This window comes from Mesorhizobium sp. CO1-1-8, from assembly GCF_020164875.1.
Taxonomy (GTDB): domain Bacteria; phylum Pseudomonadota; class Alphaproteobacteria; order Rhizobiales; family Rhizobiaceae; genus Mesorhizobium.
Window position 1 is genome coordinate 111,367 of the sequence record NZ_JAIUGZ010000008.1, and the last position, 56,140, is coordinate 167,506.

Annotated in this window: 56 protein-coding genes and 1 tRNA gene (2 of these 57 running past the window's edge); 33 read left to right on the forward strand and 24 right to left on the reverse strand. The window is 62.1% G+C overall.

Features of this window, described 5'->3' with window-relative positions:
- Window positions 1-122, forward strand: partial view of an inorganic phosphate transporter gene (locus tag LB558_RS17645; protein WP_224698743.1) — the 3' portion only. The gene continues 1,480 nt to the left of window position 1, outside the view; 122 of the gene's 1,602 nt are visible here — the last part of the coding sequence; the start codon falls outside the window, past its left edge; it ends in the stop codon at window positions 120-122.
- Window positions 123-428: 306 nt separating this feature from the next.
- Here the strand turns inward: LB558_RS17645 and LB558_RS17650 are convergent, their stop codons facing one another.
- Entirely contained in the window at window positions 429-1,589 is a 1,161-nt protein-coding gene (locus LB558_RS17650) for a patatin-like phospholipase family protein (RefSeq protein WP_224698881.1), read from the reverse strand.
- Between the two features lie 109 nt (window positions 1,590-1,698).
- Entirely contained in the window at window positions 1,699-2,445 is a 747-nt protein-coding gene (locus LB558_RS17655; protein WP_224698744.1) for an acetoacetate decarboxylase, read from the reverse strand.
- A 221-nt stretch (window positions 2,446-2,666) separates the two neighbouring features.
- Between LB558_RS17655 and LB558_RS17660 the strand changes: the two genes are divergently transcribed.
- The 6 genes from LB558_RS17660 (at window position 2,667) to LB558_RS17685 (ending at window position 9,267) form a co-directional block, all read left to right on the forward strand.
- The gene (locus tag LB558_RS17660) at window positions 2,667-3,455 is read left to right on the forward strand and encodes a 3-hydroxybutyrate dehydrogenase (RefSeq protein WP_224698745.1); all 789 of its coding nucleotides are present in this window, start codon (window positions 2,667-2,669) and stop codon (window positions 3,453-3,455) included.
- Between the two features lie 568 nt (window positions 3,456-4,023).
- On the forward strand, window positions 4,024-5,352 hold the full coding sequence (locus LB558_RS17665) for an NAD(P)H-dependent oxidoreductase (RefSeq protein WP_127261512.1): 1,329 nt from the start codon (window positions 4,024-4,026) through the stop codon (window positions 5,350-5,352).
- Between the two features lie 2 nt (window positions 5,353-5,354).
- A complete protein-coding gene (locus LB558_RS17670; protein ID WP_127261511.1) occupies window positions 5,355-6,383 on the forward strand; it encodes a thiamine pyrophosphate-dependent dehydrogenase E1 component subunit alpha in 1,029 nt (342 codons plus the stop codon).
- Window positions 6,383-7,381, forward strand: coding sequence for an alpha-ketoacid dehydrogenase subunit beta (locus LB558_RS17675; protein WP_127267172.1), 999 nt, complete (start codon window positions 6,383-6,385; stop codon window positions 7,379-7,381). The genes LB558_RS17670 and LB558_RS17675 overlap by 1 nt, the downstream gene beginning before the upstream one ends.
- 3 nt (window positions 7,382-7,384) lie before the next feature.
- Window positions 7,385-8,785, forward strand: coding sequence for a pyruvate dehydrogenase complex dihydrolipoamide acetyltransferase (locus LB558_RS17680; RefSeq protein ID WP_224698746.1), 1,401 nt, complete (start codon window positions 7,385-7,387; stop codon window positions 8,783-8,785).
- Between the two features lie 113 nt (window positions 8,786-8,898).
- Window positions 8,899-9,267, forward strand: a complete 369-nt coding sequence (locus LB558_RS17685) for a hypothetical protein (protein ID WP_224698747.1) — start codon at window positions 8,899-8,901, stop codon at window positions 9,265-9,267.
- Window positions 9,268-9,296: 29 nt separating this feature from the next.
- Here LB558_RS17685 and LB558_RS17690 read toward each other — a convergent pair whose 3' ends face one another.
- Window positions 9,297-10,268, reverse strand: a complete 972-nt coding sequence (locus tag LB558_RS17690) for a sugar-binding transcriptional regulator (protein WP_224698748.1) — start codon at window positions 10,266-10,268, stop codon at window positions 9,297-9,299.
- 257 nt (window positions 10,269-10,525) lie between these two features.
- On the opposite strand from LB558_RS17690, the gene LB558_RS17695 reads away from it, so the two are divergent.
- From LB558_RS17695 to LB558_RS17720, 6 genes are all read left to right on the forward strand, one after another.
- A complete protein-coding gene (locus LB558_RS17695) occupies window positions 10,526-11,512 on the forward strand; it encodes an ABC transporter substrate-binding protein (RefSeq protein ID WP_224698749.1) in 987 nt (328 codons plus the stop codon).
- Between the two features lie 90 nt (window positions 11,513-11,602).
- On the forward strand, window positions 11,603-13,306 hold the full coding sequence (locus LB558_RS17700) for an ABC transporter permease (protein ID WP_224698750.1): 1,704 nt from the start codon (window positions 11,603-11,605) through the stop codon (window positions 13,304-13,306).
- Complete coding sequence (locus tag LB558_RS17705; RefSeq protein WP_224698751.1) at window positions 13,294-14,373, forward strand: ABC transporter ATP-binding protein; 1,080 nt, start codon at window positions 13,294-13,296, stop codon at window positions 14,371-14,373. Before LB558_RS17700 ends, LB558_RS17705 begins: the two co-directional genes overlap by 13 nt.
- Window positions 14,373-15,539, forward strand: coding sequence for an MBL fold metallo-hydrolase (locus tag LB558_RS17710; RefSeq protein ID WP_224698752.1), 1,167 nt, complete (start codon window positions 14,373-14,375; stop codon window positions 15,537-15,539). The genes LB558_RS17705 and LB558_RS17710 overlap by 1 nt, the downstream gene beginning before the upstream one ends.
- The gene (locus LB558_RS17715; RefSeq protein ID WP_224698753.1) at window positions 15,536-16,294 is read left to right on the forward strand and encodes a 5'/3'-nucleotidase SurE; all 759 of its coding nucleotides are present in this window, start codon (window positions 15,536-15,538) and stop codon (window positions 16,292-16,294) included. Before LB558_RS17710 ends, LB558_RS17715 begins: the two co-directional genes overlap by 4 nt.
- 163 nt (window positions 16,295-16,457) lie before the next feature.
- On the forward strand, window positions 16,458-17,633 hold the full coding sequence (locus LB558_RS17720) for a DUF930 domain-containing protein (protein ID WP_224698754.1): 1,176 nt from the start codon (window positions 16,458-16,460) through the stop codon (window positions 17,631-17,633).
- On the opposite strand, the gene LB558_RS17725 is transcribed toward LB558_RS17720, so the two are convergent.
- Window positions 17,630-18,304 (reverse strand): HAD family hydrolase, encoded by a 675-nt coding sequence (locus LB558_RS17725; RefSeq protein ID WP_224698755.1) that lies wholly within the window; start codon window positions 18,302-18,304, stop codon window positions 17,630-17,632. The two genes, LB558_RS17720 and LB558_RS17725, sit on opposite strands and share 4 nt — an antisense overlap.
- A gap of 94 nt (window positions 18,305-18,398) precedes the next feature.
- Window positions 18,399-19,040: a hypothetical protein gene (locus LB558_RS17730; protein ID WP_027162939.1), complete on the reverse strand. Its 642-nt coding sequence runs from the start codon at window positions 19,038-19,040 to the stop codon at window positions 18,399-18,401.
- A 195-nt stretch (window positions 19,041-19,235) separates the two neighbouring features.
- On the opposite strand from LB558_RS17730, the gene LB558_RS17735 reads away from it, so the two are divergent.
- From LB558_RS17735 to ptsP, 5 genes are all read left to right on the forward strand, one after another.
- Window positions 19,236-19,673, forward strand: coding sequence for a transcriptional regulator GutM (locus LB558_RS17735; RefSeq protein WP_013529327.1), 438 nt, complete (start codon window positions 19,236-19,238; stop codon window positions 19,671-19,673).
- Window positions 19,674-19,761: 88 nt separating this feature from the next.
- Window positions 19,762-20,523, forward strand: coding sequence for a PTS glucitol/sorbitol transporter subunit IIC (locus tag LB558_RS17740; RefSeq protein ID WP_013529328.1), 762 nt, complete (start codon window positions 19,762-19,764; stop codon window positions 20,521-20,523).
- Between the two features lie 16 nt (window positions 20,524-20,539).
- Window positions 20,540-21,541: a PTS glucitol/sorbitol transporter subunit IIB gene (locus LB558_RS17745; RefSeq protein ID WP_224698756.1), complete on the forward strand. Its 1,002-nt coding sequence runs from the start codon at window positions 20,540-20,542 to the stop codon at window positions 21,539-21,541.
- Between the two features lie 107 nt (window positions 21,542-21,648).
- Window positions 21,649-22,029, forward strand: coding sequence for a PTS glucitol/sorbitol transporter subunit IIA (locus LB558_RS17750; RefSeq protein ID WP_013529330.1), 381 nt, complete (start codon window positions 21,649-21,651; stop codon window positions 22,027-22,029).
- A gap of 56 nt (window positions 22,030-22,085) precedes the next feature.
- Entirely contained in the window at window positions 22,086-24,065 is a 1,980-nt protein-coding gene (gene ptsP / locus LB558_RS17755; RefSeq protein ID WP_224698757.1) for a phosphoenolpyruvate--protein phosphotransferase, read from the forward strand.
- Window positions 24,066-24,078: 13 nt separating this feature from the next.
- On the opposite strand, the gene LB558_RS17760 is transcribed toward ptsP, so the two are convergent.
- Entirely contained in the window at window positions 24,079-24,882 is an 804-nt protein-coding gene (locus LB558_RS17760; protein ID WP_224698758.1) for a hypothetical protein, read from the reverse strand.
- Window positions 24,883-25,041: 159 nt separating this feature from the next.
- On the opposite strand from LB558_RS17760, the gene LB558_RS17765 reads away from it, so the two are divergent.
- On the forward strand, window positions 25,042-26,052 hold the full coding sequence (locus LB558_RS17765; RefSeq protein ID WP_127269653.1) for a sugar-binding transcriptional regulator: 1,011 nt from the start codon (window positions 25,042-25,044) through the stop codon (window positions 26,050-26,052).
- On the opposite strand, the gene LB558_RS17770 is transcribed toward LB558_RS17765, so the two are convergent.
- Genes LB558_RS17770 through LB558_RS17780 form a run of 3 tightly spaced genes read right to left on the reverse strand, consistent with a single transcriptional unit; the run spans window position 26,039 to window position 29,212 of the window.
- Window positions 26,039-26,890 (reverse strand): TIGR01459 family HAD-type hydrolase, encoded by an 852-nt coding sequence (locus LB558_RS17770; RefSeq protein ID WP_224698759.1) that lies wholly within the window; start codon window positions 26,888-26,890, stop codon window positions 26,039-26,041. The two genes, LB558_RS17765 and LB558_RS17770, sit on opposite strands and share 14 nt — an antisense overlap.
- Window positions 26,887-28,161 (reverse strand): FGGY-family carbohydrate kinase, encoded by a 1,275-nt coding sequence (locus LB558_RS17775; RefSeq protein WP_224698882.1) that lies wholly within the window; start codon window positions 28,159-28,161, stop codon window positions 26,887-26,889. The genes LB558_RS17770 and LB558_RS17775 overlap by 4 nt, the downstream gene beginning before the upstream one ends.
- A 7-nt stretch (window positions 28,162-28,168) precedes the next feature.
- Entirely contained in the window at window positions 28,169-29,212 is a 1,044-nt protein-coding gene (locus LB558_RS17780) for a class II aldolase/adducin family protein (protein ID WP_224698760.1), read from the reverse strand.
- A gap of 192 nt (window positions 29,213-29,404) precedes the next feature.
- Here LB558_RS17780 and LB558_RS17785 point away from each other — a divergent pair, with 192 nt between their 5' ends.
- The 9 genes from LB558_RS17785 (at window position 29,405) to LB558_RS17825 (ending at window position 38,837) form a co-directional block, all read left to right on the forward strand.
- Window positions 29,405-30,181 carry a DeoR/GlpR family DNA-binding transcription regulator gene (locus LB558_RS17785; RefSeq protein WP_127266683.1) on the forward strand — a complete coding sequence of 259 codons (777 nt, stop codon included), beginning with the start codon at window positions 29,405-29,407 and terminating at the stop codon, window positions 30,179-30,181.
- Entirely contained in the window at window positions 30,178-31,557 is a 1,380-nt protein-coding gene (locus LB558_RS17790; RefSeq protein ID WP_224698761.1) for an FGGY-family carbohydrate kinase, read from the forward strand. The genes LB558_RS17785 and LB558_RS17790 overlap by 4 nt, the downstream gene beginning before the upstream one ends.
- A complete protein-coding gene (locus LB558_RS17795; protein WP_224698762.1) occupies window positions 31,554-33,098 on the forward strand; it encodes a sugar ABC transporter ATP-binding protein in 1,545 nt (514 codons plus the stop codon). Before LB558_RS17790 ends, LB558_RS17795 begins: the two co-directional genes overlap by 4 nt.
- Entirely contained in the window at window positions 33,095-34,093 is a 999-nt protein-coding gene (locus tag LB558_RS17800) for an ABC transporter permease subunit (protein WP_224698763.1), read from the forward strand. The genes LB558_RS17795 and LB558_RS17800 overlap by 4 nt, the downstream gene beginning before the upstream one ends.
- A 77-nt stretch (window positions 34,094-34,170) precedes the next feature.
- Window positions 34,171-35,109 carry an ABC transporter substrate-binding protein gene (locus tag LB558_RS17805; RefSeq protein ID WP_027038073.1) on the forward strand — a complete coding sequence of 313 codons (939 nt, stop codon included), beginning with the start codon at window positions 34,171-34,173 and terminating at the stop codon, window positions 35,107-35,109.
- 160 nt (window positions 35,110-35,269) lie between these two features.
- Window positions 35,270-36,163, forward strand: a complete 894-nt coding sequence (locus LB558_RS17810; protein ID WP_224698764.1) for a sugar phosphate isomerase/epimerase family protein — start codon at window positions 35,270-35,272, stop codon at window positions 36,161-36,163.
- 374 nt (window positions 36,164-36,537) lie between these two features.
- Window positions 36,538-36,891, forward strand: coding sequence for a cupin domain-containing protein (locus LB558_RS17815; protein ID WP_127266678.1), 354 nt, complete (start codon window positions 36,538-36,540; stop codon window positions 36,889-36,891).
- Between the two features lie 904 nt (window positions 36,892-37,795).
- Window positions 37,796-38,530, forward strand: a complete 735-nt coding sequence (locus LB558_RS17820) for a Crp/Fnr family transcriptional regulator (RefSeq protein WP_224698765.1) — start codon at window positions 37,796-37,798, stop codon at window positions 38,528-38,530.
- Window positions 38,531-38,564: 34 nt separating this feature from the next.
- Window positions 38,565-38,837 (forward strand): DUF6894 family protein, encoded by a 273-nt coding sequence (locus LB558_RS17825; protein ID WP_224698766.1) that lies wholly within the window; start codon window positions 38,565-38,567, stop codon window positions 38,835-38,837.
- Between the two features lie 406 nt (window positions 38,838-39,243).
- On the opposite strand, the gene LB558_RS17830 is transcribed toward LB558_RS17825, so the two are convergent.
- Window positions 39,244-40,506, reverse strand: coding sequence for a tyrosine-type recombinase/integrase (locus LB558_RS17830; protein ID WP_224698767.1), 1,263 nt, complete (start codon window positions 40,504-40,506; stop codon window positions 39,244-39,246).
- Between the two features lie 95 nt (window positions 40,507-40,601).
- Between LB558_RS17830 and LB558_RS17835 the strand changes: the two genes are divergently transcribed.
- From LB558_RS17835 to LB558_RS17845, 3 genes are all read left to right on the forward strand, one after another.
- Entirely contained in the window at window positions 40,602-41,639 is a 1,038-nt protein-coding gene (locus tag LB558_RS17835) for a DUF4238 domain-containing protein (RefSeq protein WP_224698768.1), read from the forward strand.
- A gap of 119 nt (window positions 41,640-41,758) precedes the next feature.
- Window positions 41,759-42,676, forward strand: a complete 918-nt coding sequence (locus tag LB558_RS17840; RefSeq protein WP_224698769.1) for a hypothetical protein — start codon at window positions 41,759-41,761, stop codon at window positions 42,674-42,676.
- A 62-nt stretch (window positions 42,677-42,738) separates the two neighbouring features.
- Window positions 42,739-43,059, forward strand: a complete 321-nt coding sequence (locus LB558_RS17845; RefSeq protein WP_224698770.1) for an HTH domain-containing protein — start codon at window positions 42,739-42,741, stop codon at window positions 43,057-43,059.
- Here LB558_RS17845 and LB558_RS17850 read toward each other — a convergent pair.
- The 10 genes from LB558_RS17850 to LB558_RS17895 all read right to left on the reverse strand — a co-directional run bounded on the left by LB558_RS17850 (window position 43,022) and on the right by LB558_RS17895 (window position 50,617).
- Entirely contained in the window at window positions 43,022-43,597 is a 576-nt protein-coding gene (locus LB558_RS17850) for a hypothetical protein (protein WP_224698771.1), read from the reverse strand. The two genes, LB558_RS17845 and LB558_RS17850, sit on opposite strands and share 38 nt — an antisense overlap.
- A gap of 2 nt (window positions 43,598-43,599) precedes the next feature.
- Window positions 43,600-44,346: a hypothetical protein gene (locus LB558_RS17855; RefSeq protein ID WP_224698772.1), complete on the reverse strand. Its 747-nt coding sequence runs from the start codon at window positions 44,344-44,346 to the stop codon at window positions 43,600-43,602.
- A gap of 12 nt (window positions 44,347-44,358) precedes the next feature.
- Window positions 44,359-44,733 carry a hypothetical protein gene (locus tag LB558_RS17860; protein ID WP_224698773.1) on the reverse strand — a complete coding sequence of 125 codons (375 nt, stop codon included), beginning with the start codon at window positions 44,731-44,733 and terminating at the stop codon, window positions 44,359-44,361.
- Window positions 44,733-45,140 carry a hypothetical protein gene (locus LB558_RS17865; protein ID WP_224698774.1) on the reverse strand — a complete coding sequence of 136 codons (408 nt, stop codon included), beginning with the start codon at window positions 45,138-45,140 and terminating at the stop codon, window positions 44,733-44,735. The genes LB558_RS17860 and LB558_RS17865 overlap by 1 nt, the downstream gene beginning before the upstream one ends.
- Window positions 45,137-45,598: a hypothetical protein gene (locus tag LB558_RS17870; RefSeq protein WP_224698775.1), complete on the reverse strand. Its 462-nt coding sequence runs from the start codon at window positions 45,596-45,598 to the stop codon at window positions 45,137-45,139. Before LB558_RS17870 ends, LB558_RS17865 begins: the two co-directional genes overlap by 4 nt.
- A 630-nt stretch (window positions 45,599-46,228) precedes the next feature.
- Window positions 46,229-48,397, reverse strand: a complete 2,169-nt coding sequence (locus tag LB558_RS17875; protein WP_224698776.1) for a DUF5906 domain-containing protein — start codon at window positions 48,395-48,397, stop codon at window positions 46,229-46,231.
- A 132-nt stretch (window positions 48,398-48,529) separates the two neighbouring features.
- Window positions 48,530-48,742 (reverse strand): hypothetical protein, encoded by a 213-nt coding sequence (locus LB558_RS17880; RefSeq protein WP_224698777.1) that lies wholly within the window; start codon window positions 48,740-48,742, stop codon window positions 48,530-48,532.
- Between the two features lies 1 nt (window position 48,743).
- Complete coding sequence (locus LB558_RS17885; RefSeq protein WP_224698778.1) at window positions 48,744-48,944, reverse strand: DNA-binding protein; 201 nt, start codon at window positions 48,942-48,944, stop codon at window positions 48,744-48,746.
- 349 nt (window positions 48,945-49,293) lie between these two features.
- Window positions 49,294-49,370: transfer RNA gene (locus tag LB558_RS17890), tRNA-Arg, on the reverse strand.
- Between the two features lie 83 nt (window positions 49,371-49,453).
- A complete protein-coding gene (locus LB558_RS17895; RefSeq protein WP_224698779.1) occupies window positions 49,454-50,617 on the reverse strand; it encodes a M20 aminoacylase family protein in 1,164 nt (387 codons plus the stop codon).
- A gap of 212 nt (window positions 50,618-50,829) precedes the next feature.
- Here LB558_RS17895 and LB558_RS17900 point away from each other — a divergent pair, with 212 nt between their 5' ends.
- Together LB558_RS17900 and LB558_RS17905 are read left to right on the forward strand one after the other, a co-directional pair.
- Window positions 50,830-51,993, forward strand: a complete 1,164-nt coding sequence (locus tag LB558_RS17900) for a D-alanyl-D-alanine carboxypeptidase family protein (RefSeq protein ID WP_224698780.1) — start codon at window positions 50,830-50,832, stop codon at window positions 51,991-51,993.
- A gap of 3 nt (window positions 51,994-51,996) precedes the next feature.
- Window positions 51,997-53,112 (forward strand): CobW family GTP-binding protein, encoded by a 1,116-nt coding sequence (locus tag LB558_RS17905; protein ID WP_224698781.1) that lies wholly within the window; start codon window positions 51,997-51,999, stop codon window positions 53,110-53,112.
- Window positions 53,113-53,121: 9 nt separating this feature from the next.
- Here the strand turns inward: LB558_RS17905 and LB558_RS17910 are convergent, their stop codons facing one another.
- The 4 genes from LB558_RS17910 to LB558_RS17925 all read right to left on the reverse strand — a co-directional run.
- Entirely contained in the window at window positions 53,122-53,358 is a 237-nt protein-coding gene (locus LB558_RS17910; protein WP_224698782.1) for a sulfurtransferase TusA family protein, read from the reverse strand.
- Between the two features lie 8 nt (window positions 53,359-53,366).
- Window positions 53,367-54,665: a L,D-transpeptidase family protein gene (locus LB558_RS17915; protein ID WP_127261025.1), complete on the reverse strand. Its 1,299-nt coding sequence runs from the start codon at window positions 54,663-54,665 to the stop codon at window positions 53,367-53,369.
- A gap of 216 nt (window positions 54,666-54,881) precedes the next feature.
- A complete protein-coding gene (locus LB558_RS17920; RefSeq protein ID WP_063173172.1) occupies window positions 54,882-55,832 on the reverse strand; it encodes an acetyl-CoA carboxylase carboxyltransferase subunit alpha in 951 nt (316 codons plus the stop codon).
- Window positions 55,833-55,931: 99 nt separating this feature from the next.
- A protein-coding gene (locus LB558_RS17925; protein WP_224698783.1) for a site-specific tyrosine recombinase XerD crosses the window boundary here: on the reverse strand, window positions 55,932-56,140 show its end. It continues 709 nt past the right edge of the window; the window shows 209 of its 918 coding nt (coding positions 710-918); its start codon lies off the right edge, out of view; the stop codon is at window positions 55,932-55,934.

Here is a 56,140-nt window from a genome sequence, read left to right on the forward strand (position 1 = left end):
CGAACGGTTCGGGACTGCAATGGGCGACGGTGCGCAATTTGCTGCTTGCCTGGGTGCTGACGCTGCCGTGCTCGATCACGCTCGCCTTCGTGCTGTTCATCATCTTCCGCCAGGTGTTTTGAGCGAAGCAGGCACTTTCAGAAAAAGGCAGCGCCGGTCGCCGGCGCTGCCTTTTTTCTATTCATTCCGAAGCGTCGCGGGACAGCACCCCCTCTGTCCTGCCGGACATCTCCCCCGCAAGCAAGGAGGGAGATCGATGCCGCCTCGACCTTCGCCAATCTCCGACGTCTCAAGGCTGGCGGGACGCATGAGCTGCCAATCTCCCCCCTTGCTGGGGAGATGTCCGGCAGGACAGAGGGGGGTGTGAAGGAACTCGACGGCGGGATTGTTTGGAACGGGACCTGCCCGTCGCATTTTCCTCGCCAGAGTCAGGTCGGATCTTCGCGATGCAGGTCGTGGATGGCGACGCCGTCGACATTGGTCGGCATCGTCAGCCATTCACGATGGCGCAAGGTGCGCTGCGTGTCTTCCAACCCTGTCTCCCAATGCTCGCGCATCGAGGTGCCTGAGAACTCATAGTCCTTGGCGTGACCCTCATAGCCTTTGTGCTGATAGATCAGGTGCACGATGTTGACGGTGCCGGCATCCGAATAATCCTCGATCAGCGCTTCCTCGGCCGGCGTCCGCAACTCCTTCGGCACCCGTTTCAGCGTATCGAGCAGGCGCATCTTGAGACCGTGGATGCGTTTGAAATTGTCGGTGTTCTGCCGTGTGCGGCTCGAATACATGATGTCCTTGTGGCGCGACAGCACGTCCGGCATGCTGCGCGGCAGGACGCCGCGCGCGCTGAACAGGTCGACCTGGAAAACCAGTGAGGAACGGTCCTCTTCCTGGTCGAGCAGATATTGCAGCGGCGTGTTGGAGACGATGCCTCCGTCCCAGTAATATTCACCTTCGATGCGGATCGACGGGAAGGCGGGCGGCAGCGCGCCGCTGGCCATGATGTGCTCCGGTTCGATGCGGACCTTGTCGGTGTCGAAATAGACGAAGTTGCCAGTCCGGACATTGACCGCGCCGACGCTCAGCCGCTTCTTGCCGTCGTTGAGGATATCGAAGTCGATCAGGCTTTCCAGCGTCTCCTTCAATTCGGCGGTGTTGTAGAAGCTGGTGGCGCCCTCGGCGCCGGGCTGCTCCATCCAGGGATTGGGATTGCGCGGCTTGAAGAAGCCGGGTTGGCCCATGACCATGGTCATCCACGAACTGGTGCGGTTGCGGATGTCGCGGTAGATGTCACCCTCGGGCGTATAGGCCCAGATCTTGCGGCCCGAAATCGTCTGCCAGAATTGCTCGAGTCGCTGCAGCCGGCGGCTCGATTCATTGCCGGCGATGATCGCCGCATTGATGGCGCCGATCGACACGCCGGAAAGCCAGCTTGGCTCGCAGCCGGCATCGGCCAGCGCCTGGTAGACACCGGCCTGATAGGCGCCGAGCGCGCCGCCTCCCTGAAACACCAGCGCGATGCGGTCATACTGCGCCGAGATCTCCGCGATGGTGGCGGTGGCCTCTTTCTTGCGATTGCGTTCGAGCACGGCTTTGGTCTCCGACTTCTGTTTGGGCATGATCTCTGGACAAACAGTCCCGTTTGTCCGAGAAAACCGGTTCCCGCTTTTCGGGATCATGTCTGAATGGCTGATGCGCTCAGGTGCGGTCGGCGAGATAGTCGTGAACCACTTCGCCCAGGCCAAGCGTCAGATCGGCGGTGAAGTGGACGGCGGACACGATGTCGAGCACCGGCAGCCGCGCCACGTCGGCCATGACGTGCGGCCGCAAATCGAGCGCAGCGGGCGCGGTCCAGGCTTCCTTCAGCGTGATGTCGGTGAGGTGATAGCGGACCAACTCGCAGATGCGCGGCGTGCCGTCGACGTGCGGGATGATCTTGATCAGGAAATTGGGCCCGGCCAGCGAAGCGAGGACAGAGCCGTGATCGGCTTCCTTGTGCTTGTAGCCCATCGTGCCGGTGGCGCACCGAACGCTGCCATAGTGCAGCGTGCCGACGATCACCTCGCCTTCATGGACGATCTTGGGGTTGGCGAGCTTCTTGGGAAAGCCCCACAGTTCGCGGCCGCCGGCGATCGGTGCATCGTCGTCGAGATACATCGAGTGGACGTAGGCGCCATGCTCACCCTTGTAGCGCACCGGGATGACCTGGCCGCTCTCGGTGTAGTCGCCGAAGCCGGTTGAATCCGGCATGCGGATGAATTCGTATTTGACCAGCGGCTCGTCGATTTCCAGCGGCTCCGGCACGACCGCCTCGAGGGCCTCGCGTGTCGTGCGGTAGGTGATGATGACATATTCGCGGTTGAAGAAACGGTACGGCCCGGGCGGGAAGGATGGGTTGGTCAGCGGCATCGCATAGGCGCGCTTCACGACATCGGCGATCTGCAAGGCTATAGCCCCATTCGGTTCAGGAATGACTGCGCGAATGCGCTCCGGATTATGTTGCACGGCACCATGACAGTGCCGTGTCAGCCGCCTGACAGCCCTTCCAATTGGCCCGTCGGCGCCGTCGCTGCCCTGTAATCGCGCCGACATATGGCTGTGGCATTGTCATGGTGCGGCGCACAAAGCCGCCTCGTTCGTTCCCTCCCACCTCCTGCGAGATCATCATGGGTTTCCTGTCTTCGAAGAATGCGCTCGTCACCGGTTCGACCAGCGGCATCGGCCTGGCCATAGCCCGCGCCTTTGCCGCCGAAGGCGCCAATGTCACCATCAACGGTCTTGGCGATGCCGTCGCCATCGAGCAGGAGCGCACCGGCATTGAAACGGATTTCGGCGTCAGGTGCCGCTACTCCGATGCCAACATGATGGACGGCGCGGCGGTGAGCGCCATGGTGCACGAGGCGGAGCAAGCCTTCGGCAGTCTCGATATCCTGGTCAACAATGCCGGCATCCAGCATGTCGCGCCGATCGAGGAGTTTCCGGACGACAAATGGGAAGCCATCATCCGCATCAACCTGCTCGCCGCGTTCTACGCCATCAAGGCGGCACTGCCGGGCATGAAGACGCGCAAATGGGGCCGCATCGTCAACACCGCATCGGCGCATGCGCTGGTCGCCTCGCCGTTCAAGTCCGCCTATGTCGCGGCCAAACACGGCATAGCGGGCCTGACCAAGACAGTGGCGCTTGAAGCCGCACAGGACGGCGTCACCGTCAATGCGATCGCGCCGGGCTATGTCTGGACGCCGCTGGTCGAAAGGCAGATCCCGGACACGATGAAGGCGCGCGGCATGACCGAGGAACAGGTGAAGCACGATGTGCTGCTCGCTGCCCAGCCGACCAAGGAGTTCGTCACCGTCGACGAGCTTGCCGCGCTGACGCTGTTCCTGTGTTCGGATGCGGCCAGGCAGATCACCGGCACGACCTTGCCGATGGACGGCGGCTGGACCGCACAGTAGCGTAGTCGAGGCGTTTCGTTTGCCGGCCGATGCTTGCGGACGGCAGTTGGCAGGCACTCCGGGCAGGTTCATGAAAGTCATCCAGGTCTCCGATCCGCATCTGATGACGCCGGGCGGTCGTCTGCACGGCTCAGATCCGCTCGCCAGGCTGGGAAGCCTGCCTTGCCGATATCGGCAAAAACCATGCCGACGCCGAACTGGTGGTGATTTCCGGCGACCTCACCAATGAAGGCGAGCGCGCCGCCTATGCGGCGTTGCGGGAGAGACCGGTAGGGCTCGTTGGATGGGGTGATCGCTCACTTTCACGATTTCCCGGTGTCGGATCGAGTTCTGTAGGGCCCTTGCATTCCGAAAATAGTCGACGGCGATGGCGAGGCGGCCGTCTGTTCGCGCGCGGCCTTGCCACGCGGCCGCGGTTGCGTCACGGGGCCTTTCCGGCTCCTGCGGAGCCGCCGGGAAAAGAGCCTTAAAAAGCAGGCCAATTTGGACATTAGTCTTGACAGAAATACAGATGTTCAATACCCGTCAGGCAATCGAACAAGCCTGCATCATGGGAGGAACGAGCGGTATGGCTTCCAATGTTTCGTTGACGGGCCTTGCCCGCGATCTCGAGGAACGCGCCAAGTCGGGCAAGCCTATCCGCATCGGCTTGATCGGCTCGGGCGAGATGGGAACCGACATCGTCACTCGCGTCGCCCATATGTCGGGCATCGAGATCGGCGCCATTTCCGAGCTGAACCTGCCTGCCGCCAGCAAGGCCGTCGATATCGCCTTCCAGGAAACCGGGCACGCGCGCGAAGTCTCGAGCGCGTCCGCGATGACGGCGGCGATGGAAGCCGGCAAGGTGGCGGTCACCAACGATGCCAGCCTTGTCATCAACAATGATCTGATCGACGTCGTCATCGACGCCACCGGGGTTCCCGCCGTCGGCGCCGAGATCGGGCTGCGCGCCATGGAACATGGCAAGCATCTGGTGATGATGAATGTCGAGGCCGATGTGACCATCGGCGCCTATCTGAAGAGCGAGGCCGACCGGCTCGGCGTCACCTATTCGCTGGGCGCCGGCGACGAGCCGTCTTCCTGCATGGAACTGATCGAGTTCGTTTCGGCGATGGGGCATCCGATCGTTGCCGCCGGCAAGGGCAAGAACAATCCGCTCAACATCGACGCCATTCCCCCAGACTATGAGGAGGAAGCCAAGCGCCGGCATATGAATGTGCGGATGCTGGTCGAATTCGTCGACGGATCCAAGACCATGGTCGAGATGGCGGCAATCGCCAATGCCACCGGCCTGGTTCCAGACAAGGCCGGCATGCACGGCCCGGCGGCGACGCTTGGCGAATTGTCCAAGGTGCTGGTGCCACAGAAGGATGGCGGCGTGCTGTCAAAGGTCGGCGTCGTCGACTATTCGATCGGCAAGGGTGTCGCGCCAGGCGTCTTCGTCGTTGCCGATATGTCGCATCCGCGCATCTCCGAGCGCATGGAAGATTTGAAGATGGGCAAAGGCCCGTATTTCACTTTCCATCGTCCCTATCACCTGACCTCGCTCGAAGTGCCGCTGACCTGCGCGCGCGTCGTGCTCTACGGCAAGGCCGACATGGTGCCGTTGGCCAAACCGGTCGCCGAGGTCTGCGCGGTGGCCAAGAAGGACATGAAGCCGGGCGAGAAGCTCGATGCGATAGGCGAATATTGCTACCGCGCCTGGATCATGACTACGCCTGAGGCGCGCGCCGCCAAGGCCATTCCTTGCGGTCTGCTGCAGGGCGGCTCGGTCACTACGCCGATCAAGAAGGGCGAGCTCATAACCTACGCCAATGCAGCGCCCGCGGCGGGCTCCAAGATCGCCGAACTGCGCGCCCGCCAGGACAAGCTCGTCTATGGGACCGTGGGAGCGTGATCATGGCCACCGCCAGCAAAGCCGTCACTGACAGTCGCGCCAATCTGCCCTTCGTCTACCGCCATTACAGCGCCGAGCAACTCAGGGAGGTGCTCCACAAGATGTACCTGATCCGGCGCTTCGAAGAGGGCGCGGAGGAGTGCTACACGCGCGGCCTCATCCACGGCACCATGCATTTGTCGATCGGCCAGGAAGCCAGCGCCATGGGCATCTGCATGCCGCTTGCCGAGGATGACCAGATCACCTCGACGCATCGCGGTCATGGCCACTGCATTGCCAAGGGTGCCGAGGTCAAGCGCATGTTCGCCGAGTTCTTCGGCAAGACCACAGGCTATTGCAAGGGCCGTGGCGGCTCGATGCACATCGCCGATGTCGGCAAGGGCAATCTCGGCGCCAATGGCATCGTCGGTGGCGGTATCCCGATCGCCGTCGGGGCGGCATTGTCCTCCAAGATGATGAAGACCGGCAAGGTCGTGGTCTCCTTCTTCGGCGATGGCGCCAACAATGAAGGCGCTTTCCACGAGGCGCTCAACATGGCGGCGGTCTGGAAGCTGCCTGTCATTTTCGTCTGCGAGAACAATGGCTATGGCATGTCGACATCGACAGCCCGCTCGACCGCGGTCAAGAACATCGCCGAGCGCGCCGCCGCCTATTCGATGCCGGGCGTCATCGTCAACGGCAACATCTTCTCCGAGGTCGCCGAGGCGTCTCATCAGGCTATCGCCCGAGCCCGCGCCGGCGAGGGGCCGACGCTGATCGAGTCCAAGACCTACCGCCATCGCGGCCATTCCAAGAGCGACCGCAACCGCTATCGCACCAAGGAAGAGATCGAGGACTGGATGTCGAACCGCGATCCGATCACCCTGTTCGAAAGCGAGCTCAGGGAATTCGGCTTCATCGACGACAAGGGCATCGAGGCCATTCGCGATGCCGTGGCGCAAGAGATCGCCGAGGGCATCGAGTTCGCCAAGGCGAGCCCATCGCCCGATATCAGCGAGACCGGAAATTACGTGTACACGGAGCAGGCGTGATGGACGCGATGGTGCGTGAACTGAGCTACGCCCAGGCGATCCAGGAGGCCATGGCGATCGCCATGGACATGGACGAACGCGTTTTCCTGATGGGCGAGGATATCGGTGTCTATGGCGGCGCCTTCCAGGTCACCGGCGACCTGGTCGAACGTTACGGCGCTGACCGCGTCATCGATACGCCGATTTCGGAACTGGGCGGCGCGGGCGTAGCGGTGGGCGCTGCCCTCACGGGCATGCGGCCGATCTTCGAGTTCCAGTTTTCCGATTTCGCCACGCTCGCCATGGAGCAGATCGTCAACCAGGCGGCCAAGATGCGCTTCATGCTGGGCGGCGAGGTTTCGGTTCCCGTGGTGATGCGCTTTCCCGCCGGTTCCGGCACCGGGGCGGCCGCTCAGCACAGCCAGAGCCTCGAAGCCTGGCTCGGCCATGTGCCGGGTCTGAAAGTCATCCAGCCGGCGACCCCCTATGATGCCAAGGGTATGCTTTTGGCGGCGGTCGCCGATCCCGATCCGGTCATGATCTTCGAGCACAAGCTGCTCTACAAGATGAAGGGACCGGTGCCCGAAGGCTATTACACCGTGCCGATCGGCAAGGCCGATATCCGCCGCGAGGGCCGGGACCTGACCATCGTCGCCACCTCGATCATGGTGCAGAAGGCGCTCGACGCGGCTGCCGCGCTGGAGAGCGAAGGCATCGACGTCGAAGTCGTCGATCTCCGGACCATCCGGCCGATGGACAAGCAGACCGTTATCGACAGCGTCAAGAAGACGTCGCGGCTGTTATGCGTCTACGAAGCGGTCAAGACGCTGGGCATCGGCGCCGAAGTCAGCGCCATGATCGCCGAGAGCGAAGCGTTCGACTATCTCGACGCGCCGATCGTGCGGCTGGGCGGCGCCGAAACGCCGATCCCCTACAATCCTGAACTCGAGAAGGCGACGGTGCCGCAAATTCCCGACATCATCACCGCCGCGCGCGACCTCGTGAAAGGGGTCCGCTGAGAAATGCCGACCGAAGTCATTCTTCCCAAGGTCGACATGGACATGGCGACCGGACAGATCTCGCGCTGGTTTGCCGAGGAGGGCGCGCACGTCAAGAAGGGCGATGTGCTGTTCGAGATCGAGACCGATAAGGCGGCGATGGAAATCGACGCGCCGGCCAGCGGCGTCCTGCGCGATGTCACCGGCAAGGAGGGTGTCGATATTGCGGTCGGCGCTGCCGTGGCGTGGATTTATGCCGACGGTGAGGCCTATGGGGCTGATGCTGCTGCGGCAAAGCAGGACATCGCGCCAATCTCCCCACCCGTGGGGGAGATCTCGACGAAATCGACAGAGGGGGTCGCTGCCCCCCCAATGTCTCATTCTGTCACGCCCCCCTCTGCCCTGCCGGGCATCTCCTCCACAAGGGGGGAGATCGGCCAATCGCCATCTGTTGCGCGCGCTACACCTTTGGCTCGCCGTCTGGCCCGTGAGGCCGGCCTTGCCCTCGCAAGCATCACGGGCACAGGCCCGCATGGCCGTGTGGTGAAGGCCGATGTCGGCGCGGCAATTGCCGGCGGCGTTAAAGCTGCGCCGGCGGCTAAAACGGCACCCTCGACTGTTCCCGAAGCTTCGGTAACCGCTGCCGCTCCCACGGTGAAGGCGATGTCGGACGATCAGGTGCTGAAACTGTTCGAACAGGGCTCCTACGACCTCGTCCCGCATGACAATATGCGCAAGACCATTGCGCGGCGCCTGGTCGAGGCCAAGACCACCATTCCGCATTTCTACCTGACGCTTGATTGCGAACTCGATGCGCTGCTGGCGTTGCGCACGCAGATCAATGCGGCGGCTCCGGTGAAGAAGACCGGCGAGCAGTCCAACGGGGGCGAGGCGCCGGCCTACAAGCTGTCGGTCAATGATATGGTGATCAAGGCTATGGCCATGGCGCTGAAGGCGGTGCCGGATGCCAATGCGTCATGGACCGAAACCGCCATGGTCAAGCACAAGCATGCCGATGTCGGCGTTGCCGTGTCGATCCCGGGCGGGCTGATCACGCCGATCATTCGGCATGCCGACGAAAAGACGCTGTCCACCATCTCCAACGAGATGAAGGATCTGGCCAGCCGCGCCCGCAGCCGTAAGCTGAAGCCGGAAGAGTATCAGGGCGGCACCACAGCGGTGTCCAACCTGGGCATGTTCGGCATCAAGGACTTTGCCGCCGTCATCAACCCGCCGCATGCGACCATCCTGGCCGTCGGCGCCGGTGAGGAGCGGGCGGTGGTCAAGAACGGCGAGATCAAAATCGCCACCGTGATGTCGGTGATGCTGTCGACCGACCATCGTGCAGTCGACGGTGCGCTCGGCGCCGAACTGCTGGTCGCCTTCAAGCGCCTGATCGAGAATCCGATGGGCATGCTGGTCTAGGTCCTGTGGGAAGCCGGCGCCAAATCATGCGCCGGCACACAAATAGAAACGACTTGTCAGGCGCCGACCCTTGACCCATGTTCTATCCGGATTGCGATCCAGGGAGGCCAAATATGCCTGCATTCGACCCATCTGACGTCAAAACCCTGTTCGGCAAGGTCATGGGTGCGTCGCCCTCCGACATCAAGCTGGTGGCGCAGCGCCTGCACGACCACGCCTTCGAGCCGCGCATGTCGGCGGAAGAGACCAGGCAGCTCGTCGCCAGCCTCGGCTATGACAGCCTGGACGCGTTCTGCGCCGACATCGGCTTGCCCATGCATATCGCCGAGCGGTGGGGCCGTTTTGGTGTTTCCGGCGAGATGAAGCAGGTGTTCACACTGCTGGCGGCGCAGCGCAAGCGGGTGGCCGAGGCGATCGCCGAATTCGAATCCATGACCCATGTCGGCGTCGAGGATTATTTGCGCGAACGCGGACTCATTTAGCGGGAAACGCCGGAGCCAGTCGAACCGGCTCAGCCGCCCTTGGCAAGCAGTGCCGTGGCGGTATCGCTGTCGGTGATCAGCACATTGGTGCTGACGGCTTTCAGCGCGGCGAGGATCGCCGCGACTTTCCGCTTGCCGCCCGCGGCGAGAACAACATTCGGCACGTTGCTGACCACATCGAGATCGATGGCCATGACGCGGCCGTTGACCTCGTGGTCGACCAGCCTGCCGGCGGCATCGACGAAATAGCACAGCATGTTGGCGACCGCGCCCTTCGCTTTCAACGGAGCGATCAGCGATGACGGAACGATGCCGTGCCGGAAGATGGTGGCGTCCGGCGACATGTCGCCGACGGTGAGCAGCGCGATGTCGGCGGCGGCCGCGCGTTGGCGTACATCCTGCAGGGTCGGCTGCGCCCAGAGGAGATCGCGCAGCGAGGAATTGTCGACCGTCACCGGCGCGGTGATCTGATAGCTGTCGACCTCGAAGACATCGGCGACCTTGGCTGCGACAATCGATGGATTGATCCATTGCGAGTGCGGCAGGCTGCCGACGAGCGCCACCACGCAGGCACGCTTCAATTGCCGGCGGGCAAGGAAGCCGAGGCTGGCATGCAGGGTCGCGCCGCCACCGATGGCCAGCGTCATGCCGTCCTGCATCTGCTCGCCGAGATAGGCCGCGACGGCATGGCCGATGGCCTTCTCCAGATGGTCATGCGCCGAAGGCGTCGGGATGACGACGGCGGCATTCAGACCCCAGCGTTTTTCCAGTTCCCGTTCGAGCGCCACCTGCCCGGCGGTCGGCGCGTTGATCATGGTGACGACAATGCCCTCGGCGGTGCAGGAGGCCAGCGTACGCATGACCTTCACCCTGGAGACGTCGAGCTTTTCGGCGATCTGTTCCTGGGTGAAACCTTCGACATAGTAGAGCCATGCCGTCTTGACGGTAAGGTCCGACGAGACCATCGGCAGGCGAGCCTGTCTGGGTTTTTCCGTGGTCATCGGTTCCTGTCCCTCATGAGCCGTGGCCTGACCGGTGCTCATCAAGGAAACAGCGGCCGGATGTCAACTGATGCCGGATCTCCGGCGTGTCGATTGTCGCACATTTCTGTTCATTTGTAATTGACATCGTACATATGAACATATTTTGTGGGTTTCACGCGCTGTGTCATCCACCAGTCATATGCGCCGTGCAGGGAGGAAGAGACGGGAGCCGGCCAGAGCCGGACCGGTCATGCACAGAAAGACAGGAGGTCTCATTGAAGACGCACTTCATCAAGCTGCTGGCCAGCCAGCTGGCGCTCGCGGCAACTTTGTTTGCCGGCGTGGCAAACGCCGACACACTGACGCTCTATACGTCCCAGCCGGAAGCCGACGCGGCCAAGACCGTGGATGCCTTCAAGAAGGCGCAGCCGGGTATCGATGTGAATATCTATCGCTCCGGAACGAGCGACATCCTGACCAAGATGGCGGCCGAGTTTGCCGCCGGCAGCCCGCAGCCCGACGTGCTTCTGATCGCCGACGCGGTCTCGATGGAGCTGTTGAAGAAGGACGACCGGCTGCTGCCCTATCCCGAGGCAAAGCTCGACGGCATCGAAGCGGATGCCTATGACGCCGACAAGACCTATTTCGGCAGCAAGCTGATCACCACCGGCATCGTCTACAACACCGCGGCGGCCGAGAAGCCGCAGCATTGGGCCGATCTCGCCAAGCCCGCCTATGCCGATGGCCTGGTCATGCCGAGCCCGCTCTATTCGGGTGCGGCCGCATACCTGCTTTCGGGCTTCGTCGGCGACGCCAATTATGGCTGGGATTTCTTCCAGAAGCTGAAGACCAACAACACCGTCAGCGTGCGCGGCAATGGTGCGGTGCTGAAGTCGGTGGCGTCAGGCGAAAAGCCCTATGGCATCCTTGTCGACTTCATGGCGATGAACGCCAAGAAAAAGGGTTCCCCGGTCGAATTCGTATTCCCCTCTGAAGGTGTGCCGGCAGTGACGGAACCGGTCGCCATCATGAAGACCGCCAGGAATGTCGATGGCGCCAAGAAGTTCGTCGACTTCATTCTTTCCGATGACGGCCAGAAGCTTGCGCTTTCGATGGGCTATCTGCCGGCGCGCGCCTCGGTCGGCCGCCCCGAATGGCTGCCGGAGGGCGTCAAGGTCAAGGTGATGCCGTTCGACACCAAGGCAATCGTCGCCAAAACCGACGCCGACAAGGCGAAGTTCTCGGAACTGTTCGGCGGCTGAGCCGGCAATCCAGTCGGGGATGCCGTCCCAGCGGCATCCCCGATGGGCAAAACCCCGATCGCATCGGCTGATCGACCCAGGAACGCAATCATGTCAACACGGATCAGGGAAAGCCGGGGCCAGGAAATGGTCCTGACGGCGGCGGTAGCCATCGTCATCGTCCTGCTTTCGCTGCTGCCGATGCTGCGCCTGATCAAGGAGATCGTGGCACCCGGCGGCACGCTGTCGACCGTCGCGATAAAGGCGGGGCTCGCCAGTCCGGCGACCTGGATCGCCACCTGGCACACACTGGCCGTCGGTATCGGCGGCACCCTGCTTGCGGTGCTGTCGGGAACGCTGGTGGCCGTCCTCGTCACCCTGACCGACATCCGTGGCCGCAGCGCCCTGGTGCTCTGCTACGTCATGCCCTTGATGATCGCGCCGCAGGTGACGGCGCTGGCCTGGCTGCAATTGTTCGGCCCGGCAAGTCCGTTCCTCAAGCTGTTCGGCGCGGCACCCCCGCTTGGCACCAGGAACCCGCTCTATTCCACTTCAGGTATCATCCTGCTGCTCGGCGTGCAGTATGGGCCGCTGGTCTTCCTGCTGGTGCGCGCCGGCCTGCGCAAGCTGCCGCGCGAACTGGTCGAGGCGGCGCGGGCCGGTGGCGCCGGCTGGTTCACCGTGCTGGTCACCATTGTGCTGCCCTTGATGACGCCGTCGATCATGGCGGCCGCCGCACTCGCCTTCGTCTCCTGCGTCGGCAATTTCGGCATTCCAGCCTTTCTCGGCATTCCCGCCAACTATCTCGTGCTGCCGACCTTGATCTATCAACGGCTGGCCGGCGGCGGCCCTGCCGTGCTCGGCGAAACCGCGTTCCTGTCGGTGCTGATCGGCATCATCGCCATGGCTGGCATCCTTGCCCAGGAGATCATGAGCCGCCGCCGCGACTATCGCATCAGCTCCACGTCGCTTTCGGCCGAGCCCTATGAGCTCGGCCGCTGGCGGCACGCCGTGCAAGCCGGCATGTGGCTGCTGATCATCGCCGTGCTGTTCCTGCCGCTGTTCGGGCTGGTTCTGACATCGCTGGTGCCGGGCTACGGCATCGCGCTCACCGCCAAGACGGCGACGCTCGATAATTATCGCTTCGTGCTGTTCGAGCATGACGCCGCCAGCCGCGCCTTCTTCAACAGCTTCTGGCTGTCGATCACCGCGGCCTTCTTCGCGGTCCTGGTCGCAGTGCCGATCGGCTATCTGATCGCCTGGGGCAAGCAGCGTTGGGTGCGGCTGCTCAATCTGTCGGTCGAACTGCCCTATGCCTTGCCCGGCGTGGTGCTGGCGATCGCCTCGCTGCTTCTGTTCCTGCGGCCGATCCCGCTCACCGGCATCCAGCTCTACAACACCGTCTGGATCATCCTCTACGCCTACCTCGCCCGCTTCCTGGTGCTGGCATTGCGGCCAACCATCAGCGGCTATCACCAGATCGACCGGGCGCTGGAGGAAGCTGCCCAGGTGGCGGGCGCCGGGCTGTTCACGCGCATGCGCACGATCATCTTTCCCTTGGTGGCACCGGCGGCGATCGCCGGCGGCCTGCTGATCTTCATGACGGCGCTGAGCGAGCTCACCGTTTCGGCGCTGCTATGGTCGTCGGGCTCGGAAACGATCGGCGTGGTGATGTTCTCCTTCGAGCAGGGCGGCGATTCCAACTACGCGGCGGCGATGTCCGTCATCACCGTGGCGGTCACTTTCGTGCTGATGCTGGTGACCAATCTGCTTGCCCCCTACCTTCCGACCGGAGTGCTGCCATGGCGCGATTGAGCCTGGACAATGTGACCAAGAGCTTCGCCAATTTCGATGCCGTCAAGGAGGTGTCGATCGATGTCGGCGACGGCGAGTTCCTGGCAGTGCTCGGCCCTTCCGGCTGCGGCAAGACGACGTTGCTGAGGCTGGTGGCCGGATTCGAGAAAGTGACTTCAGGCGAAATCCGCATCGGCAGCGAGGTCGTGTCGGGCAAGGGCGGCAGCGTCGCGCCGGAAAAGCGGCGCGTCGGCATCGTCTTCCAGAACTATGCGCTGTGGCCGCATATGACGGTGGCCGAGAACATCGGCTATTCGCTGAAAGTGGCGAAGCTCGACAAGGTCGCCGCCCGCCGGAAGGTTGAAGACGCACTCGCCCTGGTCAATTTGCAAGGGCTGGGCGAGCGTCGGCCGGCCAATCTTTCCGGCGGCCAGCGCCAGCGCGTGGCATTGGCGCGCTGCCTAGTCGCGGCGCCCTCGCTGGTTCTGTTCGACGAGCCGCTGGCCAATCTCGATGTGCATCTGAGGGCCTCGATGGAGGACGAGTTCGCGTCCTTCCACAAACGCACCGGCACCACCATAGTCTACATCACCCATGATCAGGCCGAGGCGATGGCGCTGGCCGACCGCATCGCGGTGATGGATGGCGGGCGCCTTGCCCAGCTGGCGACGCCGCGAGAACTCTATCATGAGCCGGCAAATGAAATGGTGGCGTCCTTCATTTCGCAAGGCATTTTGCTGCCCGCGGATGTGTTGAGCGCGGAAGAAAGAGGGCACTGCAAGGTCCGGGTTCTCGGCGCTGAACTGGTTGTCCGCTGCCGACCAGGCGAGCGGCCGCGAACTGGGGCAAAGGTCTGCTGCCGGTCGGCCGATCTCGACGTGTCGCCGGACGGCCCCGGCTTCGATGGCATGGTCAAGCGGGTGATCTACCAGGGTGGCTCGGCGCGCATCGAATTCACGCCTTCGACCAGTCCGGACCTCACCTTGCATTTCGAACAGCCCGACCCGGTTGTGCTGGAGAGCGGAGCCCAGGCGCGTCTGCGGATACGGTCCGGCTGGCTGATCCCGGCGGCGGGGGGAGCATCGTGATGATGCTCGATCTGCTCGGCGGCTTTGGCGAAAAGGGCCGCACCAGCCTTGCTGTCAGCAGCGGCAACGATCGCATCCTGCTCGACGTCGGCATCAAGGTCGGGGCCTCCGGCGCGGACTATTATCCGGTGCTGAACGGGTCGGTTGCCGATATAGACGCGCTGTTCGTCTCGCATGCGCATGAGGATCATATCGGTGCGCTGAGCTGGCTGCTGTCGCGCGGCTATGCCGGTCCGATCTTCATGACGGCCGAGACCCGAGACGAGGCGCCCGCCGCGCTCGCCGGCTATGCCGAGCCCGAGGATGTCAGGCGGTTCCCTTTTCCCGAAGACCGCATCGAATTGTTCGAGCCGGGCGACACATTGAACAGCGGCAACCTCACGATCCGGACGGGACGCTCCGGGCATGTCGTGGGCGGCGCCTGGTTTGCCGTGGACGACGGCGAGAGCCGCGTCGCCTATTCCGCCGATGTGGTGCCGGACAGCAATGTCTTCGTCATGGACACGATCCCCCACTGCGACCTGCTTGTTCTCGATGCGTCCTACGGCGCCGATCCGGTGCCGGGGACGGCGCGTGCGCGTGAAATCTCGCAGTGGGTTGCGAGGCATTCGGACGGGTGCCTTTTGCCGACCCCGCTCTCGGGTCGGTCGCTGGAACTGATCGCGGCCTTGCCTGGGCCGTTCGCCATCCATGCCGGCATGCGTTCGTCGCTGCAAGCGCAGATCGACGCCACGGCAGCCTTGTTGCCGGGCGTTTCAGCGTTGCTGCGCCGCCGCTTGCAGGAAGCAGCCGACTGGACCGATGCCGATCCCCTGCCGCCAATGCCGTTGCTGGCGGATGACGGCATGGGTGAAGCCGGCCCATCGTCGCGCCTCTTGCCGTGTGCCGACCATTTCGGTTTTCCGGTGCTGCTTACCGGCCATCTGCCGTCAGGCTCGCCGGGCGATCTGTTGCACAAGGCCGGCCGGGCGGACTGGGTGCGCATGCCGACCCATCCGACGCTGCCGGGCAATGTCGACATCTGGGGGAAGGCCGGCCATCCCGCCGCACTCGGTCATTCCTGCACGCCGGACCTTCTCGGCGATCTGCAAACCTACATCCCGTCGCTGCGAACGCAATGCCGCACCGGCCAGCGCATAGTGGTTTCGGAGGCAGGAAAACGATGAGAATTCTGATCTGCAACGACGACGGCATCGAAGCGCCGGGGCTTGCCCGTCTGGTCAATGCGGCCAGCGCGTTGAGCGACGATATCTGGGTGATCGCGCCCGACGGCAAGCGCACCGCTGCCGGCTCGTCATTGACGATTGCCAGGCCGTTGACCATGCGGCGCGTGAAACCGAACTGGTACTCCTGTTCCGGCACCCCGGCCGATTGCGTGGTAAGCGCTATGACCTGGCTGTTTGCCGATTCCGAGAAACCGGGCCTTGTGCTGTCCGGCGTCAACGATGGCCGCAACGTTGCCGAGGACCTTGCCTATTCCGGCACGCTCGGCATTGCGCGGGAGGCGACTTTCTGGGGCGTTCCAGCCATCGGCTTCTCACGCGTGAAAAATCCTGATTTCACCGATGGCGACGACCAATGGCTTGGCGCGCTGATCACTTTATTGTGGCACTCGCGCGCCGACTGGGCCGCTGAGGGGCATTGGCTGAGCATCAACCTGCCGACCTCGCTGCCGGCCGAAATCCGCCAACCGCGCATCGGCCGCGACAAGATCGCCCGCAAGGCCGAGATCTTGGAAAGCGATGGCGATCGCACGGTCATCACCGTGCCGCGCGGTCGGGCTCATGAGAGCCAGCCGGGCGACGAGAACGAGGCGATCGATGCCGGCTTCATCAGCATCAACCGGCTGAACTGGTTTGGCGAGACGCGGCTGGACGAACGGTTTCTGGACGGGATCCTGCGCCAGCGGCAAGCTGGCTGACCTCAGGTCTTCAATCGGATTGTAGAGCTGGTTTGAGTCGCGCCATACCTCACAGGCGCTGGTCTGCGCGTCGTCATCCGATCACCAACCTGTCAGCGGTTAAATCAAGCCAATCCACTACCTATGCTTGAAGCCGCCGCCATTTCATTCCACATCGGTGAGGATGAAGGGCGAGACAGGAGAACGGCGGCGGCATCTGCTGTGGGCTTTGCCCGCATCGCTGATCCTGCATGCGCTCATCGCGGCGTTTCTGGTCTATGGCCTGCCGAGACCCGAGCAGCAGCCGGTTCAGCAGGACCAACCCGTCAATGTCGCGATCGTGCCGCCACCCGAGAAGCCCAAGCCGAAACCTGCTCCAAAGCCACCGGAACCGACACCTGAAAAGAAGGCTGAAAAGCCGCCTGAACAAAAGCCGCCTCCGGAACCGCCGAAATCGCCAGACGACCAAGTTCTGAAGCGCGTCTTCCAGTACGGCCAGAAAGATACCGGGCCGGAGAAATCGCTCGACGGAAGCAGCGCTAAACCCAACACGCCGTCGCCGGCCAAGGATGAGGCGGCGAAGCCGCCTGTAGCACCGACACCCACGCCGACCCAGCCCGCCCCGGCTGCAACGCCACAGCAGAAGGCGGAGCCCAGCAAGCCTGACGAGAAGCCGGCCACCGTTGCGCCGGACGAAACGCCCGTGCAAGGCGAGGAGAAGCAGGCGACCGAGGACACTGACAAACAGCAGCCGGACAAACAAGAACCCGCACCGCAACCCGCCGAAAAGCAAGCCGCCGTGGCGCCAAAGCCATTGGCGGCTGAGACCGGTGATAAGCCGGCGCCTCCAGCCTCGACTGCAAAGGCAAAGCCCAAACCCAAACCTGCCAAGACAATGACGTTCAAACCCGCAAGAGCTTTCAAAGCGCCGATCGGGAATGCTGGAAGGTCAAATCCCACCAACAACGACGTTGCAGGATCGCCGATCTATTCCGGCCTTCCGGGCGTCAGAAAGCTTTACTCGCAGGGGGCAACCGGCAATGCGTTCGCTACAAGCTCCATGGAGAATGTGCCGCGCGGTCAGCGCGTGGCCACCCTTTGCGGCAATGTTCTAAGCCGGGAACTGCAAGGTGCCGACTATACGGTCAAATGGGTACCAACCATCACGCTGGACAAAGGCAATGTTCTCAATCCCGCCCAGGCGGCCTTCAGCACCAGAAACACCTGGTACAATCTAAACTTCCGGTGTGAAGTCGACCCTGATGCGACGAGGGTCCTATCCTTCAACTTCCGTGTGGGATCATTGGTCCCGGCTGGCGAATGGGCCGGTCGTGGATTCACCAAGTATCCGCTGAATTAGGCCGGCACGCCAAGCCCGAACAATTGCCGGCTGACTTCTTGCCAGTCGGCGCAGACGGAATCGGCACCGGCAGCCGTCAGCCGAGCGGCGTGCTCTGCATAGGTATGGCCGCCACCGGTGTAGCCGATCGCGGTCATGCCTGCGGCGACCGCGCCCTGGATGCCGAAGGGCGAGTCCTCGATGACGATGCAGTCAACGGGATTGGCGCCGATCTTGTCCGCCGCGAAGAGGAAGATGTCCGGCGCGGGCTTACCGTTCTTGACCATCGATGAGCTGTAGATCGCATCGCCGAAGAAACGCGTCAGTCCGGTCACGGCAAGGCTGTGGTTTATGCGCTCGACGGAGGAGGACGAGGCGACACAGCGGTCGCCCGCGAGCGTCTCGAGAAACGCAATGATTCCCGGTGTCGGCTTCAATTCCTGCGAGAACAGCACCTTGGTCTCGGCCCAGATGTCGCCGTCCGCCGCCGCCGGAAACTGGTGGCCGGTCAAATCCTTGATCCTGGCGATGATATCGGACTGCTTCATGCCGATGCATTGGGCGATGATGCTGGTGTTGACACCGGGCATGCCGTGCTTTTCGTAGACGCGCTCATAGGCGCGGGCGGCCAGAGGCTCGCTGTCGACAAGGACGCCGTCGCAATCGAAAATAATAGGCCTTGGTTGCGCCACGCGTTTCCCCTCTCGAGTCCATTTTCGCACATCGCTATCGGCAAAAAGTCAAATGTTCAATAGCGCGTGCGTTTTGGGGGCGCGAAGAGCGGGCTCAAAGCTGGCGCAACGCATCGCTCGCACGGGAAGACCCGAGCGCCCGTTGCATGGCTTGCCGGGACTGGGCGCGATCCGGGGTGATCCAGTTCGGTTCGGCGCCGAGAAAGCGGTCGAGGAAAGCCACCGCATAGGCCGGCATCTCGGTCACATTCTCGCGATAGGACCACCATGTGCGCAAATCGTCGGCGCATTTGTCGATGCCGGGTGCCGTGCCGAATTCCTGCTCGTGGATCGCCGAAATCACCGAGACGCAGTAGTTGGTGTAGAGGAAACCCTCCGGCCAGAAGCGGACGATTTCCAGCGTGCCGGCGTTCGTTTCCGTCTCGATCAGCTGCGTGAGGCCGGAGATTTCCCTGGCCGGCGCCTGTTTTATCAGTTCGCGCAGCACGAGGCCGGCGGCAAAGACGATGAAGTCGGCGCGGTCGATCGCGGCGAAGCGCTTCTGCGCCTCCATGATCTCGACCCAGTCGAGAAAGGCTCTGGTGAGCTTGGCCTCGTCGATCTCGAAGCGCACGCCGAACGTGTCCGAGACCACCTTCGCGCTGCCGCGAAAGGTGGCGCGGAACCAGCGCAACTGCCGCAGCCGATGGCGAAGATCGGGCATCAAGGCCAGTTCGTCCCTGAAGGGCAGATCCATCTTCCTCGTATCCTGTTTCCCGGTCAGCCTAGCACAACGGCGCCACGGCCGAAATCGGTCAGCGTCCCTGTGGATGACCGCAGCCGAGGCCAATATCATACATATTGACATTCTCGGAAACAAATGTTCTCACTTTGCTGTTGTCACGCGCTGGTCCAAAGTGCGGGTCAACTGAGGCTTCGGGAGGAGAACCGAATGGCGATTTGGCAGTGGGGACTGCTTCTGCTGGTTATTGTGTGGGCGCTGCAGTCGCTCGGCGTCTGGCTGCAGATGCGGCACTATTCGGATGTCTTCAGGGGCGTCACCGACCAGTACAAGGATGGCTTCGTCGGAGCCGGCAATTTTCGCGGTCGGTTGGCCAAGGGCACCATCGCGCTCGTCGTGGTGACACCTGATCTGGTCGTGCGCCGCCTGATGGTGATGAGCGGCCGTTCCGTCTTCACCAAGTTCAAAAGACATGAAGAATTCGAGGGTGTTCCCCTCGATCGACTCCGGTCCAACCCTGCAATCATGGGGGAGGGGGAACCCGGTGTGGCCGAGGCCGTGAAACGGGCGATCGAGCAGATCGACAAAACACGGTCGGAGCCGGGGAAGAAGCCGGGCCTGTCCGGTTTGAACGTAGCAAGGGCTTAGAGCCGGATGATTTCGGGCTCTGAATCAAAGGGATAGAGGACGCCGCGCACCGACTGGGATCAACCGGCGGGTGGCATAAGGAGGAGAAATGTCTGTATTTTCGTTGTTGGCGCAGCATGCCGACATGGCCGTGCACAATCTGCATGTCGCAGGTGCCATGGTCTCGGATGCCGCATTGCATGGCAAGCTCGCTGTCGAGCATGCCTCCGACCATCTCGTTGTCCTCGCACAAGCGGACAGCGGACCGATCACCGTCGATCAGTTCAAGGAAAAGCTGAAGGACGTCCAGCAGGAAGAGCAGCTCGGCTGGCTGACCGCCATCGGCAAGTACTTCATCGGCATCTTCCAGAAGGGCGGCGAGGTCTTCGCTGGCTTCGTCACCGGCATCATTCCGACGCTGGTGGTGCTGATGACGGCTTTCTATGCCGTCACAGAACTGGTCGGCGAAGAGCGCGTGCACGGCCTGGCGCGCGGCGCCGGCCGGATCGCGCTGACGCGCTACACGCTGTTGCCGCTGCTGGCGGTGTTCTTCCTCACCAATCCGATGGCCTATACGTTCGGATCGTTCCTGGAAGAAAAGCACAAGCCGGCCTTCTATGACGCGGCCGTGTCCTATGTGCACCCGCCGCTCGGCCTGTTCCCGCACATCAATCCCGGCGAATACTTCGTTTGGGGCGGCATTCTCGTCGCGCTGCTGGAGCTGGAAAAGAAGGGCGTCGTCGTCGCCGGCTACCACGTCAAGGTGGCGATCTGGTACGCCATCGTCGGCCTCGTCGTCATCCTGCTCAAGGGCATGCTGACCGAACGCATCACCGCTATCATGGCACGCCGCCAGGGCGTCGAGCTGTAAGGGCGGGGAGGACATCATGGCCAAGACATATAAAGCCGTAAAGATCTCCCAGGGCAAAACCGGCTGGGGTGGCCCGCTCATCATCGAGCCGACCGAACAGCGCAGCAAGGTGGTTTCCGTCACCGGTGGTGGCATTCACCCGGTGGCGCAGCTTATCGCCGACATGACCGGCGCCGAAGCCGTCGACGGCTTTAGGGCGCCGCCGATCGAAAGCGAGATGGCGGTTGTTGTCGTCGACTGCGGCGGCACCGCACGATGCGGCGTCTATCCGCGCAAGCGTATCCCGACCGTCAATCTGACGCCGGTCGGTCAATCCGGGCCGCTGGCCCAGTTCATCACCGAGGACATCTACGTTTCGGGCGTGAAGCCGGCCAACATCACAATGGCGGACGGATCCGAAACGATCACGACTGCAGGGGGAGCAGCAGCGATGAGTTCGAGCAGCAATGCGGCCGCGGCACCACAGCCGCTGCCGAGCGAAGGCGGGCTGATCGGCCTCATCAGCACGATCGGCCGCGTCATGGGACGTATCGTCGGCATCTTCTTCAATGCCGGCCGCCGCACCATCGATCAGGTCATCCGCAACGTGCTGCCGTTCATGGCCTTCGTGACCATGCTGATCGGTCTGATCCTGTATACCGGCATCGGCGATGTGCTGGCGCAGCCGATGGGCCCGCTGGCCAACAACATCGTCGGCCTGCTGATCATCTCGGCGATCTGTGGCCTGCCGTTCCTGTCGCCCATCCTCGGGCCAGGGGCTGTCATCGCGCAGGTCATCGGCGTCGCCATCATCGGCCCGCAGATCGCCAACGGCACGATTTCGCCGGCGATGGCACTGCCGGCGCTGTTTGCCTACAATACCCAGGTGGGCTGCGACTTCGTCCCCGTCGGCCTGGCGCTCGGTGAGGCCAAGCCGAAGACGATCGAGATCGGCGTTCCGGCGGTGCTCATCAGCCGCCAGATCATGGGCCCGGTCTCGGTGCTGATCGCCTGGGTCGTCAGCCTGATCGTGTTCTAAGGCAATTCCGGGAAAAGCGCGTAATGCTTTCCCTTGGAAATTGAGCCAAAACAAAGAGATAGAGCGGTTCACCGCTCTAGAAAAATTGAGAAAATGAGGTTCGCCATATGACGGTTCTGCTGAGAACACGGGTCACTGCCATCGGCCCCGAAGTGGCGGACCTTGCTGAAGGGGGCGTGGTCATCCTGTTTGCGGATGGCTCGCCGCCGGAGCTTGCCGAGGTTTCGGTGCTCCACAAGGCGGAGCAGGGACCAAGTGACGGAGCGCCCGCCAAGGGCGCTTCGATCACCCTCGGCCCGGTTGCCGCTGTTATCACAGCGGTCGGCTCCAGCGCGTGGAGCAAGGTGCTGGAAATGGGTCATGTCGTCATTTCGTTCAACGGCGCTACCGAGGCCGAGAGGCCGGGCGAGATCTGTGCATCGCAAGTCGACCCGCAAGCGCTCGTGGCCGCCCTGAAGACCGGCGCGATCATCACCATCGCCGCCTGACAGCATTCGCGCCGCGGCCTATGTTGGAAGCGGCGCCCAAAACCAGAGTATTTGCCATGGAACGCTCGACCATCGTCAGAGTGCATGAAGGTTTGCACGCCCGCCCCGCGACGCGGTTCGTGAAGCTCGCCAAGGGCTTCGAATCCGACGTCGAACTGGTCAAGGACGGCAAGGCGGTCAGCGCCAAGAGTTCGGTCAAGCTGATGCTGCTGGCGGTCAAGGAGAACCAGGAAGTCACGGTGCGGGCGAATGGCGCCGATGCCATCGAGGCGCTCGAGGCGCTGATCGGCTATCTCGAGAATCCGCGGGCTGGCCTCGATGATGAAGCGGAAGCGCAGAGCCCGGCGAACGATGCCGGGCAGGAAGCGGCACCCGCGCCCGGATCGGCGCCAGCGGCACCTGACGGGGCAAACCGCCTGCGTGGCGTGGCCGCCAGCGAAGGTTTCGCCATCGGCCCGGCCTTTGCGCATTTCCCACCCGATATCGCCGGACAGGGCCGCATGTTGCAGGCCGAGGAGATAGAAGGCGAGATCGACAGGTTCCGTATGGCTGTCGGCGCGGTGCAGGCTCGCATGGATCATGCGTTGGCGCAGGACAGCCTGTCGGCTGGAGACCGCGGCATCGTCGCCGCACTCAGGGACATTGCCGCCGACGACAGCCTGACTGGTGAGGCCGAGGGCCTGATCAAGGGCGGCAATGACGCGGTCTCCGCCGTCATCACCGCCGCCTCCACCATTGCCGCCGAATTCAGCGCGGTCGACGATCACTATCTCAACGCGCGGGCGGATGACGTTCATGCGGTCGGGCGGCAAATCTGCCTCGTGTTGCTCGGGCAGGACGATTTCAGCCTCGAAAACATCCCCGAAGGCGCTATCCTGATCGCCGACAACATCGGCGCCTGGGATCTGGCACGCGCGCCGCTGAAGCGTATCGGCGGCGTGGTGTGCGGCCATGGCGGCGCCACCTCGCACATCGCCATCATCGCGCGCTCGCACGGCATTCCGGCAGTGCTCGGCCTCGGCGGCCAAGTCAATGCCTTGCGCACCGCGCAAGACGTAGCACTCGACGGCAATGCCGGCCATGTGATCATCGACCCCGACGAGGCGACCCGTGCCGATTTCGCCGGCCGCGTCGAAGCGGCGGCAAAGGAGCGCGCCGGCTTGACCATCTTCAAGACGGTGACGCCGAAGCTCGCCGACGGCAGGATCATCGAGGTCGCGGCCAATATCGGCTCACTTGAGGAAATCGAGGCGGCACTGGAGGCTGGTGCTATGGGCATAGGCCTGTTCCGCACCGAGCTTCTGTTCATGCGCCATATGCATCTGCCCTCGGAAGACATGCAGGCCGAGACCTATACGGCGCTGGCCAAGGCTTTTGCGCCTTATCCGGTCATTGTGCGCACGCTCGACATCGGCGGCGACAAGCCGATCGCCGGCATCGAATTTCCCGACGAGGAAAACCCCTTCCTCGGCTGGCGCGGCATCCGCATGTGTCTCGACCGGCCCGACATCTTCAAGCGCCAACTGCGGGCGCTGCTGCGCGCAGCCGTGCACGGCAACATCAAGGTGATGCTGCCGATGGTGTCCGACATCTCGGAGGTCAGGCAGACGCGCGTGCTGGTTGACGAATGCACGGCCGAGCTGAAAGCCGAAGGCGTGCCGCACGCGTCATTCGATCTCGGCGTCATGATCGAAACCCCGGCCGCCGTGCTGATCGCCGCGGCGCTAGCCAAGGAGGTCGCCTTCTTCTCGATCGGCACCAACGATCTGACCCAGTACATCATGGCCGCCGACCGGCTCAATCCGACCGTCGCCAAGCTCAACGACGTCACCAATCCAGCCGTCATGTCGGCGATCGAAATGACGGCAAAAGCCGGCGTCGCCGCCGGTATCATGGTCGGCATGTGCGGCGAGGCGGCCGGCCGTCCGGATCTCATTGCGACCTTCGTGAAGATGGGGCTGACCGAACTCTCGATGAGCCCGGCTTCCATCCAGCGCGCCAAGAAAGCGATCATGGCCATGGCCGCTGAAGGCTAGCCCAGGCGGCTAACTACGGCAGATGGGCAAGCAGGGTGGCGAACACCGGTGTCAATTCAGCGATCGGGTTTGCCTTGGCGCAGGCCTGAACGATGCGGTCGTGGCGGATATCCGCCGCCAGGATCGCGATCTCCAGCATATCCGGCTCCGGCGCGCCGTCCCTGCCAGTGGTCGCCAGGCCGCAGGCCAAAGCGAGCGGTGCCAGGCAGCTTATGTCAAGCGCCCGGCCGCCCACCACCGCCGGCGTTTCCGGCACGGTTTCGGCAAAGCGGACCGGACGCTGGCCGAGGCATTCGACCAGCAGCGCCGAACAGATGGCCGCGATAGCCTGCAGCCCAGCACCTGGCGTGGCCAACGCGGCCAGCAGGTCGCCATGCCGCTTGCGCATCGTGGCATGGACGGCCGCGAAATCGGCTTCGTGGATGCGGGCATTGTCAATGTTCAGGCCGGCAAGCACCGCCTTGGTCAGATAATACATATCGCGCCGGAACAAGCGCTCCGCGCTCAGTTGGCGATCCTCATTGCCGATCGGGAAATAGGTGCCGAGGCCCTTTACCGTCGTGCCGTCCACCTTGATCGGGCGCTCATGCGGGACGAAAGCTTCAGCGATCGACAGCGCTTCGTCGACGGCACTCGCGGCATGGCTGAGCAGGCCTTCGATGCCCTTGCCTGGAAACGGCGGCAGATGGCTGGTTGCTTCGCGCAGGATGCTGGCATCGCCGCTGCCGTCATGGCGGCTCTGGCGGATGATTTCGCGGACTTCCCGCAGCCGGTCCTTCAGATTGACGCGGACATCTTCGGAGATTTGTCGGAGCATCGCGGGTCGCCTTGAAATTTGCTGCGGATAGCCGCCAACCGGGGCAGCCGCCACTCTCTACATTGTTCCTATCGATTGGTAGATCAATAGGCGATACTAGACCAGCATGCAGAATCGGCGGCGGCGCGCTCGTCCCTCGCCGCAGGGGGAGAGACAGACTTGGGCAGACGACGACAGGGCGAAAGCGAAGACGGTCGAGGCGAGGCAACCGAGCAGGTCGCCAGCGAAAGCCGGACGGATCGCCTCAGGATTCGCGCCGCCTGGATGTATTTCGTCGAACAGATGACGCAGAACGAGATCGCCGACGTGCTCGGCGTCGGTCGCGTCACCATCGTGCGCATGCTGGCGGATGCCCGGGCGCGCAACGAAGTGAAGATCACCATCGAGAGCGAATTGTCGGAGATCGTGCGGCTTGAGCGCGCGCTGGAGAAGACGTTCGGGCTGCAGCAGGCGCTGGTGGCGCCGCTTTCGGCACCCAATGCCGATCCCATACCAGCGATCAGCGCCAAGACCGGCAGTTTCCTGTCGGACACGATGAAGTCCGGCATGCGGGTCGGCGTCGGCTGGGGGCAGACGCTGTTCTCGAGCCTGCCCTTCATCAGCGCCAAGTCGCTCACCGACTTCAAGGTGATTTCGCTGCTTGGCGGTGTCGGCGTCGTGCGCCGGGTCAACCCAGCCGAGTTCGCCTGGCGGTTTGCTCAGATATTCCAGGGCGACGGCTATCTGATGCCGACACCAGCGGTCGTCGACAGCGTCGAGACCAAGATCGCACTGATCGAGCGCTGCGGCCTGCAGGAGATTTTCGAAATGGCCGACGTGCTCGATGCCGTTCTGCTGAGCGTCGGCGGGATCGCCTCGGCTACCACCTTCTCTCGTGGCGGTTTCCTCAAGGAGGCGGATCGGGAGGCCCTGCTTGCGCGTGGCGCCGTGGGTGACCTCCTGTTCCATTTCTTCGACCGCAACGGCGATCTGGTCGACCATCCCGTCAACAGCCACGTGATGTCGGTGGATGTCGACCGTCTGCGCAAGGCGCCGATCCGTATCCTCACCTCCGGTGGCGAGGAGAAAACCGAAGCGCTGCTCGGCGCCATGACCCTCATCGCCCCAACCATCCTGATCACCGACGAGGAGAGCGCGCGGCGCATGCTGGAGGCGGTCAGCGGAAGCTGAAGCTGTCCATGATGTAGTCCGGCCAGGCCTGCTGTTCGTCGAAGACAGCGGCGAGATCCGGTGTGTCCGCCAGTATTCCGCTCAGCACCAACGCCGTGGGGATGCAGGCCCTGTTTCCTCCCGATATGTCGTGCTCGACGCTGTCGCCGACGCAGACCACGGCGCCACGGGCCGGCTCGCCGGCCAGCGCCAGCGCGGCTTCGAAAATCGCCTTGTCGGGCTTGCCGATGCGGGTAACGCTGCCGCCCAGGCTTTCGTAGAGATCGGCAAGACGGCCGGCGCCGAAGCGAGGGCCTTTGGCCGTCAGCATGATGGTGTCGGGATTGGTGCAGAAGCACGGCACTCGCCGCGCTGCCGCCGGGGCAAACAGCCTGTGATAATGGTCGAGTTCGTAGCGATCACCCTCGCTGGCCGCGATCAGCACCAGCTCGGCCTCATCGCCGGACCCGGTCAGCACAAATGGCAGGCCTTCGATCGCGGAGCGGTCGCCTTCACGGCTGACCAGCAGGCATTTTGTCCCCGGGCGCAACTTCCCCGACGCCGCCATGTCCCTGAAGGATCGCCACGCCACCTCGCCGGAAGAAACGAAATGATCCCAGCTTCCCGCTTCGAAGCCGAGTTTTATGAGCCGGCTTTCATTGGGTTGTGCCCGCCTGCCGGAGTTCGAAACCAGCACCACCGTCTTGCCGGCGCGCTTCAGCGCCGATAACGCCGCCACCGCGCCTGGATAGGGCCGCGTGCCGTCATGCAGCACGCCGAACTGGTCGAGCAGGAACACATTATAGCGCTCCGCCAGCGGCCCGATGCCGTCGAGACGTTCGATCGTTTTCGCGCTCATAGGAGTCCTGCCCGGCTTGCACCCATCAACGCCAGCCGCGCCGTGCCGGCGGCGGCCTCGTCGGAAAGCGCGGGCAGGAAATCGACCCCGAGCCTGCGCCGCCGGATTGCCGTCCAGGCTGGGTTCGCTGCCCCGCCTCCGACGCTCCTGACCGATATCAGCGCGGGCGCGCCGAGTTCGGCAAGTCTGTCATAGCCGAGCGCTTCGATCGCGGCGATGCCTTCGAACATCGCTTTCAGATAATCGGCGTCGTCCGCCGGCCGGGGCGCAAGGCGAGGCGGCAGCGTCGGATCGGCGATCGGAAATCGTTCGCCCATGGCGGGAAGCGGATAGTAATCGAGGCCGGTGTCCGTCTCCGGGTCGATTGTCGCGCTGAGTTCGATGATACGGGCGAGCGGAAAATACTGAGCCAGTACCTTGCCGCCGGAATTCGACGCACCGCCAGCCAGCCAGGCGTTGCCGAGCCGGTGGCTGTAGATGCCGAAGCGCGGCGCCGAAATCGGCCGGTCGGACAGGATCTTGATGGTCAGCGAGGATCCCAGCGCGGTGACGCCGTCGCCGATCGCGGCAGCACCGGTCGCCAGGAACGAGGCGCAGCCATCCGTGGTGCCGGCGACAACGGCCACATCGCGCGGCAAGCCGAACAGTACCCCGGCTTCCGCGGTGAGGGCACCGGTGACTTCGCCCGGTTCGACCGCGCGCGGCAGCAACTCCACGCGCATTCCGGTCGCCGCGATCCATTCCGGCCAGCGGCGGGCCTCGACATCATAGCCTGTCTTCAGGGCATTGTTCTCGTCGCTGACGTCGAAGCGGCCGGAGAAGTTCCCGGCAATCCAGTCGGCCTGATGCAGCACCATTGCAATGCCCGGCAGATGCTGGAAGCGCAGGGCCTTGGCGAGGCCGGATGTCGCTCCGTGCGCGGCACTTGCAGCCGGCGCGATGCGGGCGATCGCGGCCAGGATGTCGTCGTCATCGACCTTGTCGTTGTACATCAGCGGTTCGGCCAGCGGCCGCCCGGCGGCGTCGACCGGCAGCAGCGTGCCGGAGGTGCCGTCGACGGCGATGGCGCGGACCGCCGTGCGGTCGATGCCGGATAGCAGCTCCGTCAGGACCGCCTTGACCGCTTGCCACCACGCCGTGGGGGCTCGGCCATCGCGGCCAAACCTGTCGAGTGGAACGGCCGAATGCCCGGCTATGGAAAAATCCGGGCGCATGGCGACGGCGCGCGCACCGGATGTGCCGATGTCGATGCCGATGACAAGTGGCATCATGTCCATGCTAGCCGCCAGCCGCGTTGAGCTTCTGGCGATATTGCTCGGCGTCCCAGTTGACCAGCTCGTCATTCTCGGAAGCGGTGAGATAGTTCAGCCGCGCTGCGATGTCGATGCGCGCCGTCACGTCGGCGAGGCAGCGTTGCATGGCATCGGCGCCGGCACTGGCGTCGCCGCGCATCAGCACGCCTGCGCCGGGAAACAGGATCGCCGCAGGCGACGTGCCCAGTCGTGCAATGACATCGGCCACGGCCTCGCCTGGTTTCGCCACGACGGAGCCCTGGCCGAGGAAGATGACGTGGTCCGGATAGAGGCTGCCGGCCTGGGCCATGCGGCGGCTCTCAGGGTCGAGCGCAACCGCATGCGCTTCGACATCGGCCGGCAATCTGTAGCCGCTGCCGCCGGCAAGCGCCGCCAGGGCGGCGAGGTCGGGCGCGGCGGTCGCGCGCGCCGGCCGGGCCAGCAATGACCGGACGCGGCGCAGCAGAAGCTCCGCCCCGGCGACGGTTTCGGCGGCGACGACCAGCCCGTGATTGCCAAGGATCAGCACGTCGACACCAGGCCGCAGTTTTTCGGCGATGCCGCGAGCAAGCGGCAGGCCTGGCCGGAAATAGGGCACATAGGCCCATTCGATGCCATCGAGCCGCCTGGCGACCTCGGCCTCGCCATCGGCCTGCACGGCAAGCGAGATGGTGTCGACGCAATGGACATGCAGAACGACGCGCTGCGGCATCAGGGCGTGCACCGTGGTCTCGATCGATGGCCGCAGGCCGCGCGGGTTGAGCGCTGCAATGGTGAAACCCTGCGGCTGGTCGGCGGCGCCATCGCGCTGTTCGACGGCTTTCAGCAGCGGCGCCATCGCCACCGGCACCATGATGTCATCGACGAGCGCGTCCTTCAGCCAGGTGCCGGAGGCCTTGATCCACAGCGTGTCGCCGGCTTTCAACGAGGTGTTGCCGCCCGCCGCCTGGGTCAGATGCGGGCTCCGCCCGATGCTGGCCGAGAGCGCCCGCAAGGCCGCCAGTTCCTGCGCGTCAGCTTGGGTCGCCATGGCGCTTTTCCTCCAACGGCTCGGCCGTGTCCTGCGCGAAATCCCGTTGCCGGGTCGAATTGGCGCTGATATCGCAGATGCGAGTGATCTACGTCAATAGTGATCTACTATCGTCAAAACCCGCTTGCAATCCGGCTAATGTTGAGTAAGTTGCGCCAACTGCCATGGAAAATGGCATCCGGGAGGAAAGAATTGAGCGACTCCGGCCGCCAGCGTCAGATCGTCGAACTGCTGCGGGATCGTCCGTTCGCTTCGGTGCGCGAGCTGCAGGAACGGCTTGGCGTTTCAGCCGCGACGGTCAGGCGCGACATCGACAGGATCGACGAAGCCGGCGAAGCGCGGAAGGTCTATGGCGGCATCTCGGCGCTCGACGGCGCTTCCCAGGCCGGTGTTGCCTACGCCAGGCCCTACGACGAGAACCGCGACCTCGCGGTCGAGGCCAAGCGGCAGATCGCCGCTCTTGCGGCGACCATGGTGCGCGACGGCGACGCCGTCATCGTGCATGGCGGCTCGACCTGCTTCCATCTCGGGGTCAAGCTCGCCGAGCGCAACATCCGCCTCTACACCAACTCGATGCCGCTGGCGGCCTATCTCAGCGACCACGGCCATTGCAGCCTGACGGTTGCCGGCGGTGATCTGCATCGCGAACCCGGCATCATCCATTCGCTCACCCAGGCTGTGCCTTTCTACGCCTCCAAATTCTTTCTCGGCGCGCAAGGCCTTGGCCAGGAAGGCGTGATGGAATCGCACCCGCTGCTGGTACGCTCGATCGTCGATCTCAGCCTCTGCGCCGACCAGATCGTGGTGCTGGCCGACAGCCGCAAACTGTCGATTCACGCGCGCAATGTCGCGCTGCCGCTTTCCCGCATCGGCACGCTGGTCACCGACGACGGTCTTTCCGACGCCGATGCGCGCATGCTGGAAGATGCCGGCGTCATGGTGCGGATAGCCTCGGGAGCCATCCAGTGAAGGTGGCTGTCCTCGATTTCGGCAAGACCAATTCGAAGCTGTTCGTCTTCGGTCAGGACGGGCGGATCATCGACGAGCGCCGGACACAGCCGAAGTGGATACGCCAAGGCGGCTTCAGCGTGCTCGACGAGGCGGCACTCCACCATTGGGCGCTCAGCGCCGTTGCCGATGCGGTCGACGGTCATGGAGTGGAAGGGGTCATGGTGTCGGGCCATGGCTGCACCTTTGCCTTGGTCGACGAAGCGGCGCTGACGCATCCGATCCTCGATTACGAGCAAGAGCCGCCGGCCGAGATTGCAGCGCGGATCGATCGCCGCATTCCGGACTTTGCCGAGACCTTCTCGCCGCGGCTGCCGCTGGGCTTCAACTACGGCCGCCACATGCTGTGGCTGCAGGAGGTCGATCCCAACGCGTTCGCTGCGTCGAAATCGATCCTCGGCTATCCGCAATACTGGAGCTGGCGCCTTGGCGGGCGTGCGGTCTCGGAAGTGTCCTATCTTGGCTGCCACTCGCATTTGTGGGCGCCGCGCCGCCAAGACTTTTCCTCGCTGGTCGACGCGCGGGGCTGGCGTGACCGGATGCCTGCCTTCGAGCGCGCCGGCGCTGTTATCGGCGAGCACCGCCTTGGCGCTGCGGCACGACCGATCGCCATCCACAACGGCGTCCATGACTCGAATGCGGCGCTGCATGCCTATCGCCGGCAGGAGCTTGGCCCGGTCACCGTCGTTTCGACCGGCACCTGGGTCATTGTGCTCAATCCGGACTGCCCGCTGGATACGCTCGACCGGGACCGCGACATGCTGGTCAATGTCGATGTCGACGGCGGTCCGGTGCCGACCATCCGTTTCATGGGCGGGCGCGAGTTCGCAACCATCAGCGCCGGCTGGCAAGGCGAGATTGCCGGCCCGGTGGTGCAGCGGGTGATCGATGCCGGCATCATGGCGCTGCCGAGCTTCGCGCCGGGCGGGCCGATGTCCGGCCATTCCGGCCGGCTGGCGGGGCGCGCGCCCGACGCCGAGGAACGCGCGGCCACGGCGCTGCTCTACGTCGCGCTGATGGTCGATCTCTGCCTCGACCTTATCCATTCGAACAATACCGTGATCGTCGATGGCGGGCTGAACACAGGCGGCCTGCTCGCCGGGCTGCTGGCGCAGTTGCGTCCCGGCCAGGCTTTCCTGCAGGGCGCCACGCTGGAGGGCAGCGCCACCGGTGCCGCGGCGCTCGCCTTCGAGAGCGTCGGGCGCGAATTCGCTGTCGAAGTTCCGGAGCCGGTGCGCGCGTCGCGTTTCACCGGGTTGGCAGGCTATCGCAGCAATTGGCGTGACGCCACGATGGACCGGGGCATCACTGGTGCGGCAGTGGGAGGCGCGCGATGAGTGCGATTGCCAGGGCCGAGACCGCGCGCCAGCCGGTGCTGGAGATGCGGCACATCTCCAAGACGTTCGGCGCGATCCGTGCCTTGCACGATGTCTCGCTCAGCGTCCATGCCGGCGAGCTGCACGCCTTGATGGGCGAGAACGGCGCCGGCAAGTCGACATTGATGAAGGTGCTTTCAGGCGCCTATCGGCCGGATGCCGGTGGCGAGATCCTGATCGACGGCATGCCGGCCGCGACCGGCGATCCGATCAAGGCGCGCGCCAGCGGCGTCGCGGTGATCTACCAGGAGCTGTCGCTGGCGCCCAATCTGACGGTGGCGCAGAACATTTTCCTCGGCAACGAGCCGCGACGCTTCGGCATCGTCGATCGCGACCAGTGCACCCGGCGCGCCAGAGAGATCATCGCGCGTCTGGGCGTCTCCTTTTCGGCCCGCGACATGGTCTCCAGCCTGTCGCTCGGCGAGCGACAGCTGGTCGAGATCGCCCGCGCGCTGTCGACCAATGCGCGCATCATCGTCATGGACGAGCCGACCACATCGCTGACCTCGCGCGAGACTGACCGGCTGTTCGAGGTCATCGCGACGCTGAAATCGCAAGGCATCGCCATCATCTACATCAGCCACCGCATGGAAGAGGTCTACCAGCTTGCCGACCGCGTCAGCGTGCTGCGCGACAGCGGTTATGTCGGCACGCTCGAGCGTGCCGACCTCAGCGCCTCGCGCCTCGTGTCGATGATGGTCGGCCGCGATCTGTCGGCTTTCTACAAGAAGGATCATCGGCCGCCGGACGAAAAGCGCGCGGTTGCGCTCTCGGTGCGCGGCATGTCCGACGGCCGTCTCCTGAAAAACTGTTCGTTCGACCTGCACAAGGGCGAGGTGCTGGCGCTGGCGGGTCTGGTCGGTTCCGGCCGCACCGAGCTCGCGCGGCTGATCTTCGGCGCCGACAGGCACATTTCAGGCACGCTGGAACTCGACGGCAAACCTGTAACCATCGGCTCGCCGCGCGAGGCGCTCGATGCCGGCATCGCCTATCTGACCGAGGACCGCAAGGAACTCGGCCTGTTCCTCGACATGTCGATTTCCGACAATATCAGCATGGGCGTATTGGCGCGGGATTCGCGCGCCGGCGGCTTGCGCGACTTCGCGGCCGCCGAAAGGCGCGCTTCCAAAGCCGTTGCCGATCTCTCCATCCGCACCGCTTCGGTGCAGGCCAATGCCGGCTCGCTGTCGGGCGGCAACCAGCAGAAGGTGCTGCTCGCCCGCCTGCTCGAAACCGAGCCGAAGGTCGTCATCCTCGACGAGCCGACCCGCGGCGTCGATGTCGGGGCGAAATCGGAAATCTACCGGCTGATCGACAATCTCGCCAAGCAGGGCATCGCCATCCTGATGATCTCCAGCGAACTGCCCGAGGTGATCGGCGTCGCCGATCGCGTGCTGGTGATGCGCGACGGTACGATATCGGGCGAGGTGACGGCATCGCAAGACGAACCGCTAAGCCAGGAGAAAATCATGGAACTTGCAACGGGAGCGGCTCAGCAATGACCGACAAGGCGACCGAGATCAGCGCAGGCGGCCAGGCCTCCGGCACGAGCCGACGGTTGCGCACCGCTTTAGCTGCCCTTGGCATGCTGCCGGTGTTGGTCCTGCTGGCTGCCGGCTTCCAGTTCCTGAACCCGCGTTTCCTGACCGAGACCAACCTCTTGATCGTCACCCAGCAGTCGTCGATCAACATCGTGCTGGCGGCCGGCATGACCTTCGTCATCCTGACCGGCGGTATCGACCTGTCCGTCGGCGCCATCCTCGCCGCATCGGCGATGGTGGCGGTGATGGTGTCGCTGGTGCCGGACTGGGGTTTGCTCGGCGTGCCGGCGGCCATTCTGGTCGGCCTCGGCTTCGGCCTCATCAACGGGCTGCTCATCGCCTACATCAAGCTGCCGCCCTTCATCGTCACGCTGGGGTCGCTGACCGCGGTGCGCGGCGTCGCCCGCCTGCTCGGCCAGGACACCACGGTGTTCAACTCGGACCTGCCGTTCGACTTCATCGGCAACGGTTCGCTGTTCGGCATTCCGTGGCTGGTCATCATCGCGCTGTCGGTGGTCGTGCTGTCCTGGCTGGTGCTGAAGCGCACGGTGCTCGGCACCTGGATCTACGCCGTCGGCGGCAATGCCGAAGCGGCGCGGCTGACCGGCATCAAGGTGCCGCTGGTGCTGCTCTTCGTCTATGGCGTTTCCGGCCTGCTGGCCGGTCTTGGCGGTGCCATGTCGGCGGCCCGGCTCTACGCCGCCAACGGCCTGCAGCTCGGGCAGTCCTACGAACTCGACGCCATTGCCGCGGTCATCCTCGGCGGCACCAGCTTCGTCGGCGGCGTCGGCTCGATCTGGGGCACGCTGATCGGCGGCCTGATCATCGCGGTGCTCTCCAACGGGCTCATCTTGGCCGGTGTCTCGGACATCTGGCAGTACATCATCAAGGGATTGGTCATCATCGTGGCGGTCGCCCTCGACCGTTACAGGCTCCAGGCAGGAGCAAGAACGTGATTGACCTTAGTCGCCGGCGTCAACGACCGGTTTCATGTAACGCACCGTGAGAGGCGCGGGGTATCAGGAGGAAAGCAATGAAGACCATCGCCAAACTGCTCTGCGGCGTCGCACTCGCGTCGCTCGCCATCGCGCCTGCTTCGGCCAAGGACCTCAACAAGGTCGGTATCTCGGTCGGCCTGCTCGGCAATCCCTTCTTCGTCGCCACCATCAAGGGCATCGAGGACGCGGCCAAGAAAATCAACCCGAAGGTCGAGGTGACCTCGGTATCGGCCGACTATGACCTCAACAAGCAGGTCTCGCAGGTCGATTCGTTCATCGCCGCCGGTGTCGACGTGATCATGCTCAATGCCGTCGACGCCAAGGCGATCGCGCCGGCGGTGAAGAAGGCACAGGCGGCGGGTATCGTCGTTGCCGCCTTCGACGTTTCGGCGCCGGGCGCCGACGTGACCGTGATGACCAACAACGTCAAGGCAGGCGAAGAGGCCTGCCAGTATCTGGTCGACCACACCGGCGGCAAGGGCGACTACGTCATCCTCAATGGGCCGGCATCGTCATCGATCCTGGAGCGGGTGAAGGGCTGCAAGAACGTGCTGGCGCAGCATCCCGACATCAAGATCCTCTCCGACGACCAGAATGCCGAAGGCTCGCGCGACGGCGGCCTGAAGGTGTTCCAGTCGCTGCTCACCCGCTTCGACAAGATCGATGCGGTGTTTGCCATCAATGACCCGACGGCGATCGGCGCCCAGCTTGCGGCCAAGCAGCTCAACCGCTCGGAATTCATCTTCACCGCCGTCGACGGCGCGCCCGATATCGAGAAGGAACTCTCCTCCGGCACCTCGATGATCAAGGCCTCGGCATCGCAGGATCCCTATGTGATGGCCGGCCAGTCGCTGACGATGGCGGCCGAACTGCTGGCCGGCAAGAAGCCGGCGGAGCCGACCGTTCTGCTCGACCCGAAGCTGATCACGGCCGAGAACCTGAAGGACTACAAGGGCTGGACCGCGGCCCGCTAAGAGCCTGTTTGGAAATTCTACTCTGTCGGTGACTCGCCAGAGCGAATTTCGAAACAATCTCTAACCTCCACCAACAGCGTGGGGCCGGGATCACCCGCCCCCACGTCTTGTCCAGGCATCGGCCCGCTTCCGGGTCGATGCGCAGAAGCCGGAGATGATGATGTCGCGTATTGGAATCCATTCTTTCGTCTGGTCGGCGAGCTCGGCTCAGGTCGATCTCGAGCGCACGCTGGCCAACACCAGGGAGGCCGGCTTCGACCTCATCGAATTCTCCTATCTCGACCCCGCCAATGTCGACATCGGCGGGGTCGCCAGGCGCATTGCCGATCTTGGCCTCGGCGTGGCGATCAGCATCGGATTGCCTGGTGATGGCGATATTTCGAGCGCCGACAAGGCGATTGCCGCGCGCGGCGTCGAAATCCTCAACGACACCATCGCGCTGACGCGCGATCTCGGCGGCCGTAAGGTCGCCGGCATTCTCTCGACCAGCCACGGATTGCAGGTCGAGGCGCCGACGCGCGATCAATGGCAGCGCAGCGCCGGCACGCTGGCCAAGGTTGCCGAGACAGCCAAGGCGGCCGGCGTCACGCTCAACCTCGAGATCGTCAACCGCTTCGAAAGCAATCTGCTCAACACCGCCGCGCAAGGGCTGGCCTTCATCGAGGACACCGGCTCGGACAACATCTTCCTGCATCTCGACACGTTCCACATGAACATCGAGGAGGCCGATGTCGGGCTGGCCATCCGTCAGGCCGCGGATAAGATCGGCTATGTCCATATCGGCGAAAGCCATCGCGGCTTCCTCGGCACCGGCAATATCAACTTCGCCGCGATCTTCGATGCGCTGACGGCTATCGGCTATAGCGACGACCTCAGCTTCGAATCCTTCTCTTCGGAAATCGTCGATGAGAACCTGTCGAAGAAGACCGCGATCTGGCGCAATCTCTGGACGGACAACATGGCGCTGGCCAAGCACGCGCGCGCCTTCATCGGGCTCGGGCTGGAGACGGCAAGGCGCAAGGCGGAACTCGTCTCGGCGCGCCACAAGCCCTGACCCGCCCGTCGAGCCGAAGGGTGCGAGCGTGTCGTGCGCCGCATGGCAGGGTTCCGAACTCAGATTAACGTAAGGCCTCGTGGCAGCCAGTGTTGGCAATTTTTGTGCCGGCAGCTGTCGCGATAGGAATTTTTTCTTGACTCGGTGACCTCAGCTAAGGTACATATACGTTCATGGTGCTGATTTGCGCCAGTGACCCGCCGCACAGGCGGGTTTTTGTTTGATGCACCGTCAGCCAACGTGCCGGCGAAAGGCTTCGCAGGAATCCGTTAACCCGAGTTCGTTGCCCTGCGCCGTATGGCGCCGGCATTGCTCGCGGCAGGTGCATCGGTTATCTGACAACGCCACGCAATCCACCCAACGGAGCCCAGCACATGACACGCGAGACAATCCTCAAATTCGGCACGGTCGAACACGCGGACGCCGGCGATCTGGCTGGCTGGATCGTCGTCGAGGGCAAGCCGACCATGCAAACCGCCGTCCAGCACACGACCGAGGACGGCAAGGTGTTGTCGGGCACCTGGCGCGCGACGCCCGGCACCTATCACGCCACCTATACCGACTATGAGTTCGTGCACATGATCGCCGGCCGCATCATCATCACGCCGGACGGCGGCACGCCGGTCGAGGTCGGCCCCGGCGATGCCTTCGTGGTGGAAGCGGATTTCAAGGGAACCTGGAAGATCATCGAGCCGGTGACGAAGCATTTTGTTGTGCGGGTTGGCTGAGGCGGATCGTCTACGTCGAGCACGGAAAACGGGGCTGTCACGGCACGACCGGCGGGGCCGCGCATGTGGCCCGGGTGAGCTGAAGATGCTGTATGAACGCGTCGAGATCCCGTCCGTGCTGCTCCTTCTGGAAGACCCAGACCAGTTCAACGGATATCTAGACGCCTTTCTTGCTTCGTTGAAGTGATCTGACTGATCCACCCGGCGACAGCTTCGGCATGTTGAGCATCAGTCCTGCCTTTTCCGCCGACCCAACGCTGCAATGAAAGCTACGGCTGCGGCGTCGCACGCCCTTTTCGACGGGCCGTTCGCGTGAATAATAACCTCAGAAGCCTTTGCGGTCAGGCTGTGTTTCTGGGCGAAGAACTCTACCGAGTAGGCGTGGTCTTCAGGGTCGGGCTCGCAACTGCTTTGGGCTTTTTCCATGTGGATAGAATGTGGCGTGGACCCAGAAGAACAACGTCACTTCGGTGATTGGTTGCAAACGTACAATCGAGCGCATTTCGATGTCCGCCCGATTTGACTCGCTAAATCCTGTCAAAGGCGTACAAGGCGGTGTCGTCAGTTGAAGCATCATGCACTGGCGCGTGGGAGCGACCATCCCAAGGCGCCCCGCCTTCGGCCCGATATCTCGAGCGCTCTTGCGCGTGACTTCGGGGCCACCGATCGCCATTCAAAGGAACAATATCGCGGGTCGACTTGTGGTCGTTCCTCGACACTGCGGGAACGCGCCTGCGTCACTAGCAGCTTTTCCCGCTCGCAAAGGCGGCGACCAATGTCAGTTTCGTACCAAGCCGGACTTCGAGGGTTCCATAGACTAGCTTGCGTTGTGTCGTCTGCAGAAGGCGCCGGGGCGCAGACAGCCGAGGGATCGCGTGCTCTTGCCCTTTTGGAAGGAAGAGCCATGGACCGGCAAATCGAGCCAAATAAAAATGCATTGTTGCGCCGCCTCGCACCTGCTGATTTGAACCTCCTTGTTCCGCATCTTCGCGACACGTTCCTTGAGTTGCGCAGCCCTATCGAAACGGCCGGCAAGCCAATCGATTATGTCTATTTTCTTCAGAGTGGGCTCGCCTCGGTGGTGGCAAAGAAGCGGCCAAACGTCGACGCGGAAGTCGGCATAATTGGTTTCGAGGGCATGACCGGCTCGGCTCTCGTCATGGGCGATGACCGTGCCACGCATGATTGCTTCATTCAGATGACCAGCGAAGCGATGATGATAGAGGCGGCGCGATTCAAAACCGCCTTAGACACAAGCAGGACGCTTCGGCCGTTTTTGCTTCGATACGTTCATGCCTTTCACATCCAGGCCACATACACCGCACTGAACAACGCGCGATCCAAAATCGAAGAGCGCCTCGCACGGTGGCTGCTCATGTGTGACGACCGCGCCGTTGGCAATCGGCTTGCCATCACCCACGAGTTTTTGTCGATGATGCTTGGTGTGAGACGACCAGGCGTAACGATTGCGCTTCAAGTCCTGGAAGGACGTGGTTTTATCCAGTCTCGGCGTGGCGAAGTCGTTATTCGCAACCGCAAAGGCCTGATTGATGTCGCGGATGGCTGTTACGGGGAGTCGGAGGCTGAATATAAGCGCCTTGTGGGAGACATCGAGATTCAGCCGCAGATTGTCGCTTAACGGGAACCAACACGGCAGGCGCGAATTTGGGCAGATGGCCCTGTATTATTTCGATGTCGACGACAACGGCACGTTCTACCCTGATGATCAGGGCACCGATTGTGATACCTTCGATCGAGTAAAAGAAGAGGCCATCCGCACCCTTGTTGAAATGATCAAGGATAGCCTGCCGGATGGCGATCGTCACAAGCTGGTGATCAAGGTACGTGATGACGGCGGCGACGTTGTATTACAAGTCTCGCTAAACTTTGAGGTCGAAGCAGAGCACCGTTCCCATGGCGGCAGCTCGCCGGATTCACACGTCTAGTATCCTTCAGGCGCGACGCAACCTGCTCACTTGAACGCCTACTTGGACACCGCACGATCTTCTCGTGGGTGACGCGCACCCATTGAGCTTCGCCCGGGCGAACGCATCTGGAAGCGGGTCCAGAACGCGCCGGGCCGGCGTCAAAGAGCATAAAGCGGCCGGCGACGCACTGGGTCAAGGCAGAGCTTATGGCCGCCGCAAGCGGCGAAGACGACCTATGCCACCCTTCATTGCAGGAGCGCGACGTGAGAAGAATACGCCGGCGCGGGGCCGCGAATTTGCCGTACTCCCCAAAAAGTACGGCGGTGTTTCACTAAGTTATTGAAAACTTTGGTGATCCCGACAGGAATCGAACCTGTGACCTACAGATTAGGAACCCGTTAGAAGTCCAGCATTTGCACGGCTTTCAGCCTGCATGTTGCGTTTGTGTTGCAGTCACCGGCTTTAGCAGCGCAGCTTCAGCCCTGGCAAGCGCTCCGTCATTCTTAGTCTTCTTGAACAGGTGGCCATAGGTGTCCATTGTCAGGGCGATGGTCGAGTGACCCAACTCCTTCTGCACCTCCATTGGGTTTTTGCCTTGTCCGCCCAGAGACATAGGGTTGAGGCACCACGACGCGAAAAAGTGGCGCAAGGCGTGCAGCCCCTCGTACTTGGCGACGGTCACTAGCTGCTCCTTCCCGTCTTTCAGCAGGGGCACTCGTCCTTCCGTTCGCAGCACCTTCTGCTTAGTGAGTCCGGCAGCGATCTGCGGCTCCCAAAGGCCGCGTCGCACGATGTTCTCGTGACGTTGTACGGTGCCCTTCTGCGTTGGGAAGACGAGACCAAGCTCACCCTTCGGACACTTGTCCTTCCAGTCTTTCAGGGTGTTAATGACCATGGGTGCCATCTCAATCGTTCGCTGACCAGCTTCCGATTTTGGCGGACCCATGTCATTCGTGGCGTCGGCGCGTTGGCGCACGGTGATCTCTTTCCTCGCGAAATCTATGTCGTCCCACCGGAGGCCCCGCAGCTCACTTGCTCGCATACCGGTGAAGATGGCCGTTATGATTAGCTGTCGATATGCGGCGTCAGGCTTATTTAGCTGGGCGATGACTTTTTGGATCTCCTCGCGTGTTGGAATATCCCTGCCGACGACCAGTTTCGCCTTGCGGCGCTTGTCGCCCTTGCTCTCGCGACCCTTCCGCCCCTGACTCATATCGCGCACGGCGTTTTGGTTTGACCAGCCTCGCTCCTGCGCCTCAGCGAGAATCCCGCTCAGGCTGGTACGGATGCTTTTGACCATCGCGGGCGAGCGTCCGGCGTCCCGCAACTTGTCCATGAATTCGCGCACAACCGGCACAGTAATCCGCGTCAGCTTGTGATCCCCTAGGAAAGGCAGGATATGGAGGCGCAAGTGCTGCTCGTATTGCTTGACGGTCATGACCTCAAGCGACTCTTCCGCCCGCTTCAGCCACTTCTCGCCGGCCTGTTTAACCGTCTTGGTGGCGTAGTCAGCTATGTGACTGCTCTGGCGAACTTCGGTGTGGGTTGAAGCGGCGAAGGCATCGGCGTCCTTCTTCTTCGCGAACTGCTTGCCTACCCTCACGCCGTGCTGGTCTGTGTAGTCTACGAACCAAGCTTCCCGGGCAGCGCCGCTCTTGGTTTTCCATTTACGCTTACGAACTGACATGACTGTGTCTCCTGTCTAGAGGCACTATGTTGCATAGAATCTGTTGGTCGGCAACGAAAGTAGCATCGGACTCGGACCGATGATAAATCCGCACTATGGCGCAAAATAAGAATCACCACTTCGTTCCAAAATGTCACTTCAAACCTTTCTCGCTTAACGAGGAAGGATTGTGTGTACATGCGTATCATGCGCCATCAGGAAAAGTGATTAAGAACGCGTCGATTTCTGGACAGTGCTCAAAGAATTACTTCTATGGAGAAGATAACAAACTTGAAACTGCCCTCCAAGGAATGGAGGGGCTGCATGCCACTGCAATCCGAAATATCCAAAGTAGAAATGGAAAATCCAAGGATGACGAGCTATTTAGTTTTCTTCGCTTTACTCTGCTACAGCATCTTAGGACTGAACAGGCCATGCGCAGAATTCAACAAGCGCAGCAACAGCTTATTGATACGGCGTTCGCCGGTGAGGCTGGTCAGGTCCACAAGCCGCCCCCTCTCTCACAAAGAGAAATTCTTCGTATGGCAATGGTGATCCTCAAAGACGCTGCAGATGTGGTCGACGATTTAAAAACTGTGGTCGTTAGGAATGAATCAGATGTGGAATTTATAACTTCGGACGACCCGGCAATTCACACCAATAGATATCATATCCAACGTTTGGGGAGGACCAATTTTGGGTTGTCAAATTCTGGAGCGATGCTTCTGCTCCCGCTGTCTCCGAAATTTCTTTTTTTGGCTTATGATGGCGGCTGTTACACCATCCCGGACAAGGTCGGAACAATAGTTTCTCTGTCCAGTCGGTCAGATATTCAGGGCCTCAACCGCCTTCAAATTCTCAACTGCGCATCATGCCTGTTCTTTAGCAACATTAATATGGCCGATGAGGTCCAGGAGCAGTTCAAGGAAAATCAGAAAAGCCGCATTTCGACATGGTCCGCGATTGAAGAACTTGTCGAGTTTGCGGAGGGCAAATATCGGGCTGTGGTTTCTTCCGAGGAGTCCGCGGCCAGCGAAATGCTTCATACGTCTGCATTATTTCCAGTTCCGAGTGGCTGGCCCTCATTCCTAAAGTTCCGGAACCCGGTGCGGGTTGTGGATACTGGCACGGGTGCAGGAATTAGGCGGCGGTAAGTCTGGGTGCTCATAGTGCAAGAGGCCAAAGCCGCCGTGTGCAGGGCGACAACCACGCACGTCGCCCCAAGTGTGTAGGCGGCCCTTTGGGCCAGTAGAGAATCGGCCTATAGGAAGGCATGGCCTTTCAGATACAGAAAATTACAAATGCCGGTACAAATAATCGGATCGTCGCGCGCCTGGGTGTGCAGACGACAGATATAATTGGATTTTCTAACCTGCCTGAAGACAAGAAGGCCCAGGTTGTATCCTTGTATGTGATCACCCTAACGCAGCGTCTTTTGAAATGCGAAGAGGCACTTGAGCAGATAAAAAAGAAACTCCGGGACGATTTTCGAAGGGTGCATGCAAACTTGAATGCTGATCCGAGATCGGCTGAGGTCCCGTATGTGGTTGGCTTGCAGGGAGACGCGGAAGATTTCCTATATGCCGCTAAGAATTATCTTCGTGATCTTCTAGGCATCTTCCAGATTGTCCACGGCTGCAAATTCGAAGATGCCAGGGCGTTTGTTCCCGACAGCAAGGGCATAATCGAGATCGTGAAGTGGGCATCGGAAATTTTTGGCGCGAACGATCACATCGTGACACTCCTGAAGTCAGAACAAGACTGGACGACCGAGCTCGTACGGAAGAGGAACGCCGTCGAGCATCCGGGGGGATTTTCAGGAACGCTTTCGATCCACAATATTCGCGTTCACTCGTCCCAAACTGGGCTGGTGCCGCCGTCATGGCATCGTACAGGGTTACCTGAGACCGACATCGTCAACGACATGACAGCATTCATTCATAATCTCCTGACCTTCGCAGAAGATTTGTTGGCAGATGTGGTAATGCGAAATGGCCGGTTTAAGCAGATCGCAATCTACGAGATTCCTGAAGAGAGACGCGACCCTAAAGCACCGGTTCGATTAACTTGCAATCTAAGCCCGGAGCTTCTTGCGACGCTGGCTGAGGCTAGCGCCAAGTCACAGGCCAAGGCCGATGCTTCCAAGGACTTGGTGGAAATTGATATGACAACTACCAGTCGCTCTACCTAGCCGACACGCTGTCCTACGCCTGCTTCGTCCATCAACGGACGTGTCAGACAGGAGTACAGGATATGCGTAAGAGCAAAGTCGAAGCCGCTCCCGCCGCCCCGGCGGAGAAGCCCCAGACAAAAAAATCCCGGGTGTTGGAAATGCTCAATGGCGGTGGTGTCAGCGTCGCAGAGATCGCCGACAAGATGTCGATCAGCAAGCAGGCCGCATACTCGCTGATCGGCGATGTGAAGCGCGGGGGCGCAGCCATCAGTGGCGTCATGAAAGACGGGGCAATGCGCTACAGCGTCGTTCAGCCAAAGCGTGCAAAGGCCAAGACCCTCGCTTTTGGCAAGGGTCCTGTTGTCAGTGAGCCCGCTTCAACCCCGCTTGTAGCTGATTGAAGTGACCACCAGCGGGGGCAGCGCGCCTTTCCAGATAAGCTGCCCCTCGGGTTTGTATAAACTCCTGCACGAGCGCATCGACTGGTAGGAGCCCGCGCTCGGTTCGGGCATGGACGACACGCTTCTTCTTGCGGTCGTCAGACTCTCCCACCTCGAAGTCATTTTCATCTTGCAGCAGCGAGGCGGCGCCTTCGACCAAGCCGGATTTAACGCCAGCTTTCACAAGCGAATGACGAAGGGTTGAAGCGACTGCATGGTCGCGCGCCTCCTGCTTGGCGGCGGCTACTCGCGCGGGGCCTTCAATTTTCAGCGTCTCCAGTTCGGCGGCGAGGCGGGCAATCTCAGCCTTTGCTTCCGTGACGTAGTTGGCGGCGCTGGCACACAGGATGAAGTCATAGCCCTCGCAATCGTCATCATCCTCGTCGACCGGTCGATAGGCGATGCGGTATTCTTCTGGGACGGTCGGAAGGTCGGTCTTGGTGAGCTTGTTGCGTAGGCGAAGGCCTTCACTGATGTAGACGCTATTTGGACTGGCCATATTCATACCTCCTGCTGTTGATGTGCCGCCAACACGCTCTCGCGCTTCGACCGTGCGGCGATTGCGCCATTGGCGAACGTTGTGTCGCCCGCCTCCTGCACGAGCTTGACGAATGCCTTGCCGCCAACGTCTGATGCCGCGCGCATCTTCTTCAAGCGCTCCAGACGGGCCATCGCAACCGGGTGGTGCTTCTGCTGGAAGCGATGCCGAAGCGCGGCGATCTCAGTTGCGTTCATGCCTGACAACAAGGCTGGCGCGCGGAGTACCGAACCGATGATCGTCATGTCGTCAGTTTCGAATGCCTCATTGAAGGCTTCGCTGCGTTCGTCGGATGTCATGGTCTTGAGGGCATAAAGGATCTGCGTGTCGAACTTCTCCCCAATGTCAGCATCCGGCAGGGGAGCGAACGTCGCCTTTTGAAGCGAAGCGATTGTTGCATCCACTGTCACTTGAGCAGCAAGGAGCCGCGCCGCAACACGCTCACCTGTCTTCTTCGCGGCGGTAGCGACTTGGATCGCCGCTGCAGCTGGCGTCTGTGACTCGTCCCCGTGGACAGTGTTGACGAGGGCAACCAGCGCGTGGGCCTCCTCCCTCGCAACCTTCATCGCTCCTGATAGTGCGACATGCTCCAGGTCGGGTTCGGGCTGCTTATCGTTGCCCCTCGGCCTCTCGGCGAAGTGGTCGATTGCCAATTCATTGATAGAGGGCGAGACGTGCAGTCTTTGTTCAAAATCAGCATTGGTGGCCATGTGTCTTCTCCTTCAAAGTTTTCGGTTTTGGACGACGAACAGGGCGTAGCTGGCGCGAGCCACACCGGCCTCGATCTGGACAAACCCGCCGCTCGATAACTGCCGTTGACGTGGTGCGAGCATGACGCGCGCAATGTCGCCTTCGTCTTCGCGGCTCATGTACGTGCCCTTGAAGCCGTCGATCGTCACTTCATCGCCGGGCTGGAAGACGGGCGTCTCCACCGCGATCAGCATTTCCGAATCCTTCTGCAATCCGCTGTAGCTGCCATCAGAGTTTTTGCGGATCAGCTTCGCATCTTGCCCGCCGCTGGGATTGCCAACGAAGCCTAAGATGCACCAGCGGAGCCCTGATCCCGCAACGACGACATCGCCTACTTGGACAGCCATCAGACTTCTCCTGCGGTGGCTTGCCGCCACTCAGCTTCCAGGGGGACATCGGTGCCGCGCATCATGTTGAAGGCGACACGCCATCGCCACGCGAACTCGGTCGAGCCGTCTTCGCGCCGCAGTTGGACGAACTGATCGCGTTCGCCGTGGATCGCGAAGTCTTCGTATGCGAGTTGATAGACATCGCGCTCGTCAAAGACCGACTGTGTCGTCCAGCCGAGTTTGTCGGCGGGGAACAAATCGTAGAGGATGTCGTCGCCGTAGCTTGTCTCGACAGGGCGAACGGCGAAGACATATTTTCCGTCCTTCAGGCCGTTGATCCCACTGGCGTTGAGCACGAAGACGATCACCCATTGGGTGCCGCACGGGCTATGAAAGAAGTCGCCGCTGGAGACTTCGGGGCTCATCTTCGCCTCGAATAGTCGATCTCGCGGACAGGGCGATCACGATAGGCGGCGTCCGTGGACGAAGGACCGACGCCTCTGCCAGAAGCTCTCTCCATCAGCGCGTAAAGTTCCCGAGCGTTGCTTTCCGACAGGGCATTCAGCCCCACCTCGGTTGCCGTGTGGGTCAGCATCTTGAAGCGTTGCTGCTCGGAGGGGGTAAGCTTGCTCATATCCAGGACGGGCGACGTGTCAGGCGGGGGACTGACCCTGCCAAGACCGAGCGTCTCAAGGACCCTTCGCAAGGTGTTGAGCGTCGTTTGATAACCCAGCAAGTCAGCTATGTTGACGGTGCCTTCCGTTGCGAACTGAAGTTCCCATTTCTCGAGAATGATCGTCGTAGTGGCGGCGGCTCTGATCAAAGCGAACTGGCTCTGCGTGACGTGCTTCGGCCCGCCGAGGTCCTGAACGTGATTGGCCACGAGGTCGTGCAGCCGCCGCGCCCACCTTGTCCGTCCATCGACGCCCGGCAGAAGCTCCTTGCCTTTCGTGACGCGGCTCTGAAAGTGCCTGCTCCGAGGGACTGGATAATTGCTTGTCATAGGTTAAGCGCTTGCTTGAGGAAGGGTTTCGGTAGGTTTGTTTTATTCAAATTGGCGTAGTTGCAGCGTAGCGTGACTTGCAACATGCATGCAACATGAACTATTTTCAGGAATGTTTTGAATCGCTTATCGAAGTACTACGGATACAAAATCTGTTGCTTAAATGATGATCTAGCCTAACTTGGATCTAGAGGGCGCACAATAAAATGCGGAAGTTGGCTCTGAATTCGTCATCTCCCGGTAAAACTGCGCACTTCCGGTGGGTAAGACGAAAACACGGAGGTTACCGGGATTACCAGATTTACTAGTTTTACAGGGAAGTAATTACTTGCTGTGCGCTTTTTGTCCGCTGGACGCGTGCCCTAGCGCAGCTAAGCGCGCTGCTAACTATCCGTCGCCCGTAATGCAGGTAAAACCCGTAAAGCTGGTAACCTACCCTCGAAAACGCGCGCTTAAGCTAGCGCGCGCTGAGAGGTGAAGCACATAAACCCCGTAAACCTCAGTACCCCGCTAGAATGGTATGTCAGCGTCGCCCGTCTTCAGTGCTGGCTCATCGGGCTTGACGTCGGGCATGTCGTCTTCCGGCCAGTCCACTTTGTGCCCAAGCACTTTCTCGAACTGGGTTCGGCAAACCTGCAGCGGCGGATATCCGTGGGCGTTGACCAGTTTGTTCTGGGTGACCCATTCAGCCATGTGGGTGTCAAACCACTTGGTGTCCATCCACTTCTTCTTTCGGATCAGACCAGGACAAAGTTTGCCAATAGCCTTCCCGAAACTTTCGGGCGTGTCGCGGAATCTAGCGTTCGAGTCGCGGGCATGTTTCAGATAGTCGTCATAGACTTCTTTGCCGACCATCCAGAGCAATCCTTGATCGGTGGGTTCATCCCAAGTCTCGGTTTCCATATCGAGCAGATAGCCGTTGAGCAGGCGTTCGTACCACCACTTCTGGACCGGCGTCATTGTGAGGTGCTTCTGCTCCATCAGAGCCGCCGTCTTCGGTGTGTTGCGAAGGTCGATGCCGGCAATGTCTACGGCGAGGAGATGAGCCATGAGCGCCGCCGGACCCCCGGCCGCCATCTCGGCCGCAAGAGCGTCGAAATAGGCGACGTTTTCCCTTTCTGTCATTGGTACCTCAAGGACCAAAAAGCGGCGCGCATTGAGTCCAGTTGCGACCACCCAATCCTCGTTACTGGCCATGATAAGCCGAACGCGGTTTGCAACGGGAAAGGCGTTGACGTACTTCATCTCCAGCATCAGGGTAGGTTCGGTGATCAGCCCTTTTAGAACATTGCCGTGAGAGCGATTGCCGGCGAAAAGTGCCTCGTCGGCAAAACACAGCGTGCATCCTTTTAGCTGGGCATTGAACCGCCCGACGAGGTGCTCGCCTTGCTGGAGGTGAACAAAGTGCTCGCCGTACATGGCGCCGATATATTGAGTCCACAGGCCTTTGCCGCTGCCCTCAAGCCCCCGGAGAATGATAGCGGTGCCAGGTTTCGTATCGGGGTGTTGCACGGCGTCGGCAAGCCAGCCTTCGACCCATCGATAGACTTCATCGTCATTGTTGCAGATGACATTGCGCATATGGGCAAGGAACAGTTGGCATGATGCGTTTGCGTCAGGTTCCACGGCCCATCCCCGCCACATATTGTAGGCGCCCGGGACATCCCGCCCGGGTGCAAACACTACGCCGCTGTATTGCCGCCGCTCGGGGTGTTTCAGCCAATGATCGAATAGAGGCATTTGCTTGTTGCCGGCTTCGATAGATCGGTTGGCCAGCATGAGAGCGAGGTCTTCCTTCTTCACAAACCAGACCGTCTTCCGGCCAAGCTCCTGATCGTATCCCTCCCGCAGAATGACCGCTGATGTGCCGGCCCACGTGACAGCGTATTCATCATTTAATTCCTGAATCTCGACCGACCCGGCTTTCCATTTGCCAGCGCTTTTTGCGATCTGCGCTACCTCAGAATCGGGCAGCGGTGTTTCGCAAAGGTGCTGGTTCAGCGTCAGCAGAACGTCGCCGAGGGCCGCCGCCGACAGGCCGCGCTGCCTGAGGACACCGGCCCAACTCGTCAGCGATGTGTTGCGCGATCCTTCTTCAACGACGGGCATATTGTCCTGGGGTGGCTGTCCTCGGAATATGTCAGCGGGGTAGGGCGGCTCGTCATTTATCCGCTCGATCCGTGTCAGAAACGGGTCACGTTTCCGATGGAAAAAACCGGGAAGCCGCATGACGCGGCTTTTGTCATTCACCTTTGGATCGCCATTGAACCGCTTGGCAATCTCGTCTTGGATCGGTCGGAACTCATCAAGTTCCATACCCTCGATAATCCAGAAGGCTTGGTATCGTCCCGGCGATGTCTCCGTGATCATGTGGGGCTGGACGTGGAAGTCCAGCACCGGCTGAAGCGGTGCGCCATCAAGATCGGCAAACACTGCCCGGACACGCGTCACGTTCTCGGCAGCGCGCCCTTTGAAGTCAGTTTCGTTGACGGTGACATAGATGCCAGCACCATCTTCGTTCTTGCCCTTCAGCGTTGAAGTTAGCTCGGCCAGCGTGCCGTGATGGATTTTGGCCATTGCCCGTGAGACTTTGGATTCTTTATCCGCATCTTTTCGATCATCGAAAGTCTGAAATGTGAAGCGATTTGCGGTCGGATCGATGCGCTTCAGAAATCGCACTGCGTCCTCAAGGTTTATGGTCGATGGTTGTTGTGTCATTGCCCTACTCACTGAAATCGATTGCAATTCAGGGTTGAAGTAGGGTAGTGTTTTGCGAGCATTGCCCAAGCTCGGGACGTGCTTTTTATGTGCTCATGATTTTTCAGAACGCCGGTCCTGTTGGGCCGGCGTTTTCTTTTGATAGACGATGCTCCGTGCTATGCGCATGGCATCGATCGCTTCCAGCACTGACAGCCCATAGGCGCTACGCAGGCGCGGTATGATTGGTCGCTCTACAGTGTGCCAGTTATCAGCAAGCCATTTGGCGGCTGGCTGTACGGCTGCGGATGGGTCAGGTTCGGCCATGTCACGCTACCTCCGTCACGCCGAACTTCTCGCGCAGCTTGTGGCGGCTGATGACCCACTTGCCCAGCACCTTCGTCGCGCCGGGGATCTCACCCTTCTCAAGCATGTATGCAGTGATGCGGGGCTTGCGGTTGATCGCGCGGGCAATGTTCGGGCTGCCCCAGATGAGGCTGAGGTCAGTGTCGTCGGGATTGGCTTCCATGATCTTCGCTCCGAGTCGAGCGCCGGTGGCAGTCAACGGGAGCGGAGACAGAGGACGGCGCAATTGAATGCGTCAGGCGCTTAGCGCGCGGGCCTAGCTGAGCGTCAACTCAACGGGCCTTATGTCCTGTTTTCCTGTCTAAGGGGCAGCTTTGCACGCATTGGAGGTTCATGCAAGCGCCTGCAAACGCTGGCTTTTATGTTGCATTGCATGTTGCTCGTAGCAGCTTGCCCCCTGTTGCAGGCCCTTGCAAACGCTAGCGTCCCGTTGCAACACGACGCAACATAAAATCATCAGATCTAAGAGCCACCGAATCTCCGCAAAGCCTTGCGCTGTATGGGCTTGCGAGTGGTGATCCCGACAGGAATCGAACCTGTGACCTACAGATTAGGAATCTGCCGCTCTATCCTACTGAGCTACGGGACCACGCGGCCAGACACATAGCCGCTTCGGATCGTTTCGCCAAGAGGCCGGCCGAAGGCAATTCGGCCGGCTTTGCGCTGCCGCCGTCAGGCGGCCAGCGCGGTTTCCGCCAGTTTTACCCAGTAGCTCATGCCGTGCGGGATGACCTCGTCGTTGAAGTCGTAGGCCGGGTGGTGGAGGCCGGCGGTGTCGCCATTGCCGATGAAGATGAAGGCGCCGGGGCGGGCTTCGAGCATGTAGGAGAAATCCTCGCCGCCCATCACCGGCTGGATGCCGCGATGGACATGGGCGTCGCCGGCGACACCGATGGCGACATCGCTGGCAAACACCGTCTCTTCGGGATGGTTGAAGGTCACGGGGTAGTTTGCCTGGTAGTCGACCTCGATCCTGGCGCCGAAGGCGGTCGCCAACCCGTCGCAGATGGTGCGGATGCGCTCTTCGGACTTCTTGGCGATTTCCTTGCGCAAGGTGCGCACCGTGCCGGCGATTTCGGCCGTTTCCGGGATGATGTTGTAGGCGTCACCGGCGTGGAACTTGGTCACCGACACCACCACGGCCTCGACCGGGTCGGTGCTGCGCGAGGCGATCGTCTGCAAGGCGCCGACCAGCTGGCTGGTGATGACGATCGGGTCGATCGTGCCGTGCGGCATCGCCGCGTGACCGCCCTTGCCGCGCACGGTGATGGTGAACTCGGCGGTCGCTGCCATGATCGGGCCCGGGCGAATGGCGAACTGCCCGACAGGCAGGCCCGGCATGTTGTGCATGCCGAACACCCTAGAGATGTCGAAACGCTCCATCATGCCGTCCTTGACCATCTCGTTGCCGCCACCGCCGCCCTCTTCGGCCGGCTGGAAGATCACCGCCACCGAGCCGGTGAAGTTGCGCGTCTCGGCGAGGTATTTCGCCGCGCCCAGCAGCATCGCGGTGTGGCCGTCATGGCCGCAGGCGTGCATCTTGCCGGGGATGGTCGAGGCGTAGGGCTTGCCTGATATCTCGTTGAGCGGCAGCGCGTCCATGTCGGCGCGCAGGCCGATGGTCGGGCCTTCGCCCTGGCGGCCGCGGATGATGCCAACGACGCCGGTCTTGCCGAGGCCGGTGACCACATCGTCACAGCCGAAAGCCTTCAGCTTCTCGGTGACGAAGGCGGCGGTCTTGAAGACGTCGAAGTTCAGTTCTGGCGTCTGGTGCAGATGCTGGCGCCAGCCGGCAACTTCGTCCTGCATTTCGGCGGCACGGTTCAGGATTGGCATGATGGTTCCATCTCGCTGTTGGGACGGCGGGTGTTGGCCGCTGCCTTGCAATTGTGATCGCCAGGCACTTTGCCATCTTGGCGTCACATAGAGTAAATAGCACCGCAACAATGGGTCCGGTTTTTGAGGGTCGGACCATATGCTGGCGATCGCGTAACGAAATCTTACGGAGCCAGGGGCGACTACGGCAAGAGGCGATTTCGGATTTGATCATGCGGTACAGGCATTTCCTCAAACTATTGTCGGCTGGCACAATCGCGCTATCGGTCGTGGCCGGGCCGGCGCTGGCCAATCCGGTGGTGGTGTTCGACCTCGGCAGCGGCAAGATCCTGCAACATCAGGATGCGTTCAAGCGCTGGTATCCGGCATCGCTGAGCAAGCTGATGACCGCTTATGTCACCTTTCGGGCGATCGCCGCCGGCGAGGTGCAGCTTGATTCGCCGATCAAGGTGACCAAACACTCCGCCGCCGAGCCGCCAAGCAAGATGGGCTTCAAGCCGGGTTCGGTGATGCGGCTCGACAATGCGCTGAAGATGATGCTGGTCAAATCGGCCAACGATATCGCCATGGCCGTGGGCGAAAATGTCGGCGGTTCGCAGGCCGCCTTTGCCGACCGGATGAATGCCGAGGCGACCCGACTTGGCATGAACGGCACGCATTTCGTCAATCCGAACGGGCTCTATTCGCCGGATCAGTACACGACGGCGCGCGACCTCGCCGTGCTGGTGATGGCGATCCGCCGCGAATTTCCGCAATATGTGCCGTGGTTCTCGATCGAGGGTCTTGCCGTCGGCAAGAAGGCGATCCCCAACTACAATCTCTTGATCGGCCGTTATCCCGGCGCCGATGGCATGAAGACCGGCTTTGTCTGCCCCTCGGGCTTCAACATGATCGGTTCGGCGACGCGCAACGGGCGCACGCTGGTCGCGGTCGTGCTTGGCGAGAAGTCGGCCGTCACCCGTGCCGAGACGGCGGCAAAACTGCTCGATCAGGGGTTCGACACGCCTGCCGCCGGCTCGGCCACCGTCACCACGCTGGCGCCCTATGGCGACACGGTCTCGCCCAACGACATGCAGGACGAGGTCTGCAGGAAGAAGAAGCCGCAGGAGCAGTCGGAGGCGCCGCCGGTTGCCGCCAAGAACGTGCCGAAATCGCCCTACCAGGAAAAGCTCGACCATGTGCCGACGCTGGTTGCCGTCGGCCTCGGCGGCGCCACCGGTCCGGCGCCGAAGGCCATCCTCGACCAGGGCGGCCAGGAATATGCCGATGTGCCGATCCCGAGCTGGCGGCCCGACAGGCCGGCACCGGCCGGCACCGGCCCGAAGATTGCCGGCTCCGCCGCACAGGGCGACCAGCCGGCCAAGGTTGCGAACTAGCCAATGGGGAGCGGCTTCCCGATCCCCGTCTCGGTGCTGACCGGTTTCCTCGGCGCCGGCAAGACGACGCTGCTCAACCGGCTGCTCAAGGATCCGGCGCTGGCCGACACGGCGGTGATCATCAACGAGTTCGGCGAGGTGGCGATCGACCATCTGCTGGTCGAGCAGTCTTCCGACGGCATCATCCAGCTGTCGGACGGCTGCCTGTGCTGCACGGTGCGCGGTGAACTGGTCGATACGCTGGCCGACCTGGTCGACCGGCTGCAGACCGGCCGCATCGCCCGGCTTGCCCGCGTCATTGTCGAGACCACCGGCCTTGCCGACCCGGCGCCGGTGCTGCAGTCGATCATGGCCCATCCGGCGCTGATCCAGGCCTTCCGGCTCGACGGCGTCATCACTTTGGTCGATGCCGTCAACGGCAATGCCACGCTCGATGCCCATGTCGAGGCGGTGAAGCAGGTTGCCGTCGCCGACCGCATCGTGCTCAGCAAAGCCGATCTGATCACCGATGCCAATGAGTTGGAAATGCTGCGGGCGCGCCTGCGGCTGATCAATCCAGGTGCCGAACTGCTCGATGCCGGCGACACGGAGACAGGCGTGGCGGCGCTGTTCGACTGCGGCCTCTACAACCCGGCAACCAAATCCGCCGATGTGCGGCGCTGGCTGGGCGAGGAAGCGGCGCACGATCATGACCACCACCGTCATGATGGGCATGATCATGCGCATGGCCATGACCACGGTCCTCGCCACGATTCGCGGGTGCGTTCCTATTCGCTGGTGCATGACGGCCCGGTACCGTTTTCGGCGATCGAGATGTTCCTCGACCTGCTGCGCTCGACGCATGGCGAGCATCTGCTGCGCATGAAGGGCGTCATCGAACTCAGGGAAGATCCGTCGCGGCCGCTGGTGATCCATGGCGTGCAGAAAATCCTGCATCCGCCGGTGCAATTGCCGTCCTGGCCCGATGGCCAGCGCGGCACCCGGCTGGTGCTGATCACGCTCGATATGCCGGAAGAGTATATCCGCCGGCTGTTCGCCGCCTTCACCAACCGGCCGTCGATCGACACGCCCGATCGCGCGGCGCTGGAAAACAACCCGCTGGCGATTGCCGGGCGGTAGCCCCCACGATTACGGCGCGCCGCGCTCGATCAGGAAGCGATGACCGCCGGAGACCGCCGCCGTTTCAATCAACTGGTGGCCGCTGTCGGAGCAGAATGCCGGAATGTCGATGACGGCGAGCGGGTCCGTGGTCTCCAACCAGAGCCGGCTGCCCGGTTGCATCCCGGCCAGGCGCTTCTTGGCCTTGAGCACGGGCAAGGGGCAGTTCAGCCCCTTAAGGTCATAAATAGCGGCGCGATCAGCCACGGGCGATATCAACCGCCGAACATGCCGAGCAGCTTGTTCTTCAGCTTCGTCACCCGGCTTTCGTCGGCACTCGCCGCTTGCGTTTCAGCCATCGGCGCCGCTTCCGAAGGGGCCGCGATGGTCGCGGTGGCGACAGGGGCTTCCTTGGCGGCCTTCTCGGCCTCCTTTTCAGCCAGAGCCTGGGCCTTGGCGGCTTCCTTGGCTTGCTTGGCCGCCTCTATGGCAGCCAGCCTCTGCTGCTCGGCCTTCTGCTTGGCAGCTTTTTCGGCGTCGAGGGCGGCCATCTTACGGCCAGCAGGCGAATCGATGCGGCCCATGCGCGCCGTCTCGGTCACCGAGCCGTCGTTGTTGAGCGACGGCGGGTCGATCGGCACGCGTTCGCCGCGCGCCCGGCGCTTGGACCAGTCGGAGACGATGCTGGCTTCCTTGATACCGGCGATGGTCGGCTTGGGCGCCGGCACGCTGGCCTTGACCGCGCCGCTGAACGCAGCGTCGTAGGTGCTCATATAGGAGTTGTAGGCGCTCTTCAGCGAATCAGGCTGCGTCGTCGCCGGGCAGGCGCCGGTCGGATCGAATGTCTGACCGTCGGCGGCAACCTGGTTGAAGACATAACGCTTCTCGCAGACATCGACCTTCGGCGGCACCTTGGTGATCTCGAAATTGTCGTAGCCGACCTTCAGCATCTTCCAGAAGTCGTAGTTCGGGTCGTTGCGGTAGCGCGCCATGTTGGCGGCGGTCATGCGGAACGGAAACGCCTGGATCTGGAATTCGGTCTGGCCGCCCTGGAAAGCATCGCGGCCGAACGCATAGATCTGCTCGATCTGCGCATCGGTCATCGAATAGCAGCCCGACGACGAACAGGCGCCGTGCACCATCAAATTGGAGCCGGTACGGCCATTGGCGCGGTCATAGGCGTTGGGATAGCCGATGTTGAAGGACAGATGATAGTTCGAGCGCGGATTCATCTGCGCCGGGCGCACCGTGTAGAAGCCTTCCGGCGCCTGGCGGTCGCCTTCGGTGTATTTCGGCCCGAGCTTGCCCGACCATTTGCAGATGTCGTAGCTGGCGACCATGTCATAGCGGCCGTTGGTCTTGGCCTTCCAGATCTCGAGCTTGCCCTCTTCCTTGAAGATGCGGGCCATCACCGACGAGGTGCGGACCATGCCCTTGGCCCTCATGTCGGCGAGGATCTTGTCGGGCAGCGGCTTGTTGGCCTCCGGGGCAAAATCCTTCATGGACGAATTGTTGCACCCGGCAACGCCGAGGGCAGCGATCAGGATTCCGGTGCGGGCAAGCTTGACAAACATGGCTGCGGATATCGTCTTTTCTCTGGCGCCCGGACGTTCCTGCCCCGGCTGCTACACTGCGCATCGACGGACCCTAAGCCCGTTAACCCTAATAAATTCCTTACCGCAAGTGCCGACGCATCCCCCTGCGGCAGTCTCATTGAGCCGAATGCAGCGGCATTTTTGTGGCAAAAATGCTCCGCCCCGCCACATTATGGCGGCCAAGGCTGCCGGTGGTCAGAGACTGCGGCCCATGGCCAGGTATTTTTCGCGGCGCTGCTCGCGGAAATCGGTGTTGGCGCCGGCAAAGTCCTTCATCGTCCTGGCGATGAGGTCTCCGGTCGCGGCGATCACGGTTTCGGCGCCGCGATGCGCACCGCCGAGCGGCTCGGGGATGATGGCGTCGATGATCTTCAGTTCCAGAAGATCCTGCGCGGTGATCTTCATGTTGGTCGCCGCATCCTTCGATCGCGTCGTGTCGCGCCACAGGATAGAGGCGGCCCCTTCCGGCGAAATCACCGAATAGATGGCGTGTTCGAGCATGTAGACGCGGTTGGCGGTGGCGATGGCAATGGCTCCGCCCGAACCGCCTTCGCCGATGACCACCGAGATCGACGGTACTTTCAGGCCGAGACAGGTCGAGGTTGAACGGGCGATGGCCTCCGCCTGGCCGCGCTCTTCAGCGTTGACACCGGGATAGGCGCCGGCCGTGTCGACCAGCGTCAGCAGCGGGATCTTGAAGCGGTCGGCCAGTTCCATCAGCCGTACCGCCTTGCGGTAGCCCTCCGGGCGAACCGATCCGAAATTGTGCTTCAGGCGGCTGGCTGTATCGGAACCTTTTTCCTGGCCGATGATGGCAATGGGTTCGCCGCGGAAACGGGCGAAACCGCCCACGATCGCCTGGTCCTCACCGAAATTGCGATCGCCGGCCAACGGCGTGAAATCGGTGAACAGGCCCTTGATGTAGTCGACGCAATGCGGCCTGTCGGGATGGCGAGCCACCTGCACCTTCTGCCACGGCGTCAGCGCCTTGTAGGCGTCGCGCAGCGCGTCGCGGGAGCGCTTCTCGAGACGGCTGATCTCGTCGCCGACATCGACCGCCTCGCCATTCTCGGCAAGCTTCTTCAGCTCGAGGATCTTGCCCTCGAGGTCCTGCACCGGCTTTTCGAAATCGAGGTAATTGTACATGCGTGAGCGGACCGATACGTCGGAAGGCAGTGGCTGACGGAACCCTTGAATCCAAGGCTCCGGGCGGTGAAATGTCGTCCTCACATAGCGATATGAGACCTAGTCGGCAAGCGGATGATGATCGTTGACCAGCCGCACCAGCCGCTCTTCCAGCACATGGGTGTAAATCTGTGTCGTCGATATGTCGGCATGGCCAAGCAATTGCTGCACGGCCCGGAGATCGGCGCCGTTCTGCAGGAGATGGCTGGCGAAAGCATGGCGCAGCACGTGCGGCGAGATCTTCGCCGAGGCGATGCCGGCCCTTGCCG

Excerpts from the sequence above, each read along its gene's own strand:
- LB558_RS17885 (WP_224698778.1), bottom strand. The coding sequence starts at position 48,944 with ATGGAAGCCAATCCCGACGACACTGACCTCAGCCTCATCTGGGGCAGC.
- LB558_RS17900 (WP_224698780.1), top strand. The coding sequence starts at position 50,830 with ATGCGGTACAGGCATTTCCTCAAACTATTGTCGGCTGGCACAATCGCG.
- LB558_RS17690 (WP_224698748.1), bottom strand. The coding sequence starts at position 10,268 with ATGACCACGGAAAAACCCAGACAGGCTCGCCTGCCGATGGTCTCGTCG.
- LB558_RS17880 (WP_224698777.1), bottom strand. The coding sequence starts at position 48,742 with ATGGCCGAACCTGACCCATCCGCAGCCGTACAGCCAGCCGCCAAATGG.
- LB558_RS17905 (WP_224698781.1), top strand. The coding sequence starts at position 51,997 with ATGGGGAGCGGCTTCCCGATCCCCGTCTCGGTGCTGACCGGTTTCCTC.
- LB558_RS17820 (WP_224698765.1), top strand. The coding sequence starts at position 37,796 with ATGGACCGGCAAATCGAGCCAAATAAAAATGCATTGTTGCGCCGCCTC.
- LB558_RS17665 (WP_127261512.1), top strand. The coding sequence starts at position 4,024 with ATGGCTTCCAATGTTTCGTTGACGGGCCTTGCCCGCGATCTCGAGGAA.
- LB558_RS17750 (WP_013529330.1), top strand. The coding sequence starts at position 21,649 with ATGACGGTTCTGCTGAGAACACGGGTCACTGCCATCGGCCCCGAAGTG.
- LB558_RS17660 (WP_224698745.1), top strand. The coding sequence starts at position 2,667 with ATGGGTTTCCTGTCTTCGAAGAATGCGCTCGTCACCGGTTCGACCAGC.
- LB558_RS17675 (WP_127267172.1), top strand. The coding sequence starts at position 6,383 with ATGGACGCGATGGTGCGTGAACTGAGCTACGCCCAGGCGATCCAGGAG.
- LB558_RS17715 (WP_224698753.1), top strand. The coding sequence starts at position 15,536 with ATGAGAATTCTGATCTGCAACGACGACGGCATCGAAGCGCCGGGGCTT.
- LB558_RS17740 (WP_013529328.1), top strand. The coding sequence starts at position 19,762 with ATGTCTGTATTTTCGTTGTTGGCGCAGCATGCCGACATGGCCGTGCAC.
- LB558_RS17860 (WP_224698773.1), bottom strand. The coding sequence starts at position 44,733 with ATGGCTGTCCAAGTAGGCGATGTCGTCGTTGCGGGATCAGGGCTCCGC.
- LB558_RS17815 (WP_127266678.1), top strand. The coding sequence starts at position 36,538 with ATGACACGCGAGACAATCCTCAAATTCGGCACGGTCGAACACGCGGAC.
- LB558_RS17805 (WP_027038073.1), top strand. The coding sequence starts at position 34,171 with ATGAAGACCATCGCCAAACTGCTCTGCGGCGTCGCACTCGCGTCGCTC.
- LB558_RS17915 (WP_127261025.1), bottom strand. The coding sequence starts at position 54,665 with ATGTTTGTCAAGCTTGCCCGCACCGGAATCCTGATCGCTGCCCTCGGC.
- LB558_RS17845 (WP_224698770.1), top strand. The coding sequence starts at position 42,739 with ATGCGTAAGAGCAAAGTCGAAGCCGCTCCCGCCGCCCCGGCGGAGAAG.
- LB558_RS17800 (WP_224698763.1), top strand. The coding sequence starts at position 33,095 with ATGACCGACAAGGCGACCGAGATCAGCGCAGGCGGCCAGGCCTCCGGC.
- LB558_RS17745 (WP_224698756.1), top strand. The coding sequence starts at position 20,540 with ATGGCCAAGACATATAAAGCCGTAAAGATCTCCCAGGGCAAAACCGGC.
- LB558_RS17835 (WP_224698768.1), top strand. The coding sequence starts at position 40,602 with ATGGCGCAAAATAAGAATCACCACTTCGTTCCAAAATGTCACTTCAAA.
- LB558_RS17700 (WP_224698750.1), top strand. The coding sequence starts at position 11,603 with ATGTCAACACGGATCAGGGAAAGCCGGGGCCAGGAAATGGTCCTGACG.
- ptsP (WP_224698757.1), top strand. The coding sequence starts at position 22,086 with ATGGAACGCTCGACCATCGTCAGAGTGCATGAAGGTTTGCACGCCCGC.
- LB558_RS17840 (WP_224698769.1), top strand. The coding sequence starts at position 41,759 with ATGGCCTTTCAGATACAGAAAATTACAAATGCCGGTACAAATAATCGG.
- LB558_RS17795 (WP_224698762.1), top strand. The coding sequence starts at position 31,554 with ATGAGTGCGATTGCCAGGGCCGAGACCGCGCGCCAGCCGGTGCTGGAG.
- LB558_RS17775 (WP_224698882.1), bottom strand. The coding sequence starts at position 28,161 with ATGATGCCACTTGTCATCGGCATCGACATCGGCACATCCGGTGCGCGC.
- LB558_RS17810 (WP_224698764.1), top strand. The coding sequence starts at position 35,270 with ATGTCGCGTATTGGAATCCATTCTTTCGTCTGGTCGGCGAGCTCGGCT.
- LB558_RS17685 (WP_224698747.1), top strand. The coding sequence starts at position 8,899 with ATGCCTGCATTCGACCCATCTGACGTCAAAACCCTGTTCGGCAAGGTC.
- LB558_RS17920 (WP_063173172.1), bottom strand. The coding sequence starts at position 55,832 with ATGTACAATTACCTCGATTTCGAAAAGCCGGTGCAGGACCTCGAGGGC.
- LB558_RS17825 (WP_224698766.1), top strand. The coding sequence starts at position 38,565 with ATGGCCCTGTATTATTTCGATGTCGACGACAACGGCACGTTCTACCCT.
- LB558_RS17865 (WP_224698774.1), bottom strand. The coding sequence starts at position 45,140 with ATGAGCCCCGAAGTCTCCAGCGGCGACTTCTTTCATAGCCCGTGCGGC.
- LB558_RS17850 (WP_224698771.1), bottom strand. The coding sequence starts at position 43,597 with ATGGCCAGTCCAAATAGCGTCTACATCAGTGAAGGCCTTCGCCTACGC.
- LB558_RS17895 (WP_224698779.1), bottom strand. The coding sequence starts at position 50,617 with ATGCCAATCCTGAACCGTGCCGCCGAAATGCAGGACGAAGTTGCCGGC.
- LB558_RS17670 (WP_127261511.1), top strand. The coding sequence starts at position 5,355 with ATGGCCACCGCCAGCAAAGCCGTCACTGACAGTCGCGCCAATCTGCCC.
- LB558_RS17735 (WP_013529327.1), top strand. The coding sequence starts at position 19,236 with ATGGCGATTTGGCAGTGGGGACTGCTTCTGCTGGTTATTGTGTGGGCG.
- LB558_RS17780 (WP_224698760.1), bottom strand. The coding sequence starts at position 29,212 with ATGGCGACCCAAGCTGACGCGCAGGAACTGGCGGCCTTGCGGGCGCTC.
- LB558_RS17680 (WP_224698746.1), top strand. The coding sequence starts at position 7,385 with ATGCCGACCGAAGTCATTCTTCCCAAGGTCGACATGGACATGGCGACC.
- LB558_RS17770 (WP_224698759.1), bottom strand. The coding sequence starts at position 26,890 with ATGAGCGCGAAAACGATCGAACGTCTCGACGGCATCGGGCCGCTGGCG.
- LB558_RS17705 (WP_224698751.1), top strand. The coding sequence starts at position 13,294 with ATGGCGCGATTGAGCCTGGACAATGTGACCAAGAGCTTCGCCAATTTC.
- LB558_RS17720 (WP_224698754.1), top strand. The coding sequence starts at position 16,458 with ATGAAGGGCGAGACAGGAGAACGGCGGCGGCATCTGCTGTGGGCTTTG.
- LB558_RS17830 (WP_224698767.1), bottom strand. The coding sequence starts at position 40,506 with ATGTCAGTTCGTAAGCGTAAATGGAAAACCAAGAGCGGCGCTGCCCGG.
- LB558_RS17710 (WP_224698752.1), top strand. The coding sequence starts at position 14,373 with ATGATGCTCGATCTGCTCGGCGGCTTTGGCGAAAAGGGCCGCACCAGC.
- LB558_RS17855 (WP_224698772.1), bottom strand. The coding sequence starts at position 44,346 with ATGGCCACCAATGCTGATTTTGAACAAAGACTGCACGTCTCGCCCTCT.
- LB558_RS17760 (WP_224698758.1), bottom strand. The coding sequence starts at position 24,882 with ATGCTCCGACAAATCTCCGAAGATGTCCGCGTCAATCTGAAGGACCGG.
- LB558_RS17730 (WP_027162939.1), bottom strand. The coding sequence starts at position 19,040 with ATGGATCTGCCCTTCAGGGACGAACTGGCCTTGATGCCCGATCTTCGC.